This window comes from Leptolyngbya sp. Cla-17, from assembly GCF_016807185.1.
Classification (GTDB): domain Bacteria; phylum Cyanobacteriota; class Cyanobacteriia; order Leptolyngbyales; family Leptolyngbyaceae; genus ULC077BIN1.
In genome coordinates, this window is sequence record NZ_JAEVYN010000004.1 from 114,023 (window position 1) to 168,429 (window position 54,407).

Genomic DNA, 54,407 nt, shown 5'->3' on the forward strand with positions numbered 1-54,407 from the left:
ATGAATTGACCCGCTTTTCAGATTGGTGTCAGCAGAAAGCAACCCTGAATCCTGAGGCTCGTCATACGGTTAACGTCCTGCTTAAGGAAGCAAAGACACAGGATTGCAAAAAGGCTGAGACAACCTTAACAGGCTTAACAGAACTGTTTCTGACCAGCGACCAGATTAAGGATTTGCAACCTCTAGCGACTCTGACGAATCTTAAAAAGCTAGATCTGACTAACAACCAAATTACCGATGTCCAACCCCTTTCTGCCCTGACTAACCTGCGATCGCTTTCTCTGGCTGTCAACCAAATTACCGATGTCCAACCCCTTTCTACTCTCACTAACTTGCAAAGCCTGGATCTGATTGGCAATCAAGTTTCAAATTTAACAGGGCTATCCAATCTGAAAAATCTAGAGACGCTTGGGCTGGATCGCAATCAAGTTCATGATTTGAAGCCTCTTGCGACCCTGACAACTCTAAAGGAACTCTCCCTCAGTGACAATCAAATTGCCGATCTACAACCCCTATCGACTCTGCGTAACCTGGATGCTTTAGTTCTTAGCAGCAATCGGATTATCAGCGTGCAACCCCTATCAGCACTGACTAACTTGAAGCTACTGTGGTTGAGCAAGAATCAGGTTAGCGATGCAACCCCTCTCTCGACTCTCACAAACTTGACCTTTCTTGCCCTTGACCACAATCAAATTGTCGAGGTTCAACCCCTCTCCACCCTCACTAAGCTTGATATGCTTTTCCTCCACAATAATCAAATTACTAATGTTGCTCCTCTTGCCACGCTGACAAAGCTAGGTATGCTTTTCTTGAACGGAAATCGGATTGAGCAGGTGCAACCCCTAGCGGCTTTAAAGCATCTCCAAGCACTGATACTGGTTGATAATTCGCTGCGCGATCGCACCTGTCCAGTACAACCCGCAAGTGTCTGTGCGTTCTAACCACAGTGCTCTGACGCACTTAACCCAAATTTCCCCTGGTGGTTTATGAAAGCTGCGAAAACTGTCATCATTTCGATTGTTGGGGCTGGAGCGATGATCGCGGTAGTGCTGGGCATTATGTCTGGCATCAACTATCTGGGAGGACTCCTTTGGCGGGATGAAGCGCTGGTATGTCGGAAGGAGAGGCTGAACGCGCTGGCAGTGACGGCGGATGGCAACACCTTAATTGCTGGAGGGACACACATCAGACTGTGGGATATTGCTACAGGCAAAAAACTGTATGGCAGCACCACGGTCCGCTATGGAGCGGGAAAAATGGCTGGGCTGTCACCGGCTGTCGTTAGTGCCCTGGTCATTACCCCGGATCAGCGGTTGTTCATCAGTGCCGTCAGTTCATTAGGGGCGATCGGTAGCCAGGGAGTGCATGAAATTCAGGTTTGGGATTTGGCAAGGCATCAACCAATTCGCTTCTTCATCTTCAATGGACATCGCGATCGCGTGCGCTTTCTAGCGGTTAGCCCAGATAGCCAAACTCTAGTCAGTCAGGATGATAGCGGTGTGATTCAGCTTCGGAACTTAGCAACAGGACAGGTGAAGAAAACCTGGAATACTGAGGTATCGCAACGGTTTCCTATTTTGATCAGTTCCGATGGCAAGGTGTTTACCAGTATGGGTAAGGATGGAACTGTAACCCTATGGGACATGGCAACGGGCAATGCGGTGAGCAAGCTAAAAGCTGATCCGAGCCATACCCCGCTGGCAATCAGTGCGAACAATAAAACCTTGCTGACCCAGAATGCGGGAGATGTAAAGCGGTTTAGAGCAATTGCCACTGGAGCAGAATTAAAAACCTTGAAGGGGAGCTACATCGAATCTGCCTTCGCGGTTAGCCCTGATCGCAAGCAGGGGTTGATTACGATTGATGCTGGCATCAATCGCTATGACTTGGTTACAGGTACAGAATTACAAACCTTCAACACTGACAAGTTCTACAACGCGATCGCAATTACCCCTGATGGTTCTTCATTCCTCACCCTAGACCCTGAAGACAATTACACCTTGTGGAATTTAGCAACGGGGACAAGGATGCGACAGCTTGAAGGCAAAGCGGGTCGGGGAGATAAAGCGTTTGCTGGGGCTAAAATCTTGGTAAACGCTGCAAATCATACTAGCAATAGGATTACCCTGTGGGATTTGCAAACCGGAAAACGAATCCGAAAATTTTGCAATCAGTAAATGACAGTTTTAAGAGTGCTACACCCTAAGTTCAACCAGACAGTTTGCCTTAAAGTCTATTGCAACACACTACTTTAGGAGTTAAACCAGCCCGATGCAAGCCATTGATCGAGACATGCAAAAATTGCTCGGTATTCTCTTTCCAATTCTTGGCGTTGTACTCCTACTGGGAGCGAGTATTGAAGCACTGATGACCCATCGCTTTATCACGCTGGCATCCAGGGCAGAAGGTGAAGTCGTCCGGCTTGATGCAGGGGGTGCTCATCCAGTCATCCAATTTGCACCAGCCGGAAAAGCCGTCATTAAATTTTCGACCAGTGGGTATATCAACTACGCTGTCGGCGATCGAGTAGCAGTTTTGTACTTAGAGGATGCTCAAGACCCATCGATGACTTGGGCAAAAATCGACACACCAGGAGCTTTATGGTTTGAAGAAATTCATCTAGTGGGGCTAGGTGCAGCGATGCTGATAGCAGGCTTATACAATCGGCGGTAATGTTCTAGATGTCTGGAGAGGAGAACTATGCGGGTGTAACCCGCTTTCTTCGAGGATGTGCCCAGGTATGCATGGTAGTAGGTTAGTCATGAAAATATGGATCGTGCCATTGCTGGCGATCGCCGCTTTGACGGTTACTATCGTATCGGTAAAAGCCGAGCGTAACCCCTATGGCAAGATACTAACGGATTTGTGGGCTGAAGGTTCACGATTAGAAAAACAGCGCGATTTTGCAGGGGCACAACGCCTCTATGAAAAAGCGTTGCAGCAGTCTCAGACGTTGCCAGATTCGCTAGTGAAACGTTGTGCGATCGCCATTTCCCGCGTTGAACTTGAATCCATGATTGCTGCTCAAACTTATATCCGTGAGCATGGGAATGATCCTAAGCTTAGGGAAGGAATAGAGATCACAATAATCCAGCAATCCTATGCTTCTTGGGAGAAGATCGGTCGAGAGCTAAAGCTGCTTTCAACGGACTGCCCATCAAGCCATTGCTTCAGTTCCATTACCCAGTTTTCATTGCTTTATTATGGTGCTTAAGTCCCTTCACTCAAAATCTTTTGCTAGTGTTTTGAAATTGGTAAACCTTGTTCACTTGCCTTACTTACTTGTAGCTGCTGTTACCTTAACCTGTGGGCAGCCCATCGCCCTAACCCAACCTAAACCTGTCACTCCCGCTGCTAAAGCTGCCCACTGCGCTAATCGTAGCTATGCGATGTTCCTCAATTCCCTGGCGATCAGCCCCGATGGTAAAACCGCCTTCAGCAGCATTTTTGACTCTGCTATTTACCGGTGGGATCTCACCACCAACAAACCAGGTCAAATCCTAGCCAACCATCAGGAAATGGTCTATGCATTGACCTTGAGCCAGGATGGTAGCCGCTTAGTCAGCGGAGGAAGTGATGGGGTGATTCGGGTTTGGCAGGCGGCGGATGGCAAGTTACTCCAGACAATGCCAGCATCTGACATCGTTTATGCTCTGAAAATCAGCCCCGATGGCAAAACCTTGGTCAGCGGCGACAGCAATAAAGACATTAAGATCTGGCAAATAGAAACGGGAAAACTGGTACGAACGCTGCGGGGGCACGATCGAGAAGTCATGTCTCTAGCCTTTACCCCTGATGGCAAAACCCTAGCCAGTGGTTCCTTTGAGACCGTTAAGCTGTGGGATATGGCGACCGGTCGCAACCTGCGGACACTAACCTGGCGCGATCGTCGGATCAGCAGCGGGTTTGCGCTGGTTGCCATCACCCCTGATGGCAAAACAGTCATTGCCGGGTCTTCTTTGACCCAGCTTGGGGCTGGACAAAACGCAATTTACAGTTGGGAGTTGGCAACCGGTAAGCCTCGCACTAATCTAGCTCCCCAACTCGATAATTGGGTCTATGGCATCGCCATCACGCCCAATGGCAAGACCTTGGTAACTGGCAATTTTGGCATCACCACTTGGGATTTAACCACGGGTAAGATTACCTATCAACAACGTACTAGTCCTGCCGGGGAGGACGATCTGGTGAGTTTGGCGATGGCGGCTGATGGCAAAACCCTATTGTTGGCGACGCAACGTAAAGGGCTTAGGCTCTGGGATTTAACGAGCCGCAAGGTAACACGGGTGCTGTTGGACAACTGTCCAGAACCCAAGTTTTGATCCCATGAACTCCCTCGCCTAGTCCTGCAGTCAAGGCTCTTGTGGCAGTCCTAAATGAGTTGTGAATCGGCACAAACGTCAATTCGATCAACTATCAATTCACCCTAACCGTCTTCGACATGATGGAGTTTAAGTGATTTACTACAGTTCAACGTCACTCAGTTCGCTCAAATGATTAAGAAGATGTTCATAATTTCCTTTTTTTCATTGCTTATTGTGGGATCAATCATCTACATAGATATCACAAAGACTCGATTTGATTCATCTACGTGGAAACAAACTAATCAGTTGAACCAAGCTTCCTACCCGCGACTGGAAATGGCAGATGATTTGATTCACGATCGCACGTTGTATGGCAAAACGAAAGCGGAGGTTATCGAACTATTGGGAAAACCATCGAATGATGGCTACTTCAAAACCTATGACTTAGTGTACTGGCTGGGTCCTTCAAGAGGTGGGTTCAGCGTGGATTCAGAATGGCTTTTGATCCAATTGAATGATTCAGGGCGAGTCAGCAAGTATGAGTTAGGACGTGACTAAAAGGAGCCGGAGTCTCGTAATGCTTTCTTATCGGGTTTGCCCAGAGCCGTGTAGGGTAGATCGGTACGGAACTCGATCAGCGCAGGCATCTGATAGCGGGCAACACGCGGTTTCAACCAGTCGCGCAACATAACTTCGTTCAGCTCCGTGTGCGGCTTTTTGATCACCACTGCTTGTAAGCGCTGACCAAATTCTGCGTCAGGAATGCCAAAAACCACCGCAGAGTCCACATCAGGGTGTTGCATGAGCATGTTTTCCAGGTCGATCGGGTAAACATTCTCACCTCCAGACACAATCATGTCATCCACTCGACCACAGAGAAAGATATCCCCCTCCGCATCTTGATAGGCGAGATCCCCTGTTTCGATCCAGCGTTTTCGATCAGTAGACCAGGCACTGCGAATACACAGGCGACCAATGCTGCGATCTCCGTCCTCCTGCTCTCTATCACTTACAATCCTGACGTTCACTCCCCAGACGGGCTGCCCGATCGAGGCAGGCTTTCGACTTAGCAGTGCCGGTGTTCCCAGGATACAAAACCCAGCCTCTGAGGTGCCATACAAATTGAAGAGACTCCGCTCCGACTGAACCAACGTGTCTTGAACCAGCGACGGACTCAACGCAGCGCCGCCAGAAAGGATGCGCTGTAAGGACGATAACGAACTTGAATTGTGCTTCAGCATTCGCTGCAACATCAACGGCACCAGTGTGACGACTTCGATTTGATGGGTGGCAATAAGAGCACAAGCCTGTGCTGCCTCGAACCGACGAGTGACATACAGTTCACCCCCAAGCACCATTCCAATCAGCAAGGCAGCTAAACCAAAGCCATGATAGATGGGCGTGGCAATGTAGAGCGATCGATAGTCGTCTAAGTTCACTTGCTTTAGCAGGGCGATAAACGGCGGCAGAAAGTTCAAGACTGAGGGTTTACGGCTCGCAGGCTTGGGTTGCCCGGTGGTGCCACCCGTCATCACGACAATGTTGCCAGTTTTGACCGTTTTTAGCGGGCTGTTCGTTAATCGAGGGATGGACGACAGTTGGTCGATAGAAGGGGCAGTGACATGGTAAGCCGGGAGCGCCCGACGCTGTTGCAAAGCGGCTTCAAGCCAGGGAGAGACGGGCTGCTCGTCCTGCCAGTCAAAAATGAAAAAGTCGATCGCTAACCGTTCGGTCAATGCTTGCATCTGGTGACTGCTCAGTTCTGGGTTCAGCAGAAACAGGTTTGCGCCTAAACGCGAGACGGCAAAGATGGCTTTAATCCCAGCGGCATGGTTGCGGCAGGCGATCGCGACTTTTTGCTGGCGCTGAATGCCATAGTCTCGCTGTAAGGTCAGTGCTAACGATTCAGCCTGTTGCCAGAGTTGGCGGTAACTGAAGCGATCGCGGTCGTCAGTTACCGCCAGACGGTGAGGATGTAATTGAGACACCAGGCGTAACAGTGCCATCAGATTGACCCCTGTGGTGACTAACGCAACTAAGAGATGGAACAATCCAGTGGGGGTCAGCAACTGGGCACGATATAGCTTGCGGATCAGCCTTACCATAGCCCTCCTACCGATTTCGTCTTAAGTAATGGCTCATCGCGACCTCCCACCATCCACGCCCCAGCACAGAAGCCATTTGCCCCAGCATCAACCACCAGGGAGCATAGGTGCGTTTACGAGAGAGCATTGCTTTACAGATCAATTGCGCCACCTGTTCCGGCTGCATTGCGGGCAGGTGCTGGTATGCCTGAGTCGGCTCAATCATTCTAGTCCGCACTAGGGGAAGATAAATAGAGGTTGTTCTGACCCCGCGAACATTCAATTCTGGGCTGACACACCGAAACCATTGATCGAAGGCGGTTTTTGATGCTTGATAAGCTGCCCATTTAGGTGCCGGAATGAGCAACACGTTCACGGCAGAGATATTGATCACCTGCCCTCGACGAGCCACCAAGCTGGGAATCAGCCCCAACATTAGTTGCACCGGCGCAAAATAATTCAAATTCATGGTGCGAGTAAAATCATGGGGGCGATCGAGCGAGTCAAAAATGGAGCGGCGAATCGACTTCCCAGCATTGCTGACGAATATATCAATCCCTCCAGAGCATTGTTGTAAGTGGGCGAGGAGCGCTTGCACCGCTACTGTATCCCTCAGATCACAAGGGAAAATGTTAGCTCGTCCTCCTTTAGCTTCTACTCGTTGTTTCACGTCTATGAGTTTTGCTTCGGTACGGGCTACCAGCAGCAAATGAGCCTGGGTCTCTGCCAATTTTTCTGCCAAACACTCGCCAATACCATAACTTGCTCCCGTAATCAGGATGGTTTTTCCAGCTAAATCGTGTTGAAGCTGAGTGTCACTAAAATCTAAAAATGGAAAAAAAAGGAGTCTCATGAAGAATGCTCATACGGCATTAAAGTAGTCATCGTTTACTTTAAAGTTGTCAGTAAGATGCAGAAGAATGTACCATTCGATTCATTTCAAACAAGATTAAGAACAATGAAGAACTACCCGCAGGTACTTCGACAAGTTGGAATAATTTGGATCGGATTTGGCATAACAGACATTTTTTATCTTCTGTACTCTGTCGTGAATGGCAAGAGCTATTTTCTAGGATGGTATGTACTGGCGATCGCCGTCGGCGTTCTGCTATTTAGGGAAAACTTAAAGGTTGCCTGTTGGACAGGAGATGCCGCCGCATTTTTGCTGGTTGGTATTTTTGGATTTCTTCTAACCAGCTTATTGATGAGACCGTTGGAGTTGTGGAAGGTTCACCTCCAACTTTATCCAATCCACGTTATCTATTTTTTGGTTTTTCACATCTGCTTAATGGTTGGCTTGAGTTGGACTCATCAGCAACTGCGTAACCGAGTCGTTTTGCAGGCTTGTGCTGCGGCTGGAATGAAAACAAAGTTTCCTAAAATAGCCTTTGGTCTATTTGTTGGCTTTATTGTTTCTTTCACGTTTTTAACGCACTCGGTACTGAATGGAACAGATGCAGCAGAAGCAAAACGGTTAGCCCAAATTCAACTAGGAGAGCAATACGCCTATCATGTCACTGGACTACAGTGGTCTGGTGATCAAGTGTCTGCCAAGGTCACAGCCTATTCAAACAATGAGATTCGTTTCACGAAAGTTAACTGGAGCAGAAAAAGCTAAGGGTAGCACGCCTCGTATCCCCAAGGTGGTTTAGAATTGCGTGATTGCCCAAGGTCATAGGCTTCATAACAAGCAAACTCTTGCACTTTATTGTTGACTAAGCCGTAGGTGACATCGCCCTCAGGCTTGGCTGAAAATGCCACCATACTAATGGTTGGGCAACTTGTGATAATAGCTGAACTCACTCGTTCCATCAGTTTAGATGAAGCCAGGATATCATACCCTCCACTGCCATCCATGAAAAACTTGTACCCATCGGGGCGACTCGTCGGATTGTCAGGATAGTATGCGCTGACCTTCGTAGGGGTCAGGTGAAGCGAATTCAGGTTTTTGACATTAAGGAGTGTACTATGGGCAGTGATTAATGCCTGGTTACAACTTAATTCTTGATCAGACATTGGATTTGCCCAGCCAAGCGGCGTACACATCCCACGCGATCCCGGCATCGTGGATTGGCACCAGTAATAGCCCTCACCAAATACAACTCCGTCTTTAACGTATTTGAGTCGGGAAACGGGTCTCCACTCGGTCTGCCCATTTTCATCGGCATAGTAGTATTGATTTCCTTTAACAAACAACGACATCCCAGCACCTCCAATCCAATATTTGCCGCTGTTGATTTTACTGACGGCATTGGATGGTTGAGCTTGGCAGCGATCGAAAATCCATAGCACATCCCCAATTAAGGGTGGGGTTTCAGTGCCCCTGCGTTGATAGTAGTCATGGCTGCCTAATTGGGCAATAACGGCATACTCAGGAGCCTCTTTTTCCTCTCCTAACCAAAGCGGTGTTGCAGATTTCAAAGCTTGGTTAAAAAATGTGATCCAGAAGCTTTTGTTCTGGTTTGAGTGACTTTTGGATAGTTCATTGAGCCAAACTGACCCATACCCGCTCGATTGATTGACTGTAAACTGATAGAGCGATCGATGTTGGGAATGATGCATCACAGCCGTTGCATAGTAGGGAGTATTAGGCGGGGGTGCGTCGAAAACTAATTCAAAGCCCTTGCCATCTCCATCTCGATAAACACTGCTCGCAATGGGGCACACTTTTGCTGGGGCTGCTTCTGCTAGAGATGGCATAGACAGCGCAACAATAAACAGCATCAATCCAGCCAAGTTCTTAGTCTTCATCAACTGCCACCATACCTCATCAGTTAATCTTGATTAAGTCTTTAAAGAGGATTAGATTAGAGTCTTTACCAATTTTGAGTTGGCAGAGAGACCGTTTTGATCAAGCGATCGCTGGCTCGCACACAACATTTTTCTTTAGTTCTCAACCAGGAGCTTCCGTCGGGCAGTTCGACCAGATTTCGACCATCTAGCATTTCTCGACCTAACTTACTAATGATTTGCCCTTTCCGGTAGGAATACTTCACAACTCCATTCGGTTGATCTCGACAGTTCAGCATCCCATCGGCAGAAACAACTTGCCATTGCGTCCAGGTATAAATCCCTGATTCACCCAAAAACGTGTTGCTGTTGGCGTTGGTAAAGTCCCCCCGATTGTTAGCTTTAGGTAAAGCTTCTAGCAGGTTTAGCTGGAATTTTTGTCCTTTCAGAACTTTACAATCCTGATTATGAGGATGAATGAAATTCACCGACTCGCGAGTGACAATCCAGTTCACCTGAGCAACCATCGGTAGTCCTGCTTGAGGATTAGGACGACGAATGCTGATACGCCCCGTACAGGTATCACTGAACATCCCTGATAAATAGGTGTAAGTCTTGTCGCGACGAATACTGGTGATATTCAACTGCCCTCGAATGGGCTTACCATTTTCCATCGTTTCGTATACGCTATAAAACTGTCCCTTACCAGTCATTTCAACAACAGCGATCGTGGTCACTCTATTGCTATAAGTGGTATGAATCCATTTCTCAGTCGGCTCGGCTGCACCCTCGATCGCAGACACCAACAGCATTTTGAGTGAGGACAAAAGGAAAACAGCGATCGAAGCTTGAGCATGCTGATACATAATCACTTCTTGACCTGTACGACTACAGCTTGACAAAAATTGGACTAATTAGTTGAAAGCATAATTTGAAAAGCCCGATGCAGTTCAGTTCCAGAATAGATAAAGAAAATCCAGAAAATAGGGATGAGGATTAAGTTTAGATCCAGTGGTATCCGAAGTTTCTGAGCAATCTTCGCGATCGCAATATAGGTGATTAGTAGCAGAAGACTACCAATCATATAGTGGTAAAGGGTTTTCAAGCCCAAAGCCCACCCTCTTGCATATTCATTTTGAACACCTGGAACACCCAACACCCACAAACAGAGTGTCAACACACAAACAACCGATGTGATACAGATAAATAGAAAAGTGCCCTGCTTAAAGACTGCTATGGCACCTGTATTCCCATTTCTGCTCATTTAAGTCCTCCTGTATCTTTTTTCTTTAGTTCTGATCCGGGATGCACTTCACATTTTTTGCTACAGACCAGAGTCCCACCAATATGGCAACTCCATAAGCCAACAACAATCCCGGAAAAGCATGTTCCACCAGTGTCCAGTGAGGAATGTCGCTAGGACCAGAGCGGGGGGCATTGCCGAGCAAAATTTGTAGATTAGAATAGCAAGGAGCGCCGTCCTTAGCCCGAAAGCAGTTGCCAGGTGACATGAGAATCGTTGCAACTTGTAGGGCTAAAGCAATACTCCAAATCCGGTATTTGATTCGGAATGTTTTGGTGCGGCTTTGCAAGACAATTGTCCACAACCAAGCTAAAGCAATTGCATAGAGTGGGTAAAGCACGACGGTATAGACTATAAAACCAATGATGGTGTTTGATGCGATCAGGAATAGAACAACACTCAAGCAGAAATAGATTGTCAGTACCAAACCAAATTTAATCATTGCCTTACTCCTTGATGAAGTTCTCCCATGCCCAGACAACTTGCACAACTGCCTGACTTTCAGCGTTTTCACCCTGTTCCCCCACGACAAACCGGAGAAAGTTCGCGATCGCTAAACTTTGATTTCTGTCAAACCCGTAAGCGGCAAACACCGGATCAGGCAGACTTTTTCTTAACGATCCCACTAAATTCGTGATCCTGAAGAATGGAATCCAGACATCAATGTGTCCTTCTAACCCTGCAATCATATAGCGTTTCCGGCTCCTGTGAGGTACAAACTAAAGGCTCAAACCCTTGCTCTCTATTATTCTGCCCGTACCTCATCCGACAGAAAACCGCTATAAAAGCTGGGAGGTAGTAGCGTGTACCCTGTTCATCCATAAACGACAGAGCTGATTCAAAGTCGACCAAAGTTACACGCTGAATCTCTGTCCAGTGTGTATCGGTATCTTGTAATCGTGCGGCTGCAACGGCTTTATCAGAAGCGTAGCTGTCCAACGCGATCGCTTGATGCAACGTCACACCATCCCAGCGTTCTACGTTGGCAAATGCGCTTGCAATTTGCTCAATCAGTACTTGTGATGTCAAAGAGTTGCACATACACCGATTCGATGCCCATTGTTTGAGTGTTACAGGTATTATTAAATTCACCTGCATCTCAAACAATTCCCGTTTCACAATCCTACAAATCAGCTAGATGTAGAGTTTTATAACTCCTAAACTATTCCAAGATTCTATGATTGTCATTCCTGAAAATGTCTGGAAAAGTCTGGAAAAAATGGTTGAAAATGCTACGGGTAGTTGAATTGCAGAGTAGTCTTAGGGGGTTGAGTAGTAATGGATGTTGTTGGCGAATTGTACTATTGGGAATAGAAATCGAATGTTCAATGACATAGCTTAGATTAGGTAATGTTCTAGACCTGTGGAAATGCGAGAATACAGACAGGCGTTTACCCGTGAACTTACAGCATGGTTTTAGAACCTGTTCTTTGTCCTGATTGTGGAAGCAATAACGTGGTCAAGCACGGTCGCTCTGAGGAGAGCAAGCAACGTTATAAATGTCGTAATTCGGAATGCGCTCGCAGCACCTTCATTCGAGACTATGCTTACCGAGGCTACTTGCCCGAAGTCAAACAGCAGATTGTTGATATGGCAGTCAACGGGAGTGGCATCCGAGATACTGCACGAGTGTTGAAGATTAGTCCGACTACGGTGATTGAAGAGTTAAAAAAAAGATCGACATCTCAAAGCAGTCAATGAAGCTCGTCTAGCCCAGCTTGAACCGACTCAAACCATCGTCAAGCTGTGCCAATGGGAGGATGTAGAGGCAGAAGTGGATGAGATGGGTCGTTTTGTCCACTCCAAGCAACAGCAACGTTGGTTGTGGCACGCCATTGATCATGCAACAGGCGAAGTATTGGCATATGTCTTGTCGAACCATCAAGACACGGCTTTTCTCGAACTCAAGTCATTGTTGGAGCCATTTGGGATTATGCAGTTCTATACGGACGGCTGGGGTGCTTATGAGCGACATCTGGAGCCAGCGTTTCATACCGTTGGTAAACACAATACTCAGACGATTGAGCGTAAGCATTTGACTTTACGGACTCGGATCAAGCGATTAGCTCGCAAAACTATTTGCTTTTCTAAGTCCATCTGGTTGCACGATGTAGTCATTGGACTGTTCATCAATCGCTATGAATTTGGCTTGCTGGTTTAGAGCTATCCACAGGTCTAGAACATTAGTGCGCCGAGCGAAGCTCGGCTCTGCCAACCAGGGGAAGAACCTGGTCAGGGAAGCCTTGGCAAGGCACCAAGTACCGAGTGTTGCGCTGTCATCGGCAACGAGGACAGTGAAGCGTACACAGGGAGATGATGGGCTGCAATGCGAAAGCGTGAAGGGATTGAGCCCCGAAATTAGACATACACGTGGATGCCGACACAGTTCGTGTTGTGGAAGGCAAAACCAACAGAGCCAACTGCCAGGGTTCTGGAGGGTCCACCGGGGTCGGAGACCGTAGCACGTCATCAAGGTAGAGTCGGGAACTCGGGAGGTCCCATGAACTCCTCCATCGGGGGGTAGAGCCGCACAACCGGCAAACCGGAAGAACGCTCAACGATTCATGGGAAGTCGGATGTCCCCATAGTAGTGAAGAAGTGGGGTAACGCCCACGGAGCGAAGGGGGACACATTGGGTCGAACACTCGAAGGCAACATCAACCACACTCAGAGGTGGAAGTATGGTGACAACAGGAATCGAGCGGATAGCCGAACGGGCTCACAGAGAACCAGGGACTGTCTTCAGTGCCCTGATACACCACTATAGTGTGGAGAATCTGCGAGCCTGCTTTCAGTCGCTAGACAACAAAGCGCCTGGAATCGATGGAGTGACGAAAACGGAGTACGGACAGAACCTGGAGGAAAATCTACAGGGGTTGCACCGGAAACTGAACCAGATGTCGTATCGACCCCAAGCGGTACGACGAGTCGAGATTCCCAAAGAAGATGGCAGCTTGCGCCCTCTGGGAATTAGTTGCGTTGAAGACAAAATCGTTCAGGAGATGACTCGTCGGGTCTTAGAATCAATTTACGAACCGGTATTCCTCAGTAACTCCTATGGGTTTCGACCCCATAAAGGATGTCATGATGCCCTGCGGCAACTGCATCAGGAGGTCATGGGGCAACCCGTTGGGTGGATTGCAGACCTAGACCTGGCTCAATTCTTCGACACCATGCCGCACCAGGAAATCCTCAAGGTATTAGCCCTGCGGATTCGGGATAGAAGATTCCTACAGGTGATTGCGCGAATGCTCAAAGCCGGAGTCCAAACCCTAGGCGGCGTAGTACAGGATGAATTGGGTAGCCCGCAAGGCTCGATAGTCTCCCCCGTCATTGCAAATGTGTTCTTGGATTTTGTGCTAGATCAGTGGTTTACCACCATTGTGCGCCAGCACTGCCGAGGCTACTGCGCTCTGATCCGGTATGCGGACGATAGCATTGCCTTGTTTGAGTTCGAGGACGATGCTCGACGATTCATGCGGGTTCTGCCCAAGCGATTGGAGAAGTTCGGCTTGCGCCTCAATGAGGAGAAAACCCAACTTCTTCCCTGCGGCAAGCGGCAAGCGGGTCTAGCCCTCAAGTACGGGAGAAAATTCCCCAGCTTTGATTTTCTGGGGTTCACCCATTACTGGGGCAAGAGTCGCAACGGAAAAGCCCGATTAAAGCGCAAGACTTCAAAGAAACGATTTCGCCGTGCGTTAGTCACCCTCAATCAATGGTTGCAGCAAAAACGCAATGCTCATAAGCTGCCTCAGCTATGGCAAGCAATCGGGCAAAAGCTGCGCGGACACTTCAACTACTTTGGGGTCACCGACAACGGTCATGCGCTCTACCACTTTGAAGACGCAGTTCACAAGCTGGTCTTCAAATGGCTGAATCGACGGAGTCAACGACGTAGCTTTCGCTGGGAGAGCTTTCTACGCTATCTGGCGTGGCATCCTCTCCCCAGACCTGGTCGCTTAGTGTCGCTTTATTAGAGCAGGTGAATGGCTCAATGAAGAGGCTTGTGCGGGAAAACCGCAGGCAGGCTTCTGTGAGGGGGAGGTTTCCAACGATGCAAGGCTAAATCGTGTGACACTCTCGTATTCCGAAAGGGGAGAGCAACGGGGAATACAAAGCAAGCCTAAACATTGGAGGAACCCTCTCTACTCGACCCTTGCCCAACTAATTAGTGAAAAAGCAATGAAGATTGGCGGTATGACATCACATAGCAAGCCTTTTTTTGTCTTTGAAGGTCCACCAAAAAGTGAATATATAACTATCATAAATGAGACTTTTAGTGTTCTCAATGATGATCAGACACTTGCAGAATACGGAGTTTCTGACGAAATTGCTAAAAGCTTAGCAAATAACTCAGAATCAATTGGTCAATTTATGAACTCTTGCTACGAATATATTGATAGTAAGAGGGGTAATCTTGAAGACAGTGTCACTAATTTTAAGAGAAAAAGAATTCATCTTTGGATGTTGTTTGCAAGCTTTGAAGACGATTTGGGTAGAAATCATGGCATAATCCGTAGCTTAACTTTTGGGGATTTACAAAAGGTTCAAATTAAGCGCTTACTGATAGGAGATTCGCAAGAAGCAAAGTACTGGGAACCTAGACAAGGAATATTTGGGCTAGTATCTGATTATCTTGATCTTCGAGTTACTTATCTACCTCTTAGAACAGCAGCAGCAATTCTATCTGCATATGGATCACAAGAATTAGTTGAAACTTTAAAGCGAAAAGATTTGATTGAAAGAGAGGCAGTTAAATTAACCGCTCGTAATTCATTGCTTAATAATACTGCTGTAGGTGCTTTCCTGCAAGGAAAAGGCTTCATTGATCTTGATGTATCTAAGCGAGGTCAACTAAGCGAGAAGCAAAAATTAATATTCAAGGAAATTGTGAAGATTGCAAGGAATGATGATGAGTCTATAAACATAGCAATTAAAAACGCCCTTGAAGATTGGAATCCAGATCCTGAAGCTAAGTTTTATACGGAGCTTAGAGTGTGTGACAACATAATTTGTGATATTACCTATGTAACTTCAACTGATATCTTTTGTGTAGAAGTAAAATGGACTTCTGATATTCTTCAGGAAAGTTATGTTAAGTCAGAAACTTCTAAAAGAGTTAGAGATTTCTGTGAATATCTTCCAGAATTAAAAACTTATCTTGAGCAAAGCCAAAGTGTATAATGATCCGCTCAAGATAACTGTGACTTAGTTATTTTCAGTGCAAAGGTTGACATACATTTTCCCTTTCACAATCTGCTTCATGATGAATCAATGTTTAATAGGCATTGCTTATTGGGTAGTGAGTAAGCAATGCCTAAACTAGTTATCCGATCTCACTGGCAGCGGCATGTCCAGAATCTCCATCAGCAGGTCCAAGCGAGAAGGGCGCATCAACAGCGGGACAAGGTTCGGCAAGCTGTAGTAGTCTTCCGCAAAGGTGAATGTTATTTATGAATGGCTGTTTCTAAAGCTTCAACCAGCCAAACACATCAGCGATAGTAAGTTGCAAGTTAGCAATTAAATTGGGAACAGGTAAAGCGTCTTGTTCTTCTTGTAGAAACTCAGGTTGTTGTCCTGATGGGTAGATAAGGAGCGATCGCTCCTCTGGATCAATCAACCAACCCATCTGACAACCGTGCTTTAAACAATGCAGAATATTACCAGTTACTTTGGTTGGACTTTGATCTGGAGAAAGAATCTCGATCGTCCAATCAGGGCAAATTGGAAAGACGTTAGCAATATCGCCATTCTCATCCACTGGGATTCGATCCCAGGAAAAGACAGTAACATCAGGAACGATCGATCTGCCGCCAAATGTACATCTTAATTCTGGAAACGCATGGGCAACTCGATGCTTTTTAACAACTGCATTGATCGCTGTTATCAGTTCGCCTTGAATAATACTGTGCTTTCCCTGCGGCATGGGCTTTTGAATCACCTGTCCATTGATATATTCACTCGCAGGTTTTGTTTCTGGTAATTTCAGAAACTCCTTCAGCATGATTGTTTTTTCTGGTACCTGTACCATCCGAAACATTCCCCTTGCTTAACATCAACCCAGCAAAGTAGAAAGGGCATTACCCACCACAGCGATGAGTTATGCCCTATTCTAAACCCTACTTATCCAAGCGCACTGGCAGCGGCATGTCCAGAATCTCCATCAGCAGCTCCAGACGAGAAGGGCGCGTCAACAGCGGTACAAGGTTGGGTAAGCTGTAGTAGTCTCCTGCAAAGGTAAACGTCTCTACAGGTGCTTGCTGTCCCTTCAGTTGGCTCTCTAGCCAGTTGCAGTAACCACCCACCCGCACGATTACTACATTAGGCATGATTGCCAACTCCCGGCAGTAGGTCTTGTAAACCTCACCGAAGTAGGGAGCCGCATTCTCACCCTCATCTGTGACGATGATGATCTGATCCACAATTTGCCGCTTCTTCCGCATGGCTTCCAGAGGCGCACCGATGCTGGTGCCACCCCCTGCCTTGATGTGCTGGAATGCCCGCTCCCAGTCAGTCAACTCCTTGCCCTGTGCCGTCACAGGATAGGGAATGTTGTCGAAGGCATAGACAAACAGGTCTGCCTGGGTAATGCCAGAGATCAGGGCAGCGATTCGCTTACCTAACTCGATCGCATTTTCCATTGAACCCGACTTGTCCACCAACAAAGCAGTCGGACGGGTAATCACACCCCGTCGCTTCACCTGCTCATTCGTCACCTTCTCCAACCGAGCCACGGTATCGTCATCGAGATCGGCTGCATCAGCGGCAACCTGTGCTTTGAATGCGGCAACCCGCGCACTCTTGGATGCTTCATCCAGCTTGCCATCAATCAACGCCTTAACCTCTGGGTGATCCATTGCCCCTCTTGCCTGGAGGGACTTGAGGTTGTTGATTACTTCTTGAGGAGTCATAACGCCACCAAGACAACCGGAGTCAGTTGCTTAACCGCACCAATGGCGATCGTGTAAGGCAACTTGAACTCGACAATCAACCGTGCTTGTTCTGCGGCACTTTCAACCTTCGCAAGCTGCTTCAACACCTCTGCTAGTGAACCCACTGGAGGGTGATCACGGAACAGAATCGCATTTGCCCGCTCACCCGGCTTGATGTGCAACGAGGCATACAAGTGCTTCATTGCCTTCCGTCCCCGTAGTGCGGCGCGATCGAACAGGGCAGGGTTACTTTCTCGCACCTTCAGATACCGCTGCACCGCAGTCCAGGCAGAACGAGGGAGCTTATTGCGGTGCTGCTTCATGAAGTCCACGACACGAGCTACCTGATAAGGCGGAAACTCTTGCAGCATGGTGAATCCAGCATCCCGGTGTTCGGTCAAATTGCTGGTCAGCAAATGAGCAACAAACACTTCCTTGTGATCGCGTACATTGCCGTTGCGCTGATACCAAACTGCTAAATGTCCGTAAAAGATGGGGTCGCGTTCCACGATTAGTTTGTGGATTTCTGCCACCTGTTCCAGCTTGCGGTGGGGAGTGGTGAGCAAGCTGTTCAGCATTTCCAGCCGTAAATCCCGTTCGATGTTGTTCATGGGAACCTCCTCTAGTTTTCAATGAATGAGGAGGCAGATGTTGCACGCAACGGTGATGAGTCACCGCGCAAGTTACAGAAGCTGGGCTGAAGGGTGTTATCCCTTCAGGTTTGCCTGCTATTGGTCTCAGGCTTGCAGCGTATCCCTCCAGATACACACCTTGGTTTTGGTGGAGAGTATGTAAGCTTCTGCGATCGGGGCGCGGCAACAACTGCCAAATAAGATAGGGAAAGTGAGAATTGGCGAGGCTATTGCCTAAAAGTAGTGGCTGCGTAGACTACCGTCATATCTGCCACTGTTACGGCAACATCGCTTGAAAGGAACGTCCAGAACCACAAGGGCACAAATCACTGTTCCCCAGTTTCTCCTGGAGTTCTTTGTCACCGTGAACGACTCGATATCCTCGTTTCACAGATGTTTCTGATGGATATCCTCGACGACGTTTGCTAGAGGGTTCAAAAGCAGACCGTTTCCAGTTCGTCAAAACCTTCTAACTCGTCATCTAGATTGATGTTATGGGAATTGATTTGCTTCATCATTCTCACCTCCAGCTAATTAGAGTGAAATCACCTCGTGCAAGTTGAAAAAGCGGTTGTGTCATACGCAGGATTTGAACCTGCAACCAATCGTTTATGAGACGATTGCTCTACCATTGAGCAAGTATGTAGGCTTTTCCGGTTAGGGCACGAAGTGAAAATAAGTTAACCGTAAACAGCTTCAGGACGAATGATCAAATCACCGCTTGGACGACGATCAAGCACATAAGCAGAAAGACAATTGACGTTGACATCCAAATGCCGAGAGACTCGTTCTTTGACTGCCATATCATTCATGCCTGCGGTAATTCCTAGTTGAGTTTCTGATAGGTCGAGCGATCGACCTTCAAATCGAATATGTACCATTGCTATCACCTCTTGCTTATCAATATAGCGTTTCCGGCTCCTGTGAGGTACAAACTAAAGGCTCAAACCCTTGCTCTCTATTATTCTGCCCGTACCTCATCCGACAGAAAACCGCTATAGGACAACGGAAGGAGGAGGAGTCGAACCTCAATAGCGTTACACTATCCTCTGGTCTTCCAAACCAGTTGCCGTCCACACAGCCGCACCTTCCATCAGCGGAAACTGGAGGAATCGAACCTCTACAGCATGAACTGCACGCCTGTTTACCCTACGGGAAGCAAGCTACGAGACAGGTTGCTGAGCTTCAGCTACAGCTTCCATTTGGGGTGACTGACGAGAGTCGAACTCGCTAACACTGGTGTCACAGACCAGCCCCTCCACCACTTCGGGTTCAGTCACAGTGGATCTGATCGGAATCGAACCGATCTCCTCCCGATGAGAATTGCACTCATCCCTCGTACAAGTTCACAAAGCTGTTTTTGCTTCTTGACAGGAAGTTAGTATGTAAGCTTTGTCGGTTAGGGTACAAGGTGGTTTAGGCGCTCTGCCACTAGAGCTACAGACCCAGGGTTGGTGGATTCTGGTCGGATTTGAACCGACATCTTTCTGCTTGCAAGGCAGACGCTTTCCCAGTTAAGCTACAGACCCCTATGGCAGGAGTGGTAGGGATCGAACCTACACAAGTCGATTTAGAAGATCGATGCCCTTTCCATTAGGCGACACTCCCAAAAGTTGGTAGTCCTGGCAGGATTTGAACCCGCAACCCGGTTCTTGTAAGGAACTCGCTCCACCATTGAGCTACAGGACTATAAGAGCCATTGCCTTTCGGCACGCTCAAGCGATCGATGGGACTCGAACCCATGCGCTGAGACTGGCAGACTCAGATGCTCGCCGCTACATCACGATCGCGTTTGGTATGGACAGTGGGACTCGAACCCACACCAAGAGGTTGGAAGCCTCACATGCTACCGCTACACCACGTCCACATTCTGGGGCTGACGACAGGAGTTGAACCTGCAACCTTTCGCTTACAAGGCGATTGCTCTGTCGACTGAGCTACACCAGCACGTTTGGATCAGACGATGGGGTTTGAACCCATATCGGGAGCGTACCAAGCCCCTGTGTTGACCGTTACACCACATCTGCATCTGGAGCAGGCGACAGGAGTTGAACCTGCATGAAGGCTGTACGAGAGCCTCATGTTGCCCGTTACATCACACCTGCATTTGGACGCGGGGGTGAGAGTTGCACTCACTGATCGCAGCTTATGAGACTGCCGAGCCGCTCTTGCTCTATCCCCGCTATACCCCCGGCGAGAGTCGAACTCGCAACAATCCGGGTTTAAGCCGGACACGTCTGCCAATTGCGTCACAGGGGCATTTGGTAGGTTGTATAGGGTTTGAACCTATGCACTTCCGCTTAAGAGGCGGCTGCTCTACCAACTGAGCTAACAACCCGAAGCATTGGTGGGTCGCCAGAGATTTGAACTCTGATCTGTCTGCTTAAAAGGCAGCCACTCTAACCGTTGAGCTAACGACCCGAATGGTCTGAGTGGTAGGGATTGAACCTACGACCTCCGGTTCCCCGAACCGACGTGCTGCTGCTGCACTACACTCAGATATTTGGTGCACCGAGCAGGAGTCGAACCTGCTAATAACACGCTTATCGGGCGTGCGCGTCCACCACTTCCGCCTTCGGTGCTTGGTACTCCCGACAGGATTTGAACCTGCATAATCTAGGCTCTCGACCTAGCACGTATTCCAGTTTCGTCACGGGAGCATCAGTACCCTTGGTGGGAGTCGAACCCACAAAATCTGGTCTCTGAAGCCAGCACGTCTGCCAGTTCCGTCACAAGGGCAAATGGTCGGGATGGTAGGATTTGAACCCACGACTCCTTGGTCCCAAACCAAGGCTTCTGACCACTGAATTACATCCCGATGCTTGGTACTCCTGACAGGATTTGAACCTGCAACGCATCGCTTCTAAGGCGATCGCCTCTTCCAGTTGGGCTACAGAAGCATAGTTGGTACTCCTGGTGGGAATCGAACCCACACGTGACTGTTTTTGAGACAGCCGCCTCTTCCGATTGGGCTACAGGAGTGAGAGATGGGAGGAATACAGGGGATTGACCCAGGCGACTGTTTACCTCCCAACTGCCTCGCCAGGATTTGAACCTGGAACTTCGCTTTCAAAGAGCGGGATGTTGCCAGTTACACCACAAGGCATTGGATGCAGGAGTTGGGGTCGAACCAACCTCTCTCTGATTCAGAGTCAGAGCGACTTGCCAATCGTCCATCCTGCAATAAATGGCTGCCCCGGCAGGGATTGAACCTGCGACCGTTCGCTTAACAGGCGATCGCTCCGCCATTGAGCTATGGGGCACTACAATTTCCCTGACCTCAGGGATGGGAACGGCAGGAATCGAACCCGCGTCTCCAGGGCTTCAACCTGGCGCTAAACCCAGCTCAGCTACATTCCCAATTGGCGGAGGCTAAGAGAATCGAACTCTTGACGGTCTCACCCGCAGGCGTTTTCAAGACGCTTTCCTCGTCCATGCCGGACAACCTCCATGAGTGGCGAGAACGGAAGGAGTTGAACCTTCACTCTTCGGTTTCGTAGACCGAGATGTTTGCCGTTACACTACGTTCTCAAAGGCGGAGAGCAGTGGACTCGAACCACAATTGTTCATCCATCTGTTTAGCAAACAGCGCCGATCGCCTGATCGGGTTACTCTCCATCGCATTGCAATCAAACCGTTGGTAGGTCGGGCAGGAGTCGCACCTGCAACGCAAGAAGCGGCTGTTTTACAGACAGTTGCCCCCGCTGATAGGCGAGCCGACCTATGCTTGTTGATTGCTGCTCAAGTCTGAGCAAGTTTGGCAGTGCCGACGGGGGTTAAACCCGCAAACGCAGCATTGAAAGTGCTGTGGCTTTACCGATTTGCCTACGGCACCAAACCTTGAGATTTCTATAGCGTGCAAGTTTGAGAAGCTGTTTTTTCCAACCTCCAAGTTAGCGGAGGTTGTAGGATCTGAACCCACTTCGCTGTTCAGGCGAATGACCATATGTAGGCTTCTCGGATGAGGGCACACCGTAGAACGCACAGACCAGGATTTGAACCCGAACAAAAGGCTTTGGAGACCCTTGTGCTGCCGTTACACCATCTGTGCAATGGTCGCAGTGGTGGGAGTCGAACCCACATAGCCTCAGTTATGAGCTGAGTACCTTGCCGTTAGGTGACACTGCAATAATTGGACTCCAGGGAGAGAATCGAACTCTCGCTAGTTGGTTTTGCAGACCAACGCCTTCCCACTTGGCGACCTGGAGATGTGGTGGAAATGTGGTGGAGATGTGGTGGAGATGTGGGGAATTGAACCCCAATCCTGCAACCGTCCATTTGTTGGTTTCGGAGCAGGTGATGCCAATCCACCCCCACGAGCGAGGATGACAGGGTTTGTAGCTTGCTTCCGCGAAGCGGTACCTGTGGCTACTTGTTTCGGAAACAAGTACTCTGTCCATCTGAGTTACATCCTCATTGGGAGCATCGACGGGAGTTGCACCCGCTTCTCCATGCTTGAGAGGCACGGCGACTTCTCTAGTCGTCCACGATGCTACAAGGCTTTCTAAGTGATGATTTTGTGAGAACCACAAGCAATCATTCATTGAAAGCTAAGGCGGGGATGATGGGATTTGAACCCACGATCTTTCGCTCGACAGGCGACTGCTTTGAACCGGACTAAGCTACACCCCCAAGGTGGCGATTCAGTTTTCAAGGTGCAAGTTGCTGATGAATCAGCAGGAATTAGAAGAAGCAACGCCGTTCCAGGGTATAAGTTTGCTAAAGGTGGCGGAGTGCTTGTGTGCGTTGAATGGAAAATAACGTTCCCTGATTCAATGCGTTGTCTTGAAGTGGCGTGGAAGTGCCAGAAGGATAAGTGGGTAAGAACTCTAAGAACCTCAAGAGACCATTGTTTTTAGTAAGGGAGTGAGTGTTCATTGGATTAGCTCATCTGTGTTTCGTCTCATACTACAAATATAATACAATACACTACAAGGTGTCAAGGGGGTACTACAACTTCTTTGGGACGGGAGAGAACGACTGTTTAAAAAATACTTGTATCGCTCTCTCCCGCTGGATTTGCTCACTATGCCGGAGAGGAAATGTGGGCTTCGCTCATCTGCCACAACTTGTAGATCAAGAACTCGGTGCGATCGCTCATCACCGTCAAGAACATTCCTTCGTGAGCGTCCTTGCTCTCAGCGACCCAGCTACCGCTGAAGTTAACTTCTACAAAATCGTTATCGACAGGAAAGACAGTTGCGGTGGAGTTGCATTCCTGCTGCAACGCTATTTCCAGCCCCTCCAGTGCGGGCAAATCCGAAGGTAATAGAAAGGAAGCACGACTGGGTTCAACATGGATCGATCGCCCTAACCGCACCGCCAGGAGGACTCGCTGGGCAATCAACAGTTCAGGGTTGGTCATGGTCCGCTCCATAAACAGCCCAACATCGGTGTAGTTCAGCTTCAACATCGGTCTTGCCTCCTTCTTGGTTGAGGTCAGGTGTCAACAGGTTGCTGTTCTTTCCAGAACTGTTCAGCAAAGGTGATCGCAGGATGCATCGGTGCTTTGAGTTTGGTTCTGAGCACCATTCCGGTTTCATGCAGGAGGCGATCGCCCTTAGCCGAGTTGCACTTCTCGCAGGCGGTCACCACGTTGTCCCAAGTATGGGTTCCGCCTTTTGAGCGGGGAATGACGTGATCCAGCGTCAGATGCTTGGTACTGCCACAGTACTGACAGGCGTGGTTGTCGCGGCGAAAGACTTCCCGACGATTAACTGGAGGCACTTTCCAATGCCGCTCTGGATTGCCGCTGGTCAAACGAATGTGGTCTGGAATTTGTAGTACGACACTGGGCGAGCGTACTTCCCATTGCTGGCTGCTGCTAAACTCTAGAGTCTCTGCCTGTCCGGTAACCAGAAGCACGATCGCCCGTTTAAGGTTGATTCGCGCCAGGGGCAGGTAGTTCTTAGAAAACACCACCACCTGGTTCTGAAGTATTGGAATTTTCTGTCGCTGCTCGGTCTGCATGAGTTTCTCCTCAAAAAATAACCCCCGCCTCTGAGCACCAGGAGCGGGGGTTGGGAAGTGGCTATGGGTTTCCCTATGTCGGTGTCAGGATTGCCCTGCACCTCCCGCTGCTAGTCAGTTGATCCGGATTGAGTCGTCCGGCGATGTTGCTATCAATGCTTTCACTGACGGATTTACCGCCGCTAAACCGATACGTCCCCTCAAACGCGAACAGCGCCGCTGCTCTGCCTAGACTGTATTGAGGTCGGCACTGCATGGCGCTGGCTAAGGTGGCGTGAAGGATGCGTATCATGGAAGGCTGTAGTATTTGTATTACAAATCCGAATGTTTACATACTACATTTGTAGTATCAGATTGTCCACCCTTGATTGAAATTTAGGATGTTCGGTTATGGATACACGCAAACGGGGTAGCACTTCGGAAATGCAGGTCACGAGTATCCGACTGGAACCGGAACTGAAAGAGCGATTGCGAGAAATCTCTGGAGAGCAGGGGTATCAAACCCTCATCCGAGATGTACTCTGGCGGTTTGTAGAACGACAGGCGAGACTAGACGAGTTACTGCATGATGGAAATTGGCAATTACCCCAAAAGGAGAACGGCTTCGCATTGCCCTCCTATCCCTCGATGTTTTTCATATCAGATATTCGAGCGAAGTTTAGGGCAGTTGCCCAGCAAGAACAGCGATGCGCCATTACGGGTCAACTGATCCGTCCACAGCAACCTATGTGGTTGGGATTGACAATGACTGGAAATATGGTTCCTCTGAGTTTTGAAATGACTGATGATGGAGAGTGAGGCGATCGCCCATAACCCGCACAATTACCCGATCGCGCTGGTTGGTCGTTGCTGTCTCAAGCTTCACCGTCAAGGCAGAATTGGATCAAACTCACACAGTCGGTCTGAAACACTGGCTTAACGGTCTTGCGATTGAGCCACTCGTTGGGAGCGTGAACATGACCACTTTCACACCCATAGGCATTGACGATAGAAATCCCCAACCGACTAATCACATTGCCAACACTGCCTGCACCATTCGCAACCAAAGGCAGATCCTGATCCATAATGTTGCTTCCTGAAGCTGCTCTGTAATGGGCTGCATTTTGCCGCGAAATTTGCACAAATGCCCTTTGCGTCCATGTTTTTTGATCATCAATGGCTTGGGTTCATGCAACCATTGTCAGGTAAGGATAACCCAGCACAGAACTAATGAGAGTAATGCTAGGAGCTTGCTCAGTCGCTCCCCATCCGTTAGATGAGTCGATTCTAGGCAAAACCCACGCGTTTTGAACATGCCGAATAATGTTTCATAGGGCTTCGCCCCGCCACAGGCGTACGACCAGCGTTTGGCGTAATCGGTGATGGCAGATTTAGGAGCACTTTAGGTTGCAAACACCAAGAGTGATATGAAATCCGGGTGTAAACTTACTGCATAAAGTTAGCCTAGAAAGTCCTATGCCCAAACGCCTAACCCTTGAGCCTCATCTCAGTTGTGAAGAATTGGAGGAGCGGTATCGTCAAGCGAAAGAGGGGATCGAACGTAGTCAGTACCAAATTCTGTGGCTACTGGCGAAGGACAAGCGGACGGCAGAGGTGCGCGAGGTGACAGGGTATTCGTTGCGCTGGATACGGGTGATAGCCAATCGCTACAATCGAAAGGGAGAAGCAAGTGTGGGGGATGGTCGGCAGCACAATTGTGGAGCCGAACCTTTACTCGATGAAGTTCAACAAGCCCAACTCCTGCAAGCGATTGCAACGCCTACGACTGAAAACGGCTTGTGGAATGGACGCAAGGTTGCCGATTGGATGAGTCGAGTGCTCGAGCGTCCAGTGTCGCCTCAGCGAGGGTGGGAATACCTCAAGCAGATGGAGTTTCGCCTGCGAGTGCCGCGCCCTGAGCATCAGCAGCAAGACCCGCAAGAACAGGAAGCCTGGAAAAAAAACTGCCCGTGCGAGTAGAGCAGTTGCGTCAGCAGTATCCTCAGGCAGAGATTCAACTCTGGGCAATGGATGAACATCGAATCGGTCTCAAGCCCGTGCTGCGGCGCATCTGGGTGCCTTGGTGGGAAAACCCAATTGCTAAAGTGCAGTGGCGTTATGAGTGGGTCTGGGTCTACGGTTTTGTTCATCCTGCCTCCGGCGAGACGTACTGGTGGATCATGCCCAAAGTCAACATCGACTTGTTCAATCGAGTCTTAGCAGATTTTGCTCAGCATTTTGGATTGGGTCAGCACAAACATGTTTTATTGAGCGTTGACCAAGCGGGTTGGCACACGAGTGACAAGGTAGTATTACCCGAAGGTTTGCACCTGGAATTTCTCCCCCCCTATTCACCTGAGTTACAGCCCGCAGAACGCCTGTGGTCAATTTTGGATGAACCGATTGTAAATCGTATCTTTGAGAAGATTGAAGACCTTGAACAAGTACTCTGTGACCGCTGCTGTGCACTGCTTAAACAGCACGAATTTATTCGAGGTCTGACTCATTTTCACTGGTGGCAGGAAGCTAATGCTTAACGATAACTACTTAGCCGGATTTCATATGAATTGTCCTCTAAGCGCAACGCCACAATATAGACCCAATGTTCCCATAAACGTCGTTTGTGACGCAAAATCTTGGTTTGACCCACCGCTAAATCACCAAAGGCAAGCTTGACTTTGAGACTACCTCGACCATCGCTCAGTTTATGATTCTCTCGAATGCGAATCCGAAAGGGTGTCAGTGGATCATGCAGCAGATACTCAAACCAGTCTTTGCCCACCAACTCCCGGTCAGCCGTCAGACAAGTGATTTCCTGTTCACCGAATCGTTCTAGTAACTGGTTGAATAACCGCATGCGTTCATCACTGTTAGAGTTGCCTCGCTTGTCGAGCAGACACCAAACTAGGGGAAAGGCAACGCCCTCATGAACGACCCCGAGCATCAGGATGTTGAAAACACAATCGCCGAAGCGCCACTCCGCTCGATCCAACGATAGGGTCCAAGGCTCTGGAATATCCATCAGAACAACAACGGTTTGCGCAATCTCAGTGTAATTGAGTTCGTAGGAGCGGAAGAAATGTTGCAGACGTTTGTAGTGTGAATCGATTTGTGTCTTACCGCTGAAGCCTGTAGCCAACTCGGAAAAGTTCACCGTTTTCACCTGCAACAGAGCAATGAGAAACGCAGCCAAAAAGCTTAATCTTGCTCCATGCCAGGCTAAGCGAGGGCGCAAAGCATCTCGAAGTAGAGTAACCTGATTCATGAGGGTTTTATGGACGAATGTGGTAATTCTCATGAAACCCTCTTCTACTCACTTTTCACAAGCTTTTGTCCTGTACTTAGGGCTTAGTCATAGGTTCTACGAGGTCAGGGGTTTGGAAGACGGTAAGCTTTAGAAATACAATTTCGATCTTATAAATTTAAGTTGGCGGCTAATGGCTAAGTTAAGCTTGGGATTGGAATGGTTTTTGAATCCAGACCATGTGCCTCTGCTGGTAGGGTTGAAGCAGGGATGGTTTGCAGATCTAGATATCGATTTGGAATTAGTTGAACCATCCGAACACATTGATGCGATCGTCCAGATCCAGGACGGAACGCTCGATATTGCCATTACGGAGCCAGTGCATCTGGTTGAAGATCGCAGTAACGGTCATCCGGTCATTGGTTGGGCACGGTTTTTACACACCAATGGTGGGGTCATGTACTTTGCAGGGCAAGGGATTGAGCGCCCCAAAGATATGTTGGGCAAGCGATTGCAATACCCCGGCGCACCCTCAGCTTTAGGAAAGGCGATCGCTAAAACGATGATCGAGGCGGATGGCGGTCAGTTCACCGATGATGCTATCACCTCCGTAGACAATGGTTTCTTCCACACAGACGCACTCATTGACAACAAAGCAGACTGTGCAACGCTAGCGTTCTACAACTTTGAAGTTATTGAAGCTCGGCTTCGGGGCTATGATGCTCAGTTTTTCGCCCTTAAGGATTGGGGCATTCCAGATTTCTGTCAACTCATTTTCATCACGACTCCAGAGTTATTGCAACAGCGACGGCAAGAACTCCAGGCTTTCCTAAAGGTATTCCGACGAGGCATTGACTTCATCCATCAGCAGCCCGAAGCGGCACAGGCAATTTATAACCAGCACACAGGAGCCTACGCTGACGATGCGATCGGGCGAGCCATCTATCAGGCAACCGTTCCCTGTTTCACTTATGACTTTACGATGACTACTGACTACTATGACCAACTACAGACCTGGATGCACCATACCGGGCAGATTGCCAACTGCTTACCCGTCACCACCTATTGGACTAACTCACTCGCCCTATAGAAGGGCAATTTTCAGAGACATCTGATTTTATGCTGCTGACTGGCGATTGCGAATTCAAGGAAGCCTAAAACCCTTTTGCATCAATGGCTTCAGTGACCGAAATTCTGCGCAACTCATTTGCAAGCGTCTAAAAAGGGCAATTTTCGCCTGAGGAACTATCCTACCCCTAGAGAATAATTTTGCGTAACTCATTTGCTCTTAGGGTTGATGGGGGTGTGCAAGTTCTAAAAAACTTGAAGTTGCTGCTGTGTAACGGTTTCAGCCTTTAGGAGAAAGCGCAAGTCGTTTGGAAATGGCGCAATATAATGTGCTCAGTCACAACTGGAGCGATCAGGTTTGTACGATGGCTGTTGTCCAGTTCAGAGGCGAGGCGATTCAGAGCAAGGAGATCCGGTAGGTTCTCTGGCTGGTAATAAAGCCCTAGATCTATAGCTGTCGCCGGGTGTGTTAGGACAGATTGGTGATGAACATCAACACCCGTGAGCTTTGTGAATTGACCCTTGTCCTAAGTCTTCCGTCCGTTGCTATATCCCTCTTGAATCACTTTCGGAAAAGCAAATTTAATCAAAAATGCTGAAGCTTCTATACGGCTTGAGTCTTAGCATACGCAGCTTATTTCCGATATTTCAAAACATTTGACAATGAAGCGTATATACCAGACAGCAGTCGGTGAAAGACTTTCAGCGTTTTGCCTGGATTTTACTTTAACTAGAGTGACATATGAGGGATATATCTGACTTGGGGGTATGGTTGCCTCTTGCCCTTGAGCCTCCCAAAGCGATCGCCACAATCCCTTCAACCGACTACAAGCAATCGACAATGTGATGAGTGAACTGGGGCAATTGCTCATTCATGACGACGAGTTCATCTCTATCGTCATCCCAGCCCGACGCAATCGTTCTGCCAAAACATCCCCCAATCCGGTTGCTGGTGTAAGAATACCTCCCCGTGTTTGACCACCGGGCAACTCATCCGTTTGCAGAGCCAGACTCAAGGCAGCTTCACACACAAATTTGACCGTTGCCCGGTTGCCAGGGTCACCCTGATCTCGAATCAGCCCCCGCATCTTGCGTCCATCCACAGCAGTGCCCACCAGTTCACAGGAGAACCAGCCTTCGTTCATGGTTTGCTCAGAGGGTCCGCTACCCGGTTGAGGCAGAATGGGTTGCACGAGCGATCGCACCTGCGGCTGTTTCAAAGCTCCCGTAAATAAGGCGAGTCCTGCGGTAACACCCGTTGCTTTTAGCCACGCCAATGGCTCATCAAACTTGAGATACTCCTGATAGGTGAAACCGGGTCCATAGGGTTCCTGCCATTCCTCATGCAATGCAGAACTGCGGCGGACGATGCGAGTATTGACAGGTCCCATGAAAAAGGGCGCAATCCAGGTGTTGAGGTTGCAATCAAAGGATGGTATTTGCGGGTCACGATCGCGTTCAGCTTTGCCGTCGCGCAGAGAATCGTTCTGAGCTTGAATCTGAGATGTGGACGGATTGAGCAGGAAAGGTTCATTCATCTGCGCTACCCCTGCTGAATTGTAGAGATTGAGAGCAGAGGCTAGGGTGCCGCCGTTAAAACCACCGGACATCTGAAAATAGGCATTCACTTGCTGGCAGGGCATCCCCCATTCTCGTTGTAGATGACGGATAACCAGGTAGGTGCCGAGATCTGAGGGGACAGAATCAAAGCCACAGCAGGGAATAATGCGAGTGCCATCTGCTGCTGCTTGAGCATGATAGCGATCAATCAGCGTTCTGACCCAAGGTGTTTCTCCAGTGATGTCTACATAATGCGTCTTGAAGCGAACACAGGCATCCACTAAGGCATTGCCATAAAGAGCAAACGGTCCGGCAGTAGTCAGTAGCACTCGTGTTTGAGAGACGATCGCGTCGATCGCCGATTGATCTTGGCTATCGGCAACCAGCACATCCACGGTTACACCAACTGCGTCCCGAACGGCTTCTAACTTTTGACGGTTTCGTCCCGCGATCGCCCACCGCATTGGTTTAGAGGAGACATGGTTGGCAAAATATTGCACCGTCTGCTTGCCAACGAAACCACTGGCACCGTAAAGAACGACATCATAGGGGCGATCGGACATGACCGAATCACTCCTGATAATAGAGATACACTGGTACTCTAACGAATGATTGAAGTTTTCATGGCAACTTACTTGATTACGGGTGCCAATCGAGGCATTGGTTACGAATACTGCCGTCAACTGCAAGCGCGGGGAGAGACCGTCATTGCGGTTTGTCGTAGTGCCTCCCAGGAATTGCAGCAGCTAGGCATACAAGTGGAGGAGGGGATTGACATTACCTCCGATGCTTCAGTGGCAGATTTGCAAAGTCGCTTGGGGGAGAGGGCAATTGATGTGTTGATTAACAATGCGGGTATCATTCAGCGGGTGACGATGGAGAACCTTGACTTTGACAGCATTCGAGAACAGTTTGAGATCAACGCTTTGGGTGCTTTACGGATGACTCATGCACTTCTGCCCAATCTCAAATCAGGCTCTAAAATTGTGCTAATGACTAGTCGGATGGGGTCGATCGCCGACAATACTTCTGGCAGTTCCTACGGCTACCGCATGTCGAAGGTGGCATTGTCGATGGCGGGTAAATCATTGGCTCACGATCTGAAACCGCGCGGGATTGCCGTGGCAATTCTCCATCCCGGTTTAGTGCAAACTCGTATGACAAACTTTATAGCAAATGGCATTACGCCAGAGGAGTCTGTTAAGGGATTACTGGCTCGGATTGACCAGTTAACGCTGGAGAACACAGGCACCTTCTGGCACGCCAATGGTGAAGTGCTGCCGTGGTGAGGTTAGAGCTTACGTCCAACTCCGAAAGAAGGTGTTTTCCTGCCAAGTCGTTGCAGTGCGTTGCTCGATCGCTGCCATTTCAGATTTCACCAATGGCTTAAAGTCACGGGCAACGGTGACATGTGTTCCAGTTGAGCCACCGTTGCAGCCGCAATGACACAGCAATGCACGCCTGGTAGCGACAAGGTGTAGCCCATTGCCAGATGCATTCCCGCTAATGCCCCAGAGTTAAATAGCCGTCCATAAGCGGGCACCTTCATCGCCACGACTCCGACCCGACGTGCCCCAGCTACAGGTAGAACGGTTGAAGCAAACGGACGGGGATGATGTTTGTCAGCCGCATTAAAAGCAACCAGGATGATATCGAAGGGATAGCGTCCCAACCCAGCGGCAATCACCGCAGGGTCATGATGTCCGGTAGTGCTGCCAAACCCACAAGCTTCTGTCTCTTTGCCTCTTCCAACGCATGGATGGCTCCCGCTTTACTCAAAATGGTGTCGAGTTCTTGGGTGAACGAGACATGATGCAGTTGCCACAGGTTTAAGTAATAGACATTATTGGAAATAGCGAAGCACTAGAAAGCACGACAAGAGAGTACTTCTAGCAATTTTAAGCTTAGGCGGTTTTGAGTTGAGGATGGGTGAGTTGACGATGAGTGAGCCGAAAGTTGTGCAGTCCGCAGGCAGTTTCCATCACATCATCCGCATAATAGCCAGTTCGGTTGCGAAACTTGTGTGCCACAATGTTGCAGCGTTTGATGCCACTGATTTGATGTTCTATTTCGACTCGTTCGCTGGAAATCTCCCGGTTGTGGTGTTTATCTTGGTCGCTTAACTGCTGGTTTCGAGGCTTTTTCTTCGGTTGTCTAATCGTCACTCCAGGGGGTGCAAACCCTTGAAACCCTCTGTCTTGCCACAAGGTACTGCCGGGTGGAAACTGGTATTCCTCGCCGTCACAAATGGCTTTGTCATGCACACTGCCACAGTAGGTGTCGCTTAAAAACACAACCTTTCCCCCCCGCTCACTGATGATATTGTTGGTCATCGTATGACGCTTCTTTTTGCCACTGTAATAATCCTGCTGGCGCTCTGGGTCTTTTGGCCGATTCATCGGGCGCTCAGTGCCGTCGATGATGAACTCCAAACTGGGACACTCCCTTAACACCGCTTCTAGCCGTGCGGGTTCTCGCTCCGGTAATTGTTTCTCATAGCCCAATGCTTGATTCAATATTCGGCTCAACTTGTGAATCCATTCCCAGGCTTGGGTTTGTCCAATCCCAAACAAAAACCCTTGCACCGTTTGGGTGGGATACACTCGGAAGTACACCAAAATAAATAACAGTTTGTCTGCACTGCTGGACACCTCAGCGTGTCGTCCTCCCCCATAGCGACGGGCACGAGGTCGCTTAATGTATTCCCGTTCGATATATTCTTGCCATGCCACCTCAAAGCTTTCCAGCAATTGCTCAAATTCCGCAGGCTTTAATCCCGTGAGACTTTGCAACACGTAGGGCTTACCTTGAACTTTGCTATAGCTCAACATCGCTGGTTCCGTTCGACTTGCGTTATCTTTTTCGCATCCTATTCTATTTCCGATTAAGTCTAATCAGTCTTAAGGCGCTTGAGCAATCGCTCCAAGTCTCGCCAAGCACCATCGCGATCGCGAGCATCGGTTTTGCTGGCAAGAAAAATCCGCTGACGATGAGCGGGTAACACTTTGCCCAAGTAGTCTTCACTGGGACCGTAATTGGCGGCGGTATCAAAGTAGCGAATGCCCAACGCCAAGGCTCGTTCAACTATGGAAACGGCAGCAGCCTCCAAGTTCTGCCGTGATAGCGGCGTTTGACCAGCACCCCCTAATCCCAGAATCAGAACCTTGATGCCGCGGTCTGTCCCAATTCCCGCTCTGGCATAGAACCGGAGGGCGGAGTTTGAGCGGAGTTGGCAGAACCACCCGTCGAGTTCTCTCTGAGGGCATGCCTGCCGACAATGCCGCCTGCGATCGCGAAACTTGTGGCTAAAAAAGTGCGCCGAGTTTGGGGGGGCATGAGCTGCTGAAATACGCCCATTCACAAACGGTTGTGTCTAAGCTAACGTAGCTACAACCAAATAGGCATTAACACTAGGGTCGTTGAAGCATCACAACATTTCTAGTGGAACAGGTTTAGTGGGTGGTGGAAAAGCCGCATTCAGGGCTGCCAGTTCTTCAGCAGTCAATTTCAAATCCAGGGCAGCGCGGTTTTGCTCTACATGCTCAATGCGGCTGGACTTGGGAATTACGATTACATCTTTTTGATGTAATAACCAGGCGATCGCAACCTGAGCCGCTGTCACTCCACGATTTTGAGCGACCGCCTTGAGCGTCTGATTGTTCAGCAACCGTCCTTGCTCAATGGGGGAATACGCCATAATCGGAATCCCTTGCTGCCGACACCAGGGTAACAAGTTCAACTCAATTCCCCGTCGCATCAGGTTGTAGAGTACCTGATTTGTGGCAATCGTGTTCCCACCCTTCAAATGGATTGCTTCCTGCATATCTTCAGTATCAAAATTACTCACCCCATAGCTGCGGATTTTTCCCGCCTGCCGAAGGGTTTGAAAAGCGTCCAATGTCTCTGCTAGAGGCACAGAACCACGCCAATGCAGCAGGTAGAGATCCAGGTAGTCCGTTTGCAGCCGTTTGAGACTGCGTTCACAGGCGGCAATTGCTCCTTTTTTAGAGGCGTTATGCGGGTAGACTTTGCTGACCAAAAAGACTTCAGAACGGCGATTAGCGATCGCCGGGGCAATCACCTCTTCGGCTCCACCTTCTCCATACATTTCGGCAGTATCAATCAAAGAGAGTCCCAGATCCAAGCCGTGACGCAAGGCATTAATTTCAGTCTGTCGATTGCTGGCATTCTCGCCCATTCTCCAGGTGCCCATGCCAAGCACAGGAACGGTTTGTCCAGAGTGTAGTTGCAGCGATCGCATGAGCGTCATCCTTCCGTTAGGTTACTGTCGGGAGCGCATTTCTTGCTGACGCATTGGCATCGCGTCAATCGTACGAAATAGCACAGCCACATCAACAGGAGTTTGACTCCGTTGTTTTTCTGTCCCATCTTTACCAATTAAAATCACCGCAAACTCCTCAACGGGAACACCAAATTGTTGTCTGAGCCTCTCTACTGATGCTGCGCTGAGGAATTTCCCATCAACTCGACTCTCTCCTGTTCCCAACACTTCCACCAACTTGAGGTCGCGCTCGTTTACATTGGCTCGATCCGCTTGCCACATTTGTACTTGTTGTTGGTAAACAGGTATACGCTTTGAAGGCGCGAAGATCAGCACAGTCCGATGCTGCCATTGGTAGTCACTCAATTTGAATTCAACCATCTGCAAACGACCAGAAGTTGAATCAACACTGGTTGTTGAGAGTCCAGAACAAGCAGGGACAGGTGAATCACTCATTGAGATGGGAGGCTGAGGGTAGGCACAGCCCTGTAGCAAGGACAAAAGAACAACAGGTACAGTGAAAGACTGCATTGAGGCACGGAAATAACTTTCTTACTGTAACCAAATCGCTGCAAGAGGGACTGGTTCCCAAGGGAGAATTTGAGAGTACACAGGTCAGGCAGAAAGAGGAAAACCTGCTGCCAGCAGCCAACCGAAAAATAGAGCAGAGCCGATCGCATAAACCCCTGCTCGATTCAATAAACCTGCCACCAGAGACAAGATCCCCATCAGTGGCGGAAATAGTGGCAAGAGCAAAAACATGAATCCCAGTTGAGGTAAAAAGTTGAGCGTCAACACGAAGCCGCCAATCAAAACGACGCTCTGTCCCAGCCACCAGAGAATGCGTTTGCCAACCCCAATATTCTGCTGCACGATTCCCGCTGCTAAGAACCAGGGGAAACAGGCGATCGCCAGCGGTAACCATAGCCTCAACCGAATCGGAATCAGCCACCACTGTAGCCAGACCACCTGAGCCATTGCGCCAAAGGCAACCCAGAGGATGACAAACAGGGCAATCCCTAACCCAACAGCGCGAAGGGTCGGACGCGGCAGATGGGCAAGCACTCCTAGCCAGGTTGAGCCTGCAATCAGAAACCAGACTCCAACTGCCCCACCCACTTGCACTCCGCCCAAATCTTCAATTCTGTAGTTCTGGCTGAGCAGCACCAGCCCAACTACGGCTACCAGAGGTGCCAGGAGCAAGCCTGTCCAACGCCGAATCGCAGCAATGCTGACGGTTGATTCTTGGGAGACTGTCATCAGGGGAGCGAGTGCCGCTAATCCCAGCAGCCAGCCCAGCAGATGTAAACCATACCACCCCATACGACGGTCGCGATAGCGTTGACTTGTCAAATCGACATAGTTACTTTCATGGGTTCTACCAAACGTCGCATCGAGCCAGCTCAAGGCTGCTTGATGGCTGCGATCGCTAAACAGAATGGTGATATGTTCCACACCGGGGATAATAACGAGTTTTCGCCCCCGACCCGCTGCTAGATTGGCATTTTCTCCGCCTGCTTGGGCGAGAACTCGTTGAGCATTCGCCACGAACCTGCCCTCACCACTGCCTGCCTGTAGCTGAAGATTGCGCGGAGTTTGCGGTGTCACGTTGGCTCCCGTGGGAGACACGGCAACGGTTGCAGCAAAGCGGTTGGTATCAACAATCGCTTCACTCATCACGATGCCGCTGCCCATCGAGTGCCCCAACAGCGCCAATCGAGTCGGGTCAACTTCGGGTTGTTCCAGCAGCGATCTCATCGCCAGTTCAAGTGCTCGGCGCGTCTCATACTGTTTCAGCGGAGTAGGATTTGCGCCATGTCCATCAAAATCCCACAGCATGACGGCATAGCCTGCGTGAGCCAGTACGTGTCCATAGCCCAGCATCAACTGTTTGGAACCTGCAAACCCATGAGCAACCAACACACCTGGGACTGCCTTTGCCCCTTGAGGAGCCAGGTAAAGTAAGGGGATGCCCTCTCGCTGAAGCAATCGCACCTCTAACCCCGATCGGGCGACAGCAATTCCAAACCAAGATAAGACAATCAGCAGGATTGCCAATACCAATAGCCCCAAGCGTCGATACTTCAACTTCATAAGCTTTAGTTAATGTCCAAACATTATCTACTGGTGTAGTGCAAAACGCAGTTCAGTCACTCACGACAGGATGACGAATCCCAATCACCTTCATACGGAGATGATTGGATGGGGCAACGGTGATGCCGCGGCGAATTGGGCGAATCAGTCTGGAATCGACTAGTGAGAACTCTAACCTGGATAGAACCTTAAACAGCACCAGCTTCATTTCAAATAGGGCAAAGGCAGCACCAATACAGCGGCGATCGCCTCCACCGAAGGGCAAATACTCGTAGGGCGAGTACTGCCGCTCCAGAAAACGTTCGGGTCTAAACTGCTTCGGCTCTGGATACACAGACTCACGATGATGAGCCAAATAGATTGATGGCATGATCACTGTTCCTGGTTCCAACGGGTAGCCTGCAATCTCAATGGGCTGCTTGACCACACGTGGAAAGGCACTGAGCGCAATCGGGTACAGGCGTAGTGTTTCCTGGCAAACGGCGTGCAGGTAGGGTAACCGAGCGATCGCAGTCGGGTCAGCATCACTGTCAAAAGCATCGATTTCTGACAGTAGTTTGGTTTGCACATCTGGCAAGGAGACAATCCAGTACAGCGCCCAGGCTAAGGCAGAAGCAGTCGTTTCATGTCCAGCAAATAACAGGGTAATCAGTTCGTCCCGCAACTCCACATCACTCATGGGCTGCCCTTCGACATCACGGGCTGCCATCAACAGTGCCAGGATGTCCGATCGCTCAAGATTAGATTGATTTCGGCGATCGGCGATCTCAGCATAGAGTAGGTCATCCACCTGCTGTCGCCGTTGCAAAAACCGTCCCCAGGGACTCCATCCCCAATCTTTCTGCAAAAACGGATAGAACAAAAACATGGCACCCAACGGAGAGCCAAATCCATCTAGCATCTGGCTCATTGCTTGGCATAATTGCTCACACCGTTCCCCTCCTTCCAATCCAAAAACGGCTTGCAAAATTACCTGGAGGGAAATGGATTGCATCACCGGACGCACTGCAAAGGTTGTGCCAACCTTCCACGAACGGATGATTTCGGTTGTAATAGACCCAATTACTTGAGCGTAGGAACGCATCCGATCACCGTGGAAAGGAGGCATCAAAAGCTGCCGCTGCCGCTGGTGTGCGGCTCCCTCCAGCAACACAATCCCGCGCTCCCCAATCAGTTCTTTGAGGATCTGGTTGCCTCGTCCGGCGCTTAACTGCTCAGGCTTTGCCGTGAAAATGGCTTCCAACGCTTGGGGGCTGCTGAAATAAACCAGGGCAGGTTTTGCATCAGGCTGCGACACACGGTAATTATCTCCATAAGCTCGACAGCGTGCCTGGATCGTTTCCAGGGGTTGAAACAAGAAGCGCAATCCCCACAGGCGACGCTGCCAGATGGAGGTTTTGGGAGGACCGTTGAGCGATCGAGGAACGGTATTTACCATGATTCGTGCAAGGTCATCAGGGCGACGGGGCAAGCAACAGCCTTATCTTCTAGGGTATGATCACGCGATGATTTGTGGGCATTTTCCGATGACGAATGATGACCTTCCATTCCCGTAGTTACCCCGAAAGGGGGTGTAGTTACGTTTCATCAATTATGAAAACATCATGCTGAAATGGACGACTATCCCCTGGCTTCTAGTTGGACTCCGGTTCCTGCTTGCTCCCTTCCTGCTGCTCGATGCCCTGGATGGCAAAACGGATATTGGCTTCGTGGTGGGCTATACAATCGCTGTGCTTTCTGACATTTTTGACGGCGTGATTGCTCGTAAACTTGGCAGTAGCACCGTGGGGCTAAGACAGGCAGATAGCTGGGCAGACGGTAATGGACTAGACCTGTGGAATAAATCTAAACATTTAAGCCAAACTCATAGCGGTTGATGAACAATCCAATGACGACATCATGCAACCAGATGGATTTGGAAAAGCAAATGGTTTTGCGAGCCAACCGTTTAATTCGGGTGCGTAAGGTCAGATGCTTGCGCTCAATCTTCTGAGTATGGCGTTTACCCACCCTGTGTAGACTTGGATCGAGGTGTCTTTCATAAGCACCCCAAGCATCGGTGTAGAACTGCATAATCCCAAAGGGTTCTAACAACGCTTTGAGTGCCAAGAAAGCACTGTCTTGATGATGAGACAACACATACGCCAACACTTCACCCGTCTGATGGTCAATGGCGTGCCACAACCACCGTTGCTGTTTCTTTGAACCGACGTAACTCCACATTTCGTCAGCTTCAGCCTCCAGATCTTCCCACTGGCACAGTTTCACTATCGTTTGAGTCGGTTCAAGTTCTGCCAAACGAGCTTCATTGATTGCTTTGAGGTGACGGTCTTTTTTTTAGCGTTTCAATCACCGTTGTGCGGCTAATCTTGAGAACACGGGCGGTATCTCGAATCCCACTCCCGTTGACTGCCATATCTGCAATTTGCCGTTTCACTTCTGGGAGGTATCCACGATACCGATAGTCGCGAATAAAAGTAGAGCGAGAACATTGGGAGTTGCGACATTTGTAGCGTTGCTTGCCTTCACCTGATTGACCATGCTTGACGACATCGTTACTTCCGCAGGTTGGGCAAAGAATCGGTTCAAGCACCATATTCAAGTCTCCAGACAACTACCCTTTTGATTGTTACCTGTTTCTACAGGTCTAGTCCACTACCGATGTTGTGATGCAATTTCAAATGCCCTTACTGTGGGCGATCGCTCCCCAAGTAACGCTTTTTGCAACCAGCCTGATTAAATTTGGTAAGTTTCCCAGCTTTCATACCTACACCGCAAAGGTTTGGGGCATTTCTCTCTTTAGACTTGTTTGGGAATAAGGCGAAATAGCAAGTTAGTGATTAGATAGGATAATGCTGAACATCGAACGGGCATTGAAGCAAGACCGACTGCTCCGGGCAATGATTGGGTTGAACCGGAAAGCGTTTGATGCGCTCTTGCCACCGTTCAGTGGGGTCTATGAGCAAATACAACTTCAACAACCTCGCCAACGTGCTCTGGGAGGTGGACGTAAAGCTCGGTTACGCACGTTTCGGGACAAATTGTTTTATATCCTGTTCTACTTCAAAAGCTACCCTACGTTTGATTTGGCAGGACTGTTATTTGAGATTGACCGCGCCCAAGCGCACTACTGGATGCATCGTTTACAACCGATTCTCGAGGCTACCCTGGGTGAAAAGCTGGCATTGCCAGAACGCAAACTGACGAGCGTTGAGGCGTTTGTTGAGCGATTTCCTGGTGTGAAGCGAGTCATGGTGGATGGCACCGAACGTCCCATTGCCCGTCCTCAAAACCCGGAAGCACAAAAGCTGAATTACTCCGGTAAAAAGAAACGGCATACTCGTAAACATCTCGCAGCCGTAGACCAAGGCAAGCGGGTATTGGTGTTAAGCAAGGCACGGGAAGGGAAACTGCATGATAAAAAGTTCCACGACGAAGACGACATCGTGGGCGGTGTGCCCGATGAGATTCCCGTTGAACTGGATTTGGGGTTTCTCGGAGTTCAGAAGCAGTATGACAACATTCGCATTCCGCATAAAAAAACGAGGGGAGGCGAATTAACCCCAGAGCAAAAGGCTGACAATCGAGCTTTGAGTCAATCGCGTGTCGTTTGTGAGAATGCCTTTGCTGGGGTCAAACGTTATGGTGCAGTCAGTGCGGTTTATCGTAATCGCATTGAGGCGTTTGACGATCATTTAATGTTGACTGCGGCTGGATTATGGAATTTCTACTTGATGGCAGCATGAAAACTACTTTAGAAACCAAGAAAGTCAGAATTTTAACTGAACTCTAAGCTATTTCCCAACAACTCTTTTGTTGCTGTCGTTGGATTATTTGGGTTCAGCCAACCGATGTTCCTCTGGGGCGCGATCGTTTTTTGCTGGGTCAACAGTTTGGAAGAGATTGTGATGACTCTGGTTCTACCCGAATGGCAGCATGACGTTTTGAGTCTGGCACATGCCCTCAAACTGGCATCTCAGACCAACGAGAGTATTGTGGAGTAAATGGTAAGTCCAACTTGCAGAAGCGGCATAAACCGACATGGCATACTGGTTGTTTCAAGCCAACCCTAAATACAGCCAAATTCTGACCAGCATTCGAGAATTGTTAGTTCTCTACTGGCTCGTCACGCGGTACAACGATGAAATTACAGTTGACGACCAAGTCCTGATTTGGATTGCCGGAAAGCAAGCGGGAATTTATGCGATCGCTCGTGTGCTTGAACTACCTCAATTCCTGGATCGTCCACCAGATCTCGCCTACTGGACAACACCCATGCGAGCGATCGGCAGGTTTTATACTCCGGTCGAGTTCACTCAAAAACTTCTGGATGCACCGCTGCTAAAGTCCTGGCTCCAACACGACCCAGTTTTGCGAAAGTTGCCAGTGCTTCGGACTCCCCGGAGTACAAATTTTGAAGTGACCCAGGAACAATGGCAAAGAGTTGAAGCGTTGCTACAACGGCAATACTAACCAGGTACACGCCAAAACACCCAGAAGGGACACCCCCAAAAACAACTCCCGCTGCTCATGCCAGGTGTTCCGCAGTCCGTTCACGAAATACCTGAAAGATTCTTTGCGAGCTTGCCCCAGTTCTGCCATCAGCACCTTTACTTGAGCATCGACTTCTTCAAGGGATACCTCTCCCCGTTGATAAGCCGCATCCAGTTGGTTCAACTTGCGCCAATAGGTGCTCGTCGCCTCTAATAAATTTGAACCCATGACAGAAATCTCTCTTTGTTAACCTTTGTAACAAGTCTAACGAAGTAAGTTCCTGACTGAGTTCTGTTGAGAGGTAGAAGCAGCAGCGTCAATAGTTAGAAATTGCCTCACTTCTACATCAACACAAGAGCAAAAATCTCCATGACTTCTCTAAAAAAGTACTCCTGTTGTAGTTCAACGGGGCGATCGCTACCCTTTGTTAAATTCCAGTTGTCCAACATACTCATATTGTCCATACTGCTGATCGCCGCTAAATAATTGCACCTCGTAAGTTCCAGTACCAGGTAAAGCACAGGACAACTGGGGCTGTTGACTCGTCTGCTGGGCGCAGTGTTGGGATTGCCCACTCCCTTTGACTCCATAACTTGCCATCAACCAGCGCTGCCCAGAATTTTCTAGTTGAATCACCGCGTTGCTCCGAATGTCCGTTTGCGATCGCGTCGGTGAAATTAATTTCAACCCCTGAGCAAAGAAGTTGGGACGCAGCATCGGTTGCCGCAGGAAATCACCACGAGTTATAGGTTGGGATAGAAGCTGCCAAGCGGCATCATCGGGGAAATGGCTGACAATCATGACTTCTGACGGTGGAAACAGGTAGCTAGTGCCATATTTTTTCGTGAAACCGGAGGCATTCACGTAGCCGCTGTCCCAGGTGGCATCGATCAAGTACCAATTTCCTTCAATCTTCGCCGCATTCCAAGCATGACCACTACCATTCAGGTCGCTGATCTGACTGCGAGAATCACCGACCACATACACAATCTCTTCCCCGATCGCCTGCCCCAAAGCTTCTAACAACTTGGCATATCCAGCACAGACCGCTTTGCGGGTGCGAAAGGTGGTTTCCGCATCCTGGGGTGGACGAGGAACTTGTCCGAAGAAAGCCGGAGCATCATAGGCAATGCGATCGGCAACGTAATCGTGTAATGCTTTCACTCGTAGAAACGGATCTTTTTCCTGTTGAGAGATGTATTGGGCAACCGCTGCGATACTGGTTTCAACACCTGGTGGCATTCGAGCAACCGCAGGATGAATACTTGCATCAACTGACCACAGGTTTGCCCGACGGGTTGTAGAGGGGATTGGAGCAGGTTGTGATGTAGGCTGCGGTTGTGGAGAAGTTTGACTGCTTGAGGTTGGCTGTGGAGAGGGTTGAACTTCAGGCTGGGGAGTCGGGCGAATATCTCTGGTGTCGGCATACTGCGTGTAGGGATTCTGATGAACTGCCAGATACAACCACTCTAGTCCGTTTGCCAATTTGAACAGCGATCGCCGTACCAGTTCAATTTGGGGTCCCTGTCTGCCATCCAATATCCAGTCGCCCCGCGTTGAAAGGGCTAGAAATGAGGTTTGGGGACGTAGTGCCAGCAGGCAAACCAAAAAAATTAGGTTGAGCAATAGGGTTCGCAGAATGATGCGATCGCCCCAAGTTAAAGTACGTGGCTTCAACTTGCGCCGTTTTCTACCCCATAAATCCCAGGCGATCGGCAGCAGGGGAAACAGGAGAATGCCGGAGAGGACTGCCAACCAGGTTGGACCATTTGTATACGCCACCAGGGAGGATGCTAACCACACACCCAGGACAGGGGTGAGAAAAACCAACAGGGTTAATAGTCCTTTAATCAGCAGAATGGGGAGGTCAAGGAGGAGGAAACGCATAAGATCAAAAAGAATCGCTTACCTGACTTAAAGAGTGCCCAATCGTGTGAGCCGGAGTTTAAGGTTTGGTGGAAGGGGGAATTTCAAGTATAAATACATAGTTCTACCCCTTAGCATGAGGATGTTCGTTTTACTGACGGCTAGAGTTTGAACAGAAGCGTTGTTTAAATAGGCGCAACCATGTTGTATCGGCTGCTGGGCGAAAATCGAATTTGTATTACTCAACCCACCCATGCCTGGGTTTCGGGACAAATGGCTCACGTGTGGGGGAATGAAATGTTTGGCGCGATCGCACCTTACGAAGCTGTCTGTTTAGGGGCAGAACAGCATGATATCGGTTGGATACCTTGGGAATCTGCTCCAACACTTAATCCTGATACAGGCTATCCCCATAGCTTCAATGAGGTCGCACCGGAAGTTCACACCCAACTCTGGGCAGGGGCAAAACAATTGGCAATGCCAATGGGACGGTACGTGGCACTGCTGGTCTCCTTGCATGGCACAGGGCTGTACGAGCGGTTTACGCATTGGCAGCGATCGTCCGACTCAAGACGAATTGTCGAAGCCTTTTTGCAACAAGAGAAGGAATTTCAGGGGCAGTTGATCCAGCGCTTAGAACAAGACTCTGTTTACGCACCCTATGTCACACCAGAGTCAATTTTCCGAAATCAACGCCTTGTAGCGACGCTGGACGCACTGTCTCTCACCATTTGTATGGGCATAACCGAACTACGACAGTTTGTGGAAGTACCAGCCGCAAGGGAGGCAATAACTTTAACGTTGTCACCGATTGATGGTGATCCAACACGGCTATTGGTGGCACCCTGGTGCTTTCAAACTAATGAAGTGACGGTTGTGTTTGAAGGGCGAATCTTAGGGAAGAAATTTACGGATGAGCAAATGATGCGCGATTTCCTTGCGACTGCTCCCTGGGTGACTTTTACTGCAATGCTTTATCCAGCAGAGAGATAGAAGTAAAACGATGCTACAAATTTCCAATTTGGTCGTAATTCCAGAACGAGATGATTTTGCCCATCAACTTTACTATCAAGATTCCGATTTTCAGGTCGTCGATCGCGTGGTTGAGTTAGTCCAGCAACGAGGTGCGGCTTCGGCTCAAATTGCATTGGCGTAGTTGCTCCATTAACCTGGAGTTACGGCTCCAGGTTAATGGAGCAAGTAAGATGAATCCTTTGGAGGATGCCCTGGCATCTCTGGAGATTGAGCTAACCTAAGCGGAGTGTCAACGATTAGAGAGGAATCTTACCAACCTCATGCTGTACCAGGACATCGCTAAAATGGACAAATGCTGTAAATCTTTAACAGAGTAACAATGACGGCACGAGAATTTCCAAACTGGGAAGCGCTTTATCAGGAGAAATCCGTTGAAACCATGCCCTGGTTCAACCCAGACTTAGATCCGGATGTTGAGGAAGCTCTCATTGTCCTTGATCTGAACAGTGGCACCCTACTGGATTTGGGAACCGGACCCGGAACTCAGGCGATCGCGTTAGCCGAGCGAGGCTTTCAGGTAATTGCCACAGATTTGTCAGAAACAGCCATTCGTCAGGCAGCCGAGAAAGGGCTAGAAATATCGTTCCGCCAAGATGACATTCTTAACAGTCATCTTGATCGGTCGTTTGACCTGATTTTGGATAGAGGTTGCTTTCATGGTCTGCTACCACAGCGCAGAGACAACTATGTGCAGACCGTCGCGAACCTGTTGAAACCAAAGAAATACTTGTTGTTGAAATGCTTTAGCCAGCAGCAACCAGGGGAGCAAGGTCCGTATCGGTTTACTCCAGAAGAAATTCAGCAGATATTTACACAGCGATTTCATCTAAGATCAGTTGCCCAAACCGTCTACCAAGGCACCCTCGATCCCCTTCTTAAAGCGCTCTTTTGCATTCTAGAAAAGCGGTGATTTTATGATGCACCGCCTTCAATCGCAGCACATTCTTGAAGCATTCCAGGCTTTTCTAAGCACGACGCTTGCAGCCAAATTGCAACAGCACAGTCAAGCAGAGGGAGAAATCGGTTCTGGACTTGTTTGACCAAACTGCTGCACTAGAACTCTTGCGTGAATCAAGAAGAGAGCGAAAGTTCACAGTTGATGATCGCCACAATCAGGTTGAAGCGCAACCCGAAGCGCTTGCGTCGATTTCGATACCGTTCAGCGAGAATCCGAAAAATCTTGAGCTTCCGATTCACATGCTCAGCGACCACTCGTAATCGGGCTAGAGTGCGGTTGTGCTGCCGCTCGGCTTTGCTCAGTTTGCCTTTACGGGGCTTTTTGGTTGGAGTGCAACTACAGGGATGTAGCTTTGCCATACCCTGATAGCCTCTGTCCGCTAAACACAACTGCTCCGGCAGCATCGGCAGGCGATGGAGCTTGAACAAGCGAAAGTCATGGACTTGCCCTTTGCCAAAGGCTGTGCAGATAATCTGTCCAGTCGCTTGATTGACTACCACTTGAGCTTTTAGGGTATGCCGCTTTTTCTTGCCGCTGTAGTAGCCTCGCTGTTTTTTTGGGGACGCTCAATGGGGCTTTCAGTCACATCCACTGCCACTACGCTCCAAGTACTGGCATTCTGGTAGAGTTGCTTTTTGCCGGGTAGCCGAAACTGGTCTGAATTGGTCAATAATCCTTCCACCTTTTGAATCAATCGACATACGGCTGACTCGCTCATCCCCCACGTGGTGGCGATATGAAACTGTGTCCGGTATTCTCGCCAGTATTCAAGTACGACCAACAATTGGTCTTCTACGCTTAATTTGCACTGTCCACCCCGTTTTCCCCTGCGGTCAAGATCGGGACGCAATATTGCTACCATCTGCTCAAACGTTTCAAGGTGAACCCCACATCGACGTTTGAAAGCTCCGGGTTTAAGTTGGCTAAGTTGCTCGTAGGTCATAATATCCTCCTCCTTGACCTAGTTCTAGCTGCTTACATACATTCACGCAAGAGGTCTAATGGTTCCTGCCTATGCAGCATTTCTGTGCACTCAAGGGATTGATCCGGCTGCTGTTCAAACGATCGCAGATTTTCAGCGCCTTCCCCTGACTACTAAAGACAATTACCTGCGGCAACACCCGTTAGCGCAGGTATGTCGTCAAGGGCAACTAGAGGACTGCGACATGAAATCCTAACTTTGTCTGAGCCTCATCATATTCCAGATAATGGTTATTATCCGGAATATCATCAAGATGAGATTTTGAACTGCCCACCCCGAACACCTGTTGAATCGGCGATCGCTCAAATTCACGGGATGCTCCCAAAACCACATACTCTCTGCGAATTTGTCTATAGCGGTTCTCAGTCGAGTGAGGTACAGTAGCAACAATGAGTAAACCAATGACGAATATCTTTAAGCGACACTTGAGCAAACGCTTGAGTCATCGCCTCGTCTAACGCTTGTTTGGTTCGTGGAGCAATCGCGCGGAGGATTGCTTTGACTTTTGACCAAAACTGCTCAATGGGATTAAAGTCGGGTGAGTAGGAGGGTAAATAGACTAATTTTGCACCCACTGCTTCAATCGCTTGGGCAATGCCATCGACTTTGTGAGAACTAAAGTTATCCATAACGACACAGGCTCCCTTCCACAAGTTTGGCACTAACACCTGTTGGACAAAAGTTTGAAACGCCCGTCCGTCCGTTCCCCCTTCAAAGGTCAGTGCCGCAATGATGCCATCAAGGGTGAGCGCTCCAATGATGGTTTGGTTTTTTCCTCGGTTCTGTGGACGATGACTGTAAGCGCGGTGTCCTTGAAGGGCTCTGGCATAGAGCCTTGCCATTGCTAGATTTACTCCGGCTTCGTCGATGAATACTAGGTCTTTGGCTTCGACTTGAGTAATCATTTGCCAAAACTCAACCCGTGCCTGCTGCACCTGCTCCTGGTCTCGTTCAGTTGCTCGAAAGGTTTTTTTTGACGGTGAGCTTTAAGCGTTGCACCGCTCGTCCCATCGTTGAACGACTTACTCGCATTCCTACTTTCGCCTCGAATTGCTCAGATAACTGGGCAAGCGTGGCATCATTGGTAGCCTCGACTAATTCGGCAAGCACTTGATGATGCTCAAGCGTCAGTTGAGCGGGCTTACCTCCTCCATGAGGTTTTGGCTCAATGCTGCCCGTTTCTCGGTATTGTTTAAGCAGTTTGATAATGAAACTGGTTGCCACGCTAAATCGCTTGGCTAGTTGGCGTTGAGAGATGGGTTCGTCTTTGTAAACGTCAATGATTTTTTGGCGCAAGTCTGTAGAATACGCTTTCATCACTACCGATTCATTTAGGCTACTAAACATTACTAGAATCGTACCTCATTCAATAGGAAAAGGCTATATGAACCGACGGAAATCGATTCCTGATCCCATTATTATTCCGCTCCAGTCAATCGCGGGGCAATCTGAACCGACGCGATTGATTAGGACTAGTCAACCTGCTGAGTTAAGGAAGTTACGGGTAGATGAGTTTTTGCAGGCGCGATCGCTGGCTCCCAAAAGTCAGCACGTTTTTTATGTCTATGATTTTGGAGATGAATGGGTACATCAAATTACAGTAGAAAAGATTCTGCCGATGCAGTCTGAACAGCCATATCCCACTTGTTTAGCGGGGAAACGAGCCTGTCCACCGGAAGACTACGGTGGCAGTTGGGGGTATGCAGCATTGCTGAAAATTCTGAAAAATCCACGTCATCGAGAATATCGAGAACGAAAGGAGTGGGTCGGGCGTAAGTTTAGTCCTGAAGCTTTTGATTTTAAGGAGGTCAATGAGCAGTTAAAGGAGTTTGATTATCTTTCTCCCCTTTAGTCAGACTACAACCTGCCACCAAAGCAAAATTTTCGCTAGGTTAAGAGAGATCTGTAGCACCTCGACAATATTTTTTCAACAGTTCTGGCAACGGACTACCGATTTACCTGTAGCCCACATTCCGCCCTTCCAACTTCACAGAAGCTCTGGCTAGAAGATTATTGCAATAAGTCAGGATAATTCTCAATTAAGCTCAAATAGTTCTTCTGAACCAAAAATCTTGTATCCTCTGCCAGCAAGGCTTTTAGTGTTAAATATTTGAGTGTGCCACTTAAAGGGCGGAATGTGTGCTGTAGAGCCACTTCTACTTCTTTTAACTTCTGTTGTAGGGACTAGCGCAACTCCACCGGGGAGGAATGATCTATTTCTTCCAACGGTAATCCACTAAGGCTTTGCAAAATACGAGTGATTTTCTTCTCGTTCCCATTATTAGGCTGTATTGAGGGCTTTGTGTTTAGAATCTCCTTGATACACTCGTTCGCTTCAGTCAGTAAAAGGTTCTTATGAAGGACTTCTTGGACGACATCAAACCAAATAGCGATCGCTTTCTGCTCTAACCCAATCAATGGCTTGCCCCGGGGGCAAGCCCCGATCTACATTTCGCCACAAGGGGCGAGGAATCAACCCGCGAGGGATTCAAAAGTCGAACACTTTAAATAACCTACTCTTCATTTCTAAACTGCTGAAGTTCAGCTTTTTTTCCCTGTAGGGCTTTTTCCATACGCTCGATCGCTGTCAGTAATTCCCGTTTTTGATAGGCGGACATTTTAACGACTTTTTTTGAACTTATTCCTTGAATCTGCTCTTCCATCTTCTCTAACCGAGCTATGACCGGGTGGTTGGCTGGCTTTGGTGGTGTAGACCCCGATTTCAAGGCTTTAATTTGAGTTGTGAGCGTGTCGATCGTCCAGCCATTGCTTACACTTGCCTCCAAAAGCTGCTCTCGAAAATCCTCTTTTTCTACCTGTGCGATCGCCAACGCTTTTGTATAACTGAGTTTTCCACTGTTGTAGACCACCATTACATCTTCTGGCAGATTGAGTAGGCGTAAGCGTACAGAGACAAATGATTGCCAGCTAATATCAGGAGCAACTTCAGCAAATGCTTGATGAATAATTTGTTCTTGCTGCGGGTCAATCAGTGCTGCATTTCCTTCTGTCGCATTTTTCATTTGCCGTAGAAGCTTGATAACTTCTTCCTCCTGCATTTGAAGCATGAGTGTCAGCAGGTAAAGTAACTCTTTGGTGTCATCTAGCTCATTTAGATTTCGACGACGCACGTTTTCAATGCGGGAAAGTTTAACAGCTGTAACGTCATCTGTATCAATAACATCAACCTTGACTATCTCTAAACCCGCATCAATCGCCGCGTCTAGGCGTGATTCTCCAGCAATTAATCGAAGCGAACCATCTGGAAGTTTTTGAACCCAAATTGCTCCACGAAATCCATAGGTACGAATCGAGTCCACTAACTCCGCGTGAGCTATTGGGTCTTTTTCTCGACGTGACTTGTAAGGTCGTCTCTGGATCTGAACGATTGGAACCTCAATTCCTTCTGCAACAACTTGACTACCGACAGCCTTCTCTAGCTGTTGAAGTAGCTGTGTTCGTTCAGACTCCAAAGCAACAACTTGGTCCTTGAGTTCTTGAGTCTGGTTGTTCAGCTTTTGACTACTGCTCAAAAATTCCCTGACGCTTGGTCTCTGTGCCATAACTGGTTCCCTACTTAGTCAAATTTTCAATAGCATCGACAATTGGCTCGAAATCTTTACACGCTGGTTCTCCAGGGCGATAAATATAAAGTGGCGCAATACCCCTATTAGCAGCGTTTTCAAAATGTCTGTTGTGGCGAATTGGAGGAAAACAGTGAACTTTTTGATCGCTGAAAACGTCATTGATTTCGCATACAAAGCTATGTTGATCCGCACTTTTTTCAACTTTCATGGGAACGCTCCCAAGGATCTGAGGTGGGGGATTAAGGTTCAATTCCTCTATTTCACTCCGAATCATTTGAAGTAAAGAATTGACTCCACTGATTTTGACACTCATTGGGCTGGGGATCAAAATATGAGTTGAGGCTGCTAGAGCACAATAACTTAGAACATCCAGCGAGGCTGGGGAGTCAAGCAAAATGACGTCAGCATCCGGTGGAAACTTTCTAAATGCTCGTTGCAGAACATACTCTCTACCAGTCCGGCTTGGCAGATCAAGTCCCACAGATACCATGACGTCTCCACCCAAGCACAATCCGAATTTCTCGTTTGACTGCTTCCACTGTGGAACGACCACAGGATAGTGCCCCTCAAATTTCCTAGAGAAGATAGCAGCACTACTCTCCTCCGCTCCAATTGGGTCTTCCAGCCCGACAAATTTAGCAAGAGAGCCGTTAGTGTCAAGATCAATCAGCAAGGTTTTGACCTTGCGTTGAGCTAATCGATATCCCAAATGTATCGACAGAGTAGTTTTTCCAACACCTCCAGCATTGGAGGCGACCCAAATTACGATCGGTGGTTTCATTATTCAAAGCCTTCTTTGACAGGGATTTTTGCCATTTTTTACTGAAACATTGCTGACTACTACTTCCACTTTTAGCGATTCGCTTTCACCGACTTAAGGACTAAACAAGGAGTACAAATAGCAGTTAGAAAAACGTTTTTCTAACTTTAATCGCTAAGGGTCAATTTCCTGTGGCTTGCCGCTCCAGGGATAAAGCGGAAGTACGTTCCAAAAGGAGAATTCCGTATTGCCTTGTCCGCTTGCAACAAGGATAGGAATTTTAGCGCTCCGTGTCTTTTTTTACTCTTTCGTCATTTCCTAGAAATACTTTACAGCGATTTTCAACTTATGAAGCCGTTTCGGATGGTCAATTTTGGTAAAATCTTGCTTACATCTGCTGTAAATTATCAGGGTGATGGATCAAGACTAGAAGTAAGTATGATGACAACGCCAGAGAAACCAAAACCACATTTCTTCTTGGCGCAGCATAGCCCTCATGTGTCACTCTAGGGAAAGTAAAATCAATTCTAAATGCCCAAATCCTTTCACCGCCGGGTGTCTAGATATACACTCCGTTATCGAACACTTTGAAATATCGGAAATAAGCTGTATAGAACCCGTTTGATATCTAATTGACCGCAAGCCGTTTGAGCATCAGTCGGATGAAGCAAAGATTCACCTTCGCTGTGGCATTGTCCAGGGTTCTCTCAAAGTTCTTCACTAGACTTTTACAACGTTCGATCCAAGCGTTGGAGCGTTCAACAACCCATCGAGTAGCTACCACAACAAATCCGGTTTTCCCTTGCTCCTGCTTTTGAGTCTTGGTCGGTTTTGGAGCTAACTCAAATCGAATTTTGGTCATAATGTCAGGATACATCTGCTCTAGCGCCGTTGTCAGCATTGCTGGATGATACCCGTTATCCACCAGAATCGTCAGTTTGGGCAGATCGCCCAGTCTGGTTTGAAAGTAATCAATGTGCTTTGAGAACATTTCAATTAGTCCCTGGTCGTCGGATACACTGGCTTTGGTGCAATGGATGAAGAACGGGAATCCCAGAGTATCTACAGCAAGATGCCGTTTGATGCCATTGGTTGATTTGTAGAAACAAAACCCTTTCGATTTCACACTGGCGCTACAGGTGTTTTTCACCGCTTGTGAGTCAATCAGAAGCAGCATCGTCCAGATTGTTTTTTTTGACTTGTACTCAAACCTGAACGTGTAAAGCATCTCTGATCTGCTCTAGCACTCCTGCTGAGCGCCACTGCTTGTAGTGCCAAAATACGGTGGAGTAGGGCGGCAGGTCTTTGGGTAAGTCGCCCCAATTACACCCATTCTTAAGTTGATACAAGATCCCATCTAAAATGTGCCGCTTTGTCCAAACCGGGGGTCTGGTTTGCTTCTTTTGAGGCAACAGGGGCCCGATAATCTCCCATTCTGCGTCGGTTAAGCTACTTGAATAGGGCATTTATTCCTAATTCTACCCTCTCATCCAAGATCCCAAATAGGTTCTATATGCTGGGATTTAAGCTGTGTAGGAATTTCATTATTTTTGACTAAACTTACTCTTGCCGAAGTGATTTAAGAGGGATAACTGTCCACAGTGGGCGGTTGAGTCGTCAATAGAACGCCCCAAACCAACAGCAAAAACCATTCAAACGGGGCTTCACGACTAAACACCGGATGCAACTTGACCAGAATTTCTCGATGCGTTGATAGATTTCCATAATGGACTTGGCTGATTATGGTTATTTCAGCCAGTTTCCGACATTCCGTCCATGCTCGGGCTGGAATGTCCTTTTTTACTCTCAGTAGTCCATTTAGAGAAGAACTTCGCCCTGTCCAGTTTTACGACTGGAATTTAAATATCTAGTTGTTTGAGTTGATTAAGACCAATTTATACCTGTGATCTTGTTGTCCAGAAGAATCTGTTACATAGCTCGGTATAGTACAGAGATGATATAGAGAACCAATTTTGAAATGGATGAAAGGTACTTGAAGTTAGGCTATGACGAGTTCTTGCGGGAGCTAAAGGAGCGCATCCGCAATGCTCAGGTGCGAGCAGCCTTGGCAGTCAACCGGGAACTGGTTCTGCTCTACTGGCAGATTGGCAACGAGATTCTGTATCGACAGCAGCAGCAAGGCTGGGGATCAAAAGTCATCAACCGACTGGCAACTGACCTCCGCAATGCGTTTCCTGACATCAAAGGGTTTTCAGCCCGCAACCTCAACTACATGCGGGCTTTTGCGGAGGCTTACCCGGACGAGACAATAGTGCAACAGGTTGTTGCACTAATTCCCTGGGGTCATAATGTGCGGATCTTGGACGCGGTGAAAACCTCGGAAGAACGCATGTGGTATATCCAGCAGACAATCCAGTATGGCTGGAGCCGTAATATCTTGATCCACCAGATGGATAGCCACCTTTATCGTCGCCAAGGCAGTGCAATCACCAACTTTAGCCGTGTTCTACCTGACCCTCAATCTGAACTTGCGCAGCAGGTCGTTAAAAATCCGTACTCATTCGACTTCCTCAGTTTGGGCAAAGAAGCGCTGGAGCGGGAACTGGAAAGTGCCCTGATCAAACACATCCGAGAATTTCTGCTGGAACTGGGCGTTGGCTTTTCCTTTGTCGGCAGTCAGTACCCTCTTGTTGTGGATGGTAAGGATTACAGAATTGACCTGTTGTTCTATCATTTCCGCCTGCACTGTTTCGTAGTGATTGACCTCAAGGTGGTCGAATTTGAGCCGGAGTTTTCTGGCAAGATGAACTTCTACGTTTCAGCCGTAGATGATCTCTTGCGTGGTGCTGACGATAACCCAACAATCGGCGTTATTCTCTGTCGCACTAAGAGCAAAACGGTCGCCGAGTACGCCCTGCGCGATGTTCATAAGCCGATCGGAATTTCGACTTATCACATGGGAACGCCTTTACCCACTCAGTTTCAGAGCAATTTGCCGACGATCGAAGCACTTGAGGAGGAAATTGAAATCGTCGCTGCCGAAGTCGAGCAAACCTTAGCGTCCCAGGAAGCGGAACAGCTTGATTTATTTGCAGACCCAGCAAGGCAGGAGAAAGAATAAACAGTAAATTGAGATCGCTCCTGCAATCCTTGCTGTAAGTTGCCACTGTCATCATGCCATCTCTTTGAATCGGCGGTGTTAAATTGAGGTATGCTATGCCAAACTTTAAGGCAACTCCGGCAAAGGGGTTAGCATCTGGAGAGAAACGTTATAGACATGGGCAATCGCAAGCTGAAGCAGTCTAAAACTCAAATCCCTGTCCATCCTGATTTCCAGCAGGGGGATATTCAGATTGCTGCTCAAGTCGAGCTAGTTACCGAAGAGCCTACCTTTACTCTCTTTAGCCACCGGGAATCTGTCAGTGAAGGCGAGCCTTCCACCCCTACTAACGAAAGCCACCTCATCCAAGCAGCCAGGGACAACCTGAATCCTCAGCAAATTGAGGCAACCATTCAGTACCTTCAGAGTAAGTCAAGCTTACTGGAACGGGTCACGATAGAGATTTCCCAGTACTTGATCACTGCTTACAAAGACAGGTTGACAACGCAAGCCCAGCCCACGACTAAAAAAGTTTCTGGGAAAACTCTGCCCTCGATTGAAGTTGAACAAGATACAAACTCAGGCTCTTTGCAGTTAAAAACAAACCTGAATCAAGACGTTCTTCAGCAAATCCGCAGCTTAATCAAAGAGTTTTTCGAGAGAAACGCGCTTTGGGATAAAAGCGCTAAGGATATTTGGTCAAACTTGATTGCTTGGGCTGTGGAGGATATGAAGGCAGAGGTCGGTGAGGCAGCTTTGACATCCCTGACTCAAGAAGAATTTTATCTTGAATTAAATCGCTGTTTATTCGAGAAAGAATCGATCTTCATCAGTAACAGAATTAACTTTCTGGAAAAGTCCTATGCCGAAAGTATTGCCCACTTAATCGTTCAAGATCTTGATTTACCAAACTATCCTTTAGCAGGCTTAGAGAGGCTGTTGGGAGTTCACCCAAATAGTGAGAAAAAACCAGTTCCATCCACTGAGAGGACTCCGTCTAAAATTGATTCTGTTGCGGCAATTCCCACTGGTTTACCCATCGTCAGCAGCATTTCTGCACAGCTTAATACTGCACTATGGAAACCTGATGATTCAGGCATTGCTCACTTTCGATATCACTCAAAAAACAATCAGAGTAATTATTTAGAACATTACATTACAACCCCTGGAGATATTGAAGTACTTCCTTGGGAAGCAGCAGAGCAAATCATTAATAAATTTGGTTTTAATACCGTTAAATTGCAATTCATTTTGGCTGCTCACGCGATGAGGCAAGCGCTTCCCTGGGAAAGCACGTTTACCCTCAAAGCCAGCGATATTATTGAAGAATTTGGTTGGGACAAGAACCACAGTACAAGCTTGCCTACCAAACGGAATGAAGTTGCCAGTATTGCCTATGCGCTCTCCTGCTTGCTCGTGAAAGCCGTCTGGGTTGAAGGTCGGGGCAAAAATCAGGTGGATGCCAGTACGCCCATCGGTCGC

General features: G+C 48.6%; 54 protein-coding genes, 34 tRNA genes and 7 pseudogenes (2 of these 95 running past the window's edge). 25 read left to right on the forward strand and 70 right to left on the reverse strand.

Annotated elements, in window-relative coordinates; genetic code table 11:
• The 6 genes from JOY44_RS27745 to JOY44_RS27770 form a co-directional block, all read left to right on the forward strand.
• A protein-coding gene (locus JOY44_RS27745; protein ID WP_203032201.1) for a leucine-rich repeat domain-containing protein crosses the window boundary here: on the forward strand, positions 1–941 show its 3' portion. The gene continues 109 nt to the left of window position 1, outside the view; the window shows 941 of its 1,050 coding nt (coding positions 110–1,050); its start codon lies beyond the left edge, outside the window; the stop codon is at positions 939–941.
• A 45-nt stretch (positions 942–986) separates the two neighbouring features.
• On the forward strand, positions 987–2,177 hold the full coding sequence (locus tag JOY44_RS27750; RefSeq protein WP_171576707.1) for a WD40 repeat domain-containing protein: 1,191 nt from the start codon (positions 987–989) through the stop codon (positions 2,175–2,177).
• Between the two features lie 94 nt (positions 2,178–2,271).
• A complete protein-coding gene (locus JOY44_RS27755; protein WP_171576708.1) occupies positions 2,272–2,673 on the forward strand; it encodes a DUF3592 domain-containing protein in 402 nt (133 codons plus the stop codon).
• Between the two features lie 88 nt (positions 2,674–2,761).
• Positions 2,762–3,214 (forward strand): hypothetical protein, encoded by a 453-nt coding sequence (locus tag JOY44_RS27760; protein WP_171576709.1) that lies wholly within the window; start codon positions 2,762–2,764, stop codon positions 3,212–3,214.
• Positions 3,215–3,269: 55 nt separating this feature from the next.
• Complete coding sequence (locus JOY44_RS27765) at positions 3,270–4,322, forward strand: WD40 repeat domain-containing protein (protein ID WP_171576710.1); 1,053 nt, start codon at positions 3,270–3,272, stop codon at positions 4,320–4,322.
• 288 nt (positions 4,323–4,610) lie between these two features.
• Entirely contained in the window at positions 4,611–4,862 is a 252-nt protein-coding gene (locus JOY44_RS27770) for a hypothetical protein (RefSeq protein ID WP_171576711.1), read from the forward strand.
• On the opposite strand, the gene JOY44_RS27775 is transcribed toward JOY44_RS27770, so the two are convergent.
• A complete protein-coding gene (locus JOY44_RS27775) occupies positions 4,859–6,409 on the reverse strand; it encodes a class I adenylate-forming enzyme family protein (RefSeq protein ID WP_171576712.1) in 1,551 nt (516 codons plus the stop codon). The genes JOY44_RS27770 and JOY44_RS27775 overlap by 4 nt on opposite strands.
• A gap of 7 nt (positions 6,410–6,416) precedes the next feature.
• A complete protein-coding gene (locus JOY44_RS27780; RefSeq protein WP_171576713.1) occupies positions 6,417–7,241 on the reverse strand; it encodes an SDR family NAD(P)-dependent oxidoreductase in 825 nt (274 codons plus the stop codon).
• Positions 7,242–7,346: 105 nt separating this feature from the next.
• On the opposite strand from JOY44_RS27780, the gene JOY44_RS27785 reads away from it, so the two are divergent.
• The gene (locus JOY44_RS27785; protein WP_171576714.1) at positions 7,347–8,006 is read left to right on the forward strand and encodes a hypothetical protein; all 660 of its coding nucleotides are present in this window, start codon (positions 7,347–7,349) and stop codon (positions 8,004–8,006) included.
• Here JOY44_RS27785 and JOY44_RS27790 read toward each other — a convergent pair.
• From JOY44_RS27790 to JOY44_RS27815, 6 genes are all read right to left on the reverse strand, one after another.
• The gene (locus tag JOY44_RS27790; protein WP_197985783.1) at positions 8,003–9,139 is read right to left on the reverse strand and encodes a hypothetical protein; all 1,137 of its coding nucleotides are present in this window, start codon (positions 9,137–9,139) and stop codon (positions 8,003–8,005) included. The two genes, JOY44_RS27785 and JOY44_RS27790, sit on opposite strands and share 4 nt — an antisense overlap.
• Before the next feature lie 65 nt (positions 9,140–9,204).
• Positions 9,205–9,984, reverse strand: a complete 780-nt coding sequence (locus JOY44_RS27795; protein WP_171576715.1) for a hypothetical protein — start codon at positions 9,982–9,984, stop codon at positions 9,205–9,207.
• 44 nt (positions 9,985–10,028) lie between these two features.
• On the reverse strand, positions 10,029–10,382 hold the full coding sequence (locus JOY44_RS27800) for a hypothetical protein (RefSeq protein ID WP_171576716.1): 354 nt from the start codon (positions 10,380–10,382) through the stop codon (positions 10,029–10,031).
• A 25-nt stretch (positions 10,383–10,407) separates the two neighbouring features.
• Positions 10,408–10,863 (reverse strand): hypothetical protein, encoded by a 456-nt coding sequence (locus tag JOY44_RS27805; RefSeq protein WP_171576717.1) that lies wholly within the window; start codon positions 10,861–10,863, stop codon positions 10,408–10,410.
• Positions 10,864–10,867: 4 nt separating this feature from the next.
• Complete coding sequence (locus tag JOY44_RS27810) at positions 10,868–11,110, reverse strand: hypothetical protein (protein WP_171576718.1); 243 nt, start codon at positions 11,108–11,110, stop codon at positions 10,868–10,870.
• Positions 11,082–11,450, reverse strand: a complete 369-nt coding sequence (locus tag JOY44_RS27815) for a DUF6714 family protein (protein ID WP_203032203.1) — start codon at positions 11,448–11,450, stop codon at positions 11,082–11,084. The genes JOY44_RS27810 and JOY44_RS27815 overlap by 29 nt, the downstream gene beginning before the upstream one ends.
• 381 nt (positions 11,451–11,831) lie before the next feature.
• Here JOY44_RS27815 and JOY44_RS27820 point away from each other — a divergent pair.
• The 3 genes from JOY44_RS27820 to JOY44_RS27830 all read left to right on the forward strand — a co-directional run bounded on the left by JOY44_RS27820 (position 11,832) and on the right by JOY44_RS27830 (position 15,605).
• A protein-coding gene (locus tag JOY44_RS27820) for an IS1 family transposase (protein ID WP_415881111.1) occupies positions 11,832–12,582 on the forward strand; the annotation gives its coding sequence in 2 pieces (ribosomal slippage) (positions 11,832–12,089 and positions 12,091–12,582; 750 coding nt in all).
• A gap of 520 nt (positions 12,583–13,102) precedes the next feature.
• Positions 13,103–14,398, forward strand: a complete 1,296-nt coding sequence (ltrA, locus tag JOY44_RS27825) for a group II intron reverse transcriptase/maturase (RefSeq protein ID WP_171574412.1) — start codon at positions 13,103–13,105, stop codon at positions 14,396–14,398.
• A gap of 205 nt (positions 14,399–14,603) precedes the next feature.
• The gene (locus tag JOY44_RS27830; protein ID WP_171576720.1) at positions 14,604–15,605 is read left to right on the forward strand and encodes a hypothetical protein; all 1,002 of its coding nucleotides are present in this window, start codon (positions 14,604–14,606) and stop codon (positions 15,603–15,605) included.
• Positions 15,606–15,888: 283 nt separating this feature from the next.
• Here the strand turns inward: JOY44_RS27830 and JOY44_RS27835 are convergent, their stop codons facing one another.
• The 41 genes and pseudogenes from JOY44_RS27835 to JOY44_RS28035 form a co-directional block, all read right to left on the reverse strand.
• Positions 15,889–16,452, reverse strand: coding sequence for a Uma2 family endonuclease (locus JOY44_RS27835; protein ID WP_171576721.1), 564 nt, complete (start codon positions 16,450–16,452; stop codon positions 15,889–15,891).
• An 88-nt stretch (positions 16,453–16,540) separates the two neighbouring features.
• Positions 16,541–17,964: pseudogene (locus tag JOY44_RS27840) on the reverse strand (vWA domain-containing protein).
• 298 nt (positions 17,965–18,262) lie between these two features.
• Positions 18,263–18,448 (reverse strand): SEC-C metal-binding domain-containing protein, encoded by a 186-nt coding sequence (locus JOY44_RS27845; protein WP_242541923.1) that lies wholly within the window; start codon positions 18,446–18,448, stop codon positions 18,263–18,265.
• Between the two features lie 111 nt (positions 18,449–18,559).
• Positions 18,560–18,629, reverse strand: a tRNA-Ile gene (locus JOY44_RS27850).
• A 36-nt stretch (positions 18,630–18,665) separates the two neighbouring features.
• Complete coding sequence (locus JOY44_RS27855) at positions 18,666–18,866, reverse strand: hypothetical protein (RefSeq protein ID WP_171576722.1); 201 nt, start codon at positions 18,864–18,866, stop codon at positions 18,666–18,668.
• Positions 18,867–19,188: 322 nt separating this feature from the next.
• Positions 19,189–19,265, reverse strand: a tRNA-His gene (locus JOY44_RS27860).
• A 172-nt stretch (positions 19,266–19,437) separates the two neighbouring features.
• Positions 19,438–19,514 (reverse strand) — tRNA-Ala (locus JOY44_RS27865).
• Positions 19,515–19,517: 3 nt separating this feature from the next.
• Positions 19,518–19,593: transfer RNA gene (locus JOY44_RS27870), tRNA-Arg, on the reverse strand.
• Positions 19,594–19,599: 6 nt separating this feature from the next.
• A tRNA-Val gene (locus JOY44_RS27875) sits at positions 19,600–19,674 on the reverse strand.
• Positions 19,675–19,703: 29 nt separating this feature from the next.
• Positions 19,704–19,775: transfer RNA gene (locus tag JOY44_RS27880), tRNA-Gly, on the reverse strand.
• Positions 19,776–19,778: 3 nt separating this feature from the next.
• A tRNA-Gly gene (locus JOY44_RS27885) sits at positions 19,779–19,852 on the reverse strand.
• A 4-nt stretch (positions 19,853–19,856) separates the two neighbouring features.
• Positions 19,857–19,932: transfer RNA gene (locus tag JOY44_RS27890), tRNA-Thr, on the reverse strand.
• Between the two features lie 83 nt (positions 19,933–20,015).
• A tRNA-Thr gene (locus tag JOY44_RS27895) sits at positions 20,016–20,090 on the reverse strand.
• Positions 20,091–20,170: 80 nt separating this feature from the next.
• Positions 20,171–20,244 (reverse strand) — tRNA-Leu (locus JOY44_RS27900).
• A gap of 3 nt (positions 20,245–20,247) precedes the next feature.
• Positions 20,248–20,323 (reverse strand) — tRNA-Lys (locus JOY44_RS27905).
• A gap of 7 nt (positions 20,324–20,330) precedes the next feature.
• Positions 20,331–20,406: transfer RNA gene (locus tag JOY44_RS27910), tRNA-Lys, on the reverse strand.
• Between the two features lie 3 nt (positions 20,407–20,409).
• Positions 20,410–20,484 (reverse strand) — tRNA-Pro (locus JOY44_RS27915).
• A gap of 5 nt (positions 20,485–20,489) precedes the next feature.
• A tRNA-Ile gene (locus tag JOY44_RS27920) sits at positions 20,490–20,567 on the reverse strand.
• Position 20,568: 1 nt separating this feature from the next.
• Positions 20,569–20,645, reverse strand: a tRNA-Leu gene (locus JOY44_RS27925).
• A gap of 5 nt (positions 20,646–20,650) precedes the next feature.
• Positions 20,651–20,724, reverse strand: a tRNA-Leu gene (locus JOY44_RS27930).
• 3 nt (positions 20,725–20,727) lie between these two features.
• Positions 20,728–20,803: transfer RNA gene (locus JOY44_RS27935), tRNA-Pro, on the reverse strand.
• Positions 20,804–20,808: 5 nt separating this feature from the next.
• A tRNA-Leu gene (locus JOY44_RS27940) sits at positions 20,809–20,885 on the reverse strand.
• A 5-nt stretch (positions 20,886–20,890) separates the two neighbouring features.
• Positions 20,891–20,967: transfer RNA gene (locus tag JOY44_RS27945), tRNA-Leu, on the reverse strand.
• 52 nt (positions 20,968–21,019) lie between these two features.
• Positions 21,020–21,091: transfer RNA gene (locus JOY44_RS27950), tRNA-Gln, on the reverse strand.
• A gap of 1 nt (position 21,092) precedes the next feature.
• Positions 21,093–21,168, reverse strand: a tRNA-Gln gene (locus JOY44_RS27955).
• A gap of 5 nt (positions 21,169–21,173) precedes the next feature.
• A tRNA-Asn gene (locus tag JOY44_RS27960) sits at positions 21,174–21,248 on the reverse strand.
• A gap of 24 nt (positions 21,249–21,272) precedes the next feature.
• Positions 21,273–21,345 (reverse strand) — tRNA-Phe (locus JOY44_RS27965).
• A 3-nt stretch (positions 21,346–21,348) separates the two neighbouring features.
• Positions 21,349–21,435 (reverse strand) — tRNA-Ser (locus JOY44_RS27970).
• 5 nt (positions 21,436–21,440) lie between these two features.
• Positions 21,441–21,516 (reverse strand) — tRNA-Arg (locus JOY44_RS27975).
• Positions 21,517–21,623: 107 nt separating this feature from the next.
• A tRNA-Tyr gene (locus JOY44_RS27980) sits at positions 21,624–21,708 on the reverse strand.
• Positions 21,709–21,743: 35 nt separating this feature from the next.
• A tRNA-Glu gene (locus JOY44_RS27985) sits at positions 21,744–21,820 on the reverse strand.
• A 145-nt stretch (positions 21,821–21,965) separates the two neighbouring features.
• A tRNA-Trp gene (locus JOY44_RS27990) sits at positions 21,966–22,036 on the reverse strand.
• 2 nt (positions 22,037–22,038) lie between these two features.
• Positions 22,039–22,113 (reverse strand) — tRNA-Ile (locus tag JOY44_RS27995).
• A 5-nt stretch (positions 22,114–22,118) separates the two neighbouring features.
• Positions 22,119–22,193, reverse strand: a tRNA-Cys gene (locus JOY44_RS28000).
• A gap of 25 nt (positions 22,194–22,218) precedes the next feature.
• Positions 22,219–22,300: transfer RNA gene (locus tag JOY44_RS28005), tRNA-OTHER, on the reverse strand.
• A gap of 5 nt (positions 22,301–22,305) precedes the next feature.
• Positions 22,306–22,400 (reverse strand) — tRNA-Arg (locus JOY44_RS28010).
• 2 nt (positions 22,401–22,402) lie between these two features.
• A tRNA-Glu gene (locus JOY44_RS28015) sits at positions 22,403–22,479 on the reverse strand.
• A 62-nt stretch (positions 22,480–22,541) separates the two neighbouring features.
• Positions 22,542–22,617, reverse strand: a tRNA-Asp gene (locus JOY44_RS28020).
• 394 nt (positions 22,618–23,011) lie between these two features.
• Positions 23,012–23,398: an alr0857 family protein gene (locus JOY44_RS28025; RefSeq protein ID WP_171576724.1), complete on the reverse strand. Its 387-nt coding sequence runs from the start codon at positions 23,396–23,398 to the stop codon at positions 23,012–23,014.
• A gap of 26 nt (positions 23,399–23,424) precedes the next feature.
• On the reverse strand, positions 23,425–23,955 hold the full coding sequence (locus JOY44_RS28030; RefSeq protein WP_171576725.1) for an HNH endonuclease: 531 nt from the start codon (positions 23,953–23,955) through the stop codon (positions 23,425–23,427).
• Positions 23,956–24,028: 73 nt separating this feature from the next.
• Positions 24,029–24,247: a hypothetical protein gene (locus JOY44_RS28035; protein WP_203032204.1), complete on the reverse strand. Its 219-nt coding sequence runs from the start codon at positions 24,245–24,247 to the stop codon at positions 24,029–24,031.
• A gap of 98 nt (positions 24,248–24,345) precedes the next feature.
• Here JOY44_RS28035 and JOY44_RS28040 point away from each other — a divergent pair, with 98 nt between their 5' ends.
• Positions 24,346–24,753, forward strand: a complete 408-nt coding sequence (locus tag JOY44_RS28040) for a hypothetical protein (RefSeq protein ID WP_171576727.1) — start codon at positions 24,346–24,348, stop codon at positions 24,751–24,753.
• A gap of 56 nt (positions 24,754–24,809) precedes the next feature.
• Here the strand turns inward: JOY44_RS28040 and JOY44_RS28045 are convergent, their stop codons facing one another.
• A complete protein-coding gene (locus JOY44_RS28045) occupies positions 24,810–25,019 on the reverse strand; it encodes a hypothetical protein (RefSeq protein ID WP_203032205.1) in 210 nt (69 codons plus the stop codon).
• 119 nt (positions 25,020–25,138) lie between these two features.
• Positions 25,139–25,318, reverse strand: a pseudogene (locus JOY44_RS28050) (hypothetical protein); the annotation flags it as partial.
• 92 nt (positions 25,319–25,410) lie between these two features.
• Between JOY44_RS28050 and JOY44_RS28055 the strand changes: the two are divergent.
• Positions 25,411–26,471 (forward strand): annotated as a pseudogene (locus JOY44_RS28055) (IS630 family transposase).
• Here JOY44_RS28055 and JOY44_RS28060 read toward each other — a convergent pair.
• On the reverse strand, positions 26,468–27,232 hold the full coding sequence (locus JOY44_RS28060) for a hypothetical protein (RefSeq protein ID WP_171576729.1): 765 nt from the start codon (positions 27,230–27,232) through the stop codon (positions 26,468–26,470). The pseudogene JOY44_RS28055 and the gene JOY44_RS28060 sit on opposite strands and share 4 nt — an antisense overlap.
• 139 nt (positions 27,233–27,371) lie before the next feature.
• Here JOY44_RS28060 and JOY44_RS28065 point away from each other — a divergent pair, with 139 nt between their 5' ends.
• On the forward strand, positions 27,372–28,268 hold the full coding sequence (locus JOY44_RS28065; protein ID WP_171576730.1) for an ABC transporter substrate-binding protein: 897 nt from the start codon (positions 27,372–27,374) through the stop codon (positions 28,266–28,268).
• A 704-nt stretch (positions 28,269–28,972) separates the two neighbouring features.
• On the opposite strand, the gene JOY44_RS31870 is transcribed toward JOY44_RS28065, so the two are convergent.
• Positions 28,973–29,056, reverse strand: a complete 84-nt coding sequence (locus JOY44_RS31870) for a nucleotidyltransferase domain-containing protein (RefSeq protein WP_242541931.1) — start codon at positions 29,054–29,056, stop codon at positions 28,973–28,975.
• A gap of 62 nt (positions 29,057–29,118) precedes the next feature.
• A complete protein-coding gene (locus JOY44_RS28075; RefSeq protein ID WP_171576731.1) occupies positions 29,119–30,369 on the reverse strand; it encodes a saccharopine dehydrogenase family protein in 1,251 nt (416 codons plus the stop codon).
• A 60-nt stretch (positions 30,370–30,429) separates the two neighbouring features.
• Between JOY44_RS28075 and JOY44_RS28080 the strand changes: the two genes are divergently transcribed.
• Entirely contained in the window at positions 30,430–31,095 is a 666-nt protein-coding gene (locus JOY44_RS28080; RefSeq protein ID WP_171576758.1) for an SDR family oxidoreductase, read from the forward strand.
• Positions 31,096–31,104: 9 nt separating this feature from the next.
• On the opposite strand, the pseudogene JOY44_RS31875 reads toward JOY44_RS28080, so the two are convergent.
• The 7 genes and pseudogenes from JOY44_RS31875 to JOY44_RS28115 all read right to left on the reverse strand — a co-directional run.
• Positions 31,105–31,651, reverse strand: a pseudogene (locus JOY44_RS31875) (hypothetical protein); the annotation flags it as partial.
• Between the two features lie 59 nt (positions 31,652–31,710).
• The gene (locus JOY44_RS28090) at positions 31,711–32,637 is read right to left on the reverse strand and encodes a transposase family protein (RefSeq protein ID WP_197985628.1); all 927 of its coding nucleotides are present in this window, start codon (positions 32,635–32,637) and stop codon (positions 31,711–31,713) included.
• Between the two features lie 62 nt (positions 32,638–32,699).
• Positions 32,700–33,142 (reverse strand): annotated as a pseudogene (locus tag JOY44_RS28095) (aldo/keto reductase); the annotation flags it as partial.
• 91 nt (positions 33,143–33,233) lie between these two features.
• Positions 33,234–34,067 carry an aldo/keto reductase gene (locus JOY44_RS28100; RefSeq protein WP_171576733.1) on the reverse strand — a complete coding sequence of 278 codons (834 nt, stop codon included), beginning with the start codon at positions 34,065–34,067 and terminating at the stop codon, positions 33,234–33,236.
• Between the two features lie 21 nt (positions 34,068–34,088).
• A complete protein-coding gene (locus tag JOY44_RS28105; RefSeq protein WP_171576734.1) occupies positions 34,089–34,544 on the reverse strand; it encodes a DUF4174 domain-containing protein in 456 nt (151 codons plus the stop codon).
• Positions 34,545–34,703: 159 nt separating this feature from the next.
• The gene (locus JOY44_RS28110; RefSeq protein ID WP_242541924.1) at positions 34,704–36,182 is read right to left on the reverse strand and encodes an alpha/beta hydrolase; all 1,479 of its coding nucleotides are present in this window, start codon (positions 36,180–36,182) and stop codon (positions 34,704–34,706) included.
• A 52-nt stretch (positions 36,183–36,234) separates the two neighbouring features.
• Positions 36,235–37,620, reverse strand: coding sequence for a cytochrome P450 (locus JOY44_RS28115; RefSeq protein WP_171576760.1), 1,386 nt, complete (start codon positions 37,618–37,620; stop codon positions 36,235–36,237).
• Positions 37,621–37,786: 166 nt separating this feature from the next.
• Between JOY44_RS28115 and JOY44_RS28120 the strand changes: the two are divergent.
• Positions 37,787–37,999: pseudogene (locus tag JOY44_RS28120) on the forward strand (CDP-alcohol phosphatidyltransferase family protein); the annotation flags it as partial.
• Between the two features lie 28 nt (positions 38,000–38,027).
• On the opposite strand, the gene JOY44_RS33145 reads toward JOY44_RS28120, so the two are convergent.
• A protein-coding gene (locus tag JOY44_RS33145; protein WP_415881097.1) for an IS1 family transposase occupies positions 38,028–38,778 on the reverse strand; the annotation gives its coding sequence in 2 pieces (ribosomal slippage) (positions 38,028–38,507 and positions 38,509–38,778; 750 coding nt in all).
• A gap of 79 nt (positions 38,779–38,857) precedes the next feature.
• Here JOY44_RS33145 and JOY44_RS28130 point away from each other — a divergent pair.
• From JOY44_RS28130 to JOY44_RS28140, 3 genes and pseudogenes are all read left to right on the forward strand, one after another.
• Positions 38,858–38,980, forward strand: a pseudogene (locus JOY44_RS28130) (CDP-diacylglycerol--glycerol-3-phosphate 3-phosphatidyltransferase); the annotation flags it as partial.
• Between the two features lie 54 nt (positions 38,981–39,034).
• Positions 39,035–39,928: a transposase family protein gene (locus tag JOY44_RS28135; protein WP_171572443.1), complete on the forward strand. Its 894-nt coding sequence runs from the start codon at positions 39,035–39,037 to the stop codon at positions 39,926–39,928.
• Between the two features lie 295 nt (positions 39,929–40,223).
• Positions 40,224–40,655: an EVE domain-containing protein gene (locus tag JOY44_RS28140; protein WP_171576736.1), complete on the forward strand. Its 432-nt coding sequence runs from the start codon at positions 40,224–40,226 to the stop codon at positions 40,653–40,655.
• On the opposite strand, the gene JOY44_RS28145 is transcribed toward JOY44_RS28140, so the two are convergent.
• Complete coding sequence (locus JOY44_RS28145; protein WP_171576737.1) at positions 40,638–40,904, reverse strand: hypothetical protein; 267 nt, start codon at positions 40,902–40,904, stop codon at positions 40,638–40,640. The two genes, JOY44_RS28140 and JOY44_RS28145, sit on opposite strands and share 18 nt — an antisense overlap.
• Before the next feature lie 189 nt (positions 40,905–41,093).
• Positions 41,094–42,563, reverse strand: coding sequence for a transglutaminase domain-containing protein (locus JOY44_RS28150; protein ID WP_171576738.1), 1,470 nt, complete (start codon positions 42,561–42,563; stop codon positions 41,094–41,096).
• Positions 42,564–42,743: 180 nt separating this feature from the next.
• Between JOY44_RS28150 and JOY44_RS28155 the strand changes: the two genes are divergently transcribed.
• The 3 genes from JOY44_RS28155 to JOY44_RS28165 all read left to right on the forward strand — a co-directional run bounded on the left by JOY44_RS28155 (position 42,744) and on the right by JOY44_RS28165 (position 44,487).
• Entirely contained in the window at positions 42,744–43,535 is a 792-nt protein-coding gene (locus tag JOY44_RS28155) for a DUF3891 family protein (RefSeq protein ID WP_171576739.1), read from the forward strand.
• A 10-nt stretch (positions 43,536–43,545) separates the two neighbouring features.
• Positions 43,546–43,698 (forward strand): hypothetical protein, encoded by a 153-nt coding sequence (locus JOY44_RS28160; RefSeq protein WP_171576740.1) that lies wholly within the window; start codon positions 43,546–43,548, stop codon positions 43,696–43,698.
• A gap of 198 nt (positions 43,699–43,896) precedes the next feature.
• Positions 43,897–44,487 (forward strand): class I SAM-dependent methyltransferase, encoded by a 591-nt coding sequence (locus JOY44_RS28165; protein ID WP_171576741.1) that lies wholly within the window; start codon positions 43,897–43,899, stop codon positions 44,485–44,487.
• A 161-nt stretch (positions 44,488–44,648) separates the two neighbouring features.
• Here JOY44_RS28165 and JOY44_RS28170 read toward each other — a convergent pair.
• Positions 44,649–45,478 (reverse strand): IS5 family transposase gene (locus JOY44_RS28170; RefSeq protein WP_415881144.1). Its coding sequence is split into 2 segments (ribosomal slippage): positions 44,649–45,088 and positions 45,088–45,478, totalling 831 coding nucleotides; the frame shifts between segments, so codons are not numbered across the junction.
• Between the two features lie 58 nt (positions 45,479–45,536).
• Here JOY44_RS28170 and JOY44_RS28175 point away from each other — a divergent pair.
• The gene (locus JOY44_RS28175) at positions 45,537–45,713 is read left to right on the forward strand and encodes a hypothetical protein (RefSeq protein WP_171576742.1); all 177 of its coding nucleotides are present in this window, start codon (positions 45,537–45,539) and stop codon (positions 45,711–45,713) included.
• 166 nt (positions 45,714–45,879) lie between these two features.
• Here the strand turns inward: JOY44_RS28175 and JOY44_RS28180 are convergent.
• A protein-coding gene (locus tag JOY44_RS28180; RefSeq protein WP_197985745.1) for an IS630 family transposase occupies positions 45,880–46,834 on the reverse strand; the annotation gives its coding sequence in 2 pieces (ribosomal slippage) (positions 45,880–46,501 and positions 46,500–46,834; 957 coding nt in all).
• Between the two features lie 67 nt (positions 46,835–46,901).
• Between JOY44_RS28180 and JOY44_RS28185 the strand changes: the two genes are divergently transcribed.
• Entirely contained in the window at positions 46,902–47,369 is a 468-nt protein-coding gene (locus JOY44_RS28185) for a plasmid pRiA4b ORF-3 family protein (RefSeq protein ID WP_242541927.1), read from the forward strand.
• Between the two features lie 661 nt (positions 47,370–48,030).
• Here the strand turns inward: JOY44_RS28185 and JOY44_RS28190 are convergent.
• From JOY44_RS28190 to JOY44_RS28205, 4 genes are all read right to left on the reverse strand, one after another.
• Complete coding sequence (locus tag JOY44_RS28190; protein ID WP_171576745.1) at positions 48,031–49,080, reverse strand: ParB/RepB/Spo0J family partition protein; 1,050 nt, start codon at positions 49,078–49,080, stop codon at positions 48,031–48,033.
• Positions 49,081–49,090: 10 nt separating this feature from the next.
• Entirely contained in the window at positions 49,091–49,885 is a 795-nt protein-coding gene (locus tag JOY44_RS28195; protein ID WP_171576746.1) for a ParA family protein, read from the reverse strand.
• 607 nt (positions 49,886–50,492) lie between these two features.
• Positions 50,493–51,038, reverse strand: coding sequence for a transposase (locus tag JOY44_RS28200; protein ID WP_171576761.1), 546 nt, complete (start codon positions 51,036–51,038; stop codon positions 50,493–50,495).
• Positions 51,039–51,069: 31 nt separating this feature from the next.
• Positions 51,070–51,330 carry a transposase gene (locus JOY44_RS28205; RefSeq protein WP_242541928.1) on the reverse strand — a complete coding sequence of 87 codons (261 nt, stop codon included), beginning with the start codon at positions 51,328–51,330 and terminating at the stop codon, positions 51,070–51,072.
• Between the two features lie 512 nt (positions 51,331–51,842).
• Here JOY44_RS28205 and JOY44_RS28210 point away from each other — a divergent pair.
• Together JOY44_RS28210 and JOY44_RS28215 are read left to right on the forward strand one after the other, a co-directional pair.
• Entirely contained in the window at positions 51,843–52,946 is a 1,104-nt protein-coding gene (locus tag JOY44_RS28210) for a PDDEXK nuclease domain-containing protein (protein ID WP_171576747.1), read from the forward strand.
• 156 nt (positions 52,947–53,102) lie between these two features.
• Positions 53,103–54,407: the 5' portion of a helix-turn-helix domain-containing protein gene (locus JOY44_RS28215; RefSeq protein WP_242541929.1), read on the forward strand. Its footprint extends 804 nt past the window's final position; 1,305 of the gene's 2,109 nt are visible here — the first part of the coding sequence; its start codon is at positions 53,103–53,105; its stop codon lies beyond the right edge, outside the window.

Bases quoted from the DNA above. Each gene is read 5' to 3' on its own strand.
- JOY44_RS27750 (WP_171576707.1), top strand. From the start codon at position 987: ATGAAAGCTGCGAAAACTGTCATCATTTCGATTGTTGGGGCTGGAGCG.
- JOY44_RS27755 (WP_171576708.1), top strand. From the start codon at position 2,272: ATGCAAGCCATTGATCGAGACATGCAAAAATTGCTCGGTATTCTCTTT.
- JOY44_RS27760 (WP_171576709.1), top strand. From the start codon at position 2,762: ATGAAAATATGGATCGTGCCATTGCTGGCGATCGCCGCTTTGACGGTT.
- JOY44_RS27775 (WP_171576712.1), bottom strand. From the start codon at position 6,409: ATGGTAAGGCTGATCCGCAAGCTATATCGTGCCCAGTTGCTGACCCCC.
- JOY44_RS27780 (WP_171576713.1), bottom strand. From the start codon at position 7,241: ATGAGACTCCTTTTTTTTCCATTTTTAGATTTTAGTGACACTCAGCTT.
- JOY44_RS27785 (WP_171576714.1), top strand. From the start codon at position 7,347: ATGAAGAACTACCCGCAGGTACTTCGACAAGTTGGAATAATTTGGATC.
- JOY44_RS27790 (WP_197985783.1), bottom strand. From the start codon at position 9,139: ATGAAGACTAAGAACTTGGCTGGATTGATGCTGTTTATTGTTGCGCTG.
- JOY44_RS27795 (WP_171576715.1), bottom strand. From the start codon at position 9,984: ATGTATCAGCATGCTCAAGCTTCGATCGCTGTTTTCCTTTTGTCCTCA.
- JOY44_RS27800 (WP_171576716.1), bottom strand. From the start codon at position 10,382: ATGAGCAGAAATGGGAATACAGGTGCCATAGCAGTCTTTAAGCAGGGC.
- JOY44_RS27805 (WP_171576717.1), bottom strand. From the start codon at position 10,863: ATGATTAAATTTGGTTTGGTACTGACAATCTATTTCTGCTTGAGTGTT.
- JOY44_RS27810 (WP_171576718.1), bottom strand. From the start codon at position 11,110: ATGATTGCAGGGTTAGAAGGACACATTGATGTCTGGATTCCATTCTTC.
- ltrA (WP_171574412.1), top strand. From the start codon at position 13,103: ATGGTGACAACAGGAATCGAGCGGATAGCCGAACGGGCTCACAGAGAA.
- JOY44_RS27830 (WP_171576720.1), top strand. From the start codon at position 14,604: ATGAAGATTGGCGGTATGACATCACATAGCAAGCCTTTTTTTGTCTTT.
- JOY44_RS27835 (WP_171576721.1), bottom strand. From the start codon at position 16,452: ATGGTACAGGTACCAGAAAAAACAATCATGCTGAAGGAGTTTCTGAAA.
- JOY44_RS27855 (WP_171576722.1), bottom strand. From the start codon at position 18,866: ATGGTACATATTCGATTTGAAGGTCGATCGCTCGACCTATCAGAAACT.
- JOY44_RS28025 (WP_171576724.1), bottom strand. From the start codon at position 23,398: ATGTTGAAGCTGAACTACACCGATGTTGGGCTGTTTATGGAGCGGACC.
- JOY44_RS28030 (WP_171576725.1), bottom strand. From the start codon at position 23,955: ATGCAGACCGAGCAGCGACAGAAAATTCCAATACTTCAGAACCAGGTG.
- JOY44_RS28035 (WP_203032204.1), bottom strand. From the start codon at position 24,247: ATGATACGCATCCTTCACGCCACCTTAGCCAGCGCCATGCAGTGCCGA.
- JOY44_RS28040 (WP_171576727.1), top strand. From the start codon at position 24,346: ATGGATACACGCAAACGGGGTAGCACTTCGGAAATGCAGGTCACGAGT.
- JOY44_RS28045 (WP_203032205.1), bottom strand. From the start codon at position 25,019: ATGGATCAGGATCTGCCTTTGGTTGCGAATGGTGCAGGCAGTGTTGGC.
- JOY44_RS28060 (WP_171576729.1), bottom strand. From the start codon at position 27,232: ATGAGAATTACCACATTCGTCCATAAAACCCTCATGAATCAGGTTACT.
- JOY44_RS28065 (WP_171576730.1), top strand. From the start codon at position 27,372: ATGGCTAAGTTAAGCTTGGGATTGGAATGGTTTTTGAATCCAGACCAT.
- JOY44_RS28075 (WP_171576731.1), bottom strand. From the start codon at position 30,369: ATGTCCGATCGCCCCTATGATGTCGTTCTTTACGGTGCCAGTGGTTTC.
- JOY44_RS28080 (WP_171576758.1), top strand. From the start codon at position 30,430: ATGGCAACTTACTTGATTACGGGTGCCAATCGAGGCATTGGTTACGAA.
- JOY44_RS28090 (WP_197985628.1), bottom strand. From the start codon at position 32,637: ATGTTGAGCTATAGCAAAGTTCAAGGTAAGCCCTACGTGTTGCAAAGT.
- JOY44_RS28100 (WP_171576733.1), bottom strand. From the start codon at position 34,067: ATGCGATCGCTGCAACTACACTCTGGACAAACCGTTCCTGTGCTTGGC.
- JOY44_RS28105 (WP_171576734.1), bottom strand. From the start codon at position 34,544: ATGAGTGATTCACCTGTCCCTGCTTGTTCTGGACTCTCAACAACCAGT.
- JOY44_RS28110 (WP_242541924.1), bottom strand. From the start codon at position 36,182: ATGAAGTTGAAGTATCGACGCTTGGGGCTATTGGTATTGGCAATCCTG.
- JOY44_RS28115 (WP_171576760.1), bottom strand. From the start codon at position 37,620: ATGGTAAATACCGTTCCTCGATCGCTCAACGGTCCTCCCAAAACCTCC.
- JOY44_RS28135 (WP_171572443.1), top strand. From the start codon at position 39,035: ATGCTGAACATCGAACGGGCATTGAAGCAAGACCGACTGCTCCGGGCA.
- JOY44_RS28140 (WP_171576736.1), top strand. From the start codon at position 40,224: ATGGCATACTGGTTGTTTCAAGCCAACCCTAAATACAGCCAAATTCTG.
- JOY44_RS28145 (WP_171576737.1), bottom strand. From the start codon at position 40,904: ATGGGTTCAAATTTATTAGAGGCGACGAGCACCTATTGGCGCAAGTTG.
- JOY44_RS28150 (WP_171576738.1), bottom strand. From the start codon at position 42,563: ATGCGTTTCCTCCTCCTTGACCTCCCCATTCTGCTGATTAAAGGACTA.
- JOY44_RS28155 (WP_171576739.1), top strand. From the start codon at position 42,744: ATGTTGTATCGGCTGCTGGGCGAAAATCGAATTTGTATTACTCAACCC.
- JOY44_RS28160 (WP_171576740.1), top strand. From the start codon at position 43,546: ATGCTACAAATTTCCAATTTGGTCGTAATTCCAGAACGAGATGATTTT.
- JOY44_RS28165 (WP_171576741.1), top strand. From the start codon at position 43,897: ATGACGGCACGAGAATTTCCAAACTGGGAAGCGCTTTATCAGGAGAAA.
- JOY44_RS28175 (WP_171576742.1), top strand. From the start codon at position 45,537: ATGGTTCCTGCCTATGCAGCATTTCTGTGCACTCAAGGGATTGATCCG.
- JOY44_RS28185 (WP_242541927.1), top strand. From the start codon at position 46,902: ATGAACCGACGGAAATCGATTCCTGATCCCATTATTATTCCGCTCCAG.
- JOY44_RS28190 (WP_171576745.1), bottom strand. From the start codon at position 49,080: ATGGCACAGAGACCAAGCGTCAGGGAATTTTTGAGCAGTAGTCAAAAG.
- JOY44_RS28195 (WP_171576746.1), bottom strand. From the start codon at position 49,885: ATGAAACCACCGATCGTAATTTGGGTCGCCTCCAATGCTGGAGGTGTT.
- JOY44_RS28205 (WP_242541928.1), bottom strand. From the start codon at position 51,330: ATGCCCTATTCAAGTAGCTTAACCGACGCAGAATGGGAGATTATCGGG.
- JOY44_RS28210 (WP_171576747.1), top strand. From the start codon at position 51,843: ATGGATGAAAGGTACTTGAAGTTAGGCTATGACGAGTTCTTGCGGGAG.